The following is a 57,671-nucleotide window of genomic DNA, read 5'->3' on the forward strand; positions in this document are numbered from 1 at the left end:
CCTTTAATCTTTCGATACTATGCGGTATTAGCCATCGTTTCCAATGGTTATCCCCCTCCATAAGCCAGATTCCCAAGCATTACTCACCCGTCCGCCACTCGTCAGCATTGAAAGCAAGCTTTCAACCCGTTACCGTTCGACTTGCATGTGTTAAGCCTGCCGCCAGCGTTCAATCTGAGCCATGATCAAACTCTTCAGTTTAATCTTTCTCAATTCGTACACTAACAAAGCTCTGTGATTTTATTTAAAATCACTATGAATTTCAGTTAAGCACTAATTGTTCTAAATCTTTTAAATTTTTCCAGAATCAACAAGTGCCCACACAGATTGTCTGATTGATTATTAAAGAGCAAAAGTGGTCGGCGAGATAGGATTTGAACCTACGACCCACTGGTCCCAAACCAGTTGCGCTACCAAGCTGCGCTACTCGCCGACAGAAATTGGGGTGGCTAATGGGACTTGAACCCACGACAACCGGAATCACAATCCGGGGCTCTACCAACTGAGCTATAGCCACCATTGTTGTATTGCATTGACTCTGGCGCGCTCGACAAGATTCGAACTTGCGACCTTTGGCTCCGGAGGCCAACGCTCTATCCAACTGAGCTACGAACGCGTTTCATATCTCACTGCGTCGTTGCGGGGCGTATATTAAGAGTTTCCCAATCCCTTGTCTAGCATTTTTTTTATTTTTTTTATTAAGTGATATTTTTTTGTTCACTATGAATAAAAAACATTACATTTATGGCGATTTTTATAACGAAGTCCTATTTTTCTTAATAAAAAGCCGAATAAACTTTAAATTTATTGGTTTTGGCTAACACGTGATGTGAGCCAAAATGCTGATCCAACAAATCCGCATAAGGTAAAAAAGCATTAGCAACAATGCGTAACTCGCCCCCTTCGTTTAAATGCCATTTGGCTTGCTGAATAAGCTCAGATACTGCGCGAAATGCGGTATCCACGCCATCGTGAAAAGGTGGGTTAGAAATAATCAAGTCAAACTTGCCTTCTATTTGTGAAAATACATTACTTGCTAACACATCAGCTTCAAGCTGATTTTCTGCCAAAGTACGCTCTGCAGAAGCGATAGCTAAAGCGTGAATATCCGTCATCACAAGATTCACACTTGGATTATGCTGTTTAATATAGCTTCCAATCACACCAGCGCCACAACCCATATCTAGCACACGACCTTTGAGCGGGCGATCTAATGTTGAAAGCAATAATGCCGTTCCCACATCTAATTCCGCCGCACTGAACACCCCCGGCAAGCTGAAAATCGTCAGCTCACCAAGTTGCGCGTGCTGATAAGATTTCCAATATTTGGCTAAATCAAAGTGCGGTGGATTTTTCAAACAAAAATGATAAAGCCCACAACGTCTTGCGCTATCAATTTTGCCAATTTCGCCGAAAGGGGATAGCATTTTTTCCGCTGAACGTACGCCACTGCGATTTTCACCAATAATCAACACTTCTTGCTCAGGCGTGCATTGCGATAAAAGCTGCATTAATTGCAACTGATTTTCTTGTTTGTTTTTTGTCCAATAATAAACAATTAAATCGGCCTTTGGTGCAAAATCTACGGAAAAATCCACCGCACTTTTGTTTTCGGCATAGTCAAAATACCACGTCCAGCAATGGACTGATTGCGTTTTGTTGCGTAATTGCTGTGGAAAATCATCATTCAATGCCCCAGCAAATAATACATTTCGATTTTCAAATAAAGAAAGATGGCGTTCTAGCACTTGGCTTTCAGGTGAAATCACGGTTTGATCCTATCTAATAAAATAATAAAGTGGCATTTTACTGAGATTAAATCACAAAACACAATGAAAATTTGCCCACATTTTGAGAAATGTTTACAATGGCGCAATTTAGTTCATCAATCATCATTTTATGAAACGGCATCAACTTCTGTTACAAGAAATGGGGCTTTCCCAATGGCAACTAGTGCGCCCTGAAAGTTTGCAAGGCGTGGTAAATATTCCTATTGATGAGCAGGTGCGGTTGGTGATCATTAGCGAAAGCGAAAATCCCCCAACCTCATTATTACAAGATATTTTGCGCAGCTTAGATCTAAAGCAAAATGAATATTTAGCGATCCATTTTGATTTTATCCCCCATTTGCACGTCAGCCACGAAGTGCATTATTGGCTATTAAGTGAAAATTCTGAAAAAATCCACCGCACTTTACCTTATTGTCAAAAAGCATTGAGCCAATGGCGCTCGCCAGACTGGCAAACCTTTATGGCAAGCCCACAGGAAAAACGTAAATTATGGCAACAAATTCAAGGAATTAACCCATAATGGTAAAAATTTCCCCTATTCTATCTCAAGATTTTGATCGATTATTTGAGATCGAACAGCAGGCGCATCTTGTGCCTTGGTCATTAGGTACATTAAAAAATAATCAAGGCGAGCGTTATTTCAATTTAAAATTGGAGAAAGATCAACGTATTATCGGCTTTGCTATTTGCCAAAAAGTGCTTGATGAAGCGACTCTGTTCAACCTTGCCATTGATCCAACTTATCAAGGGCAAGGCTTAGGAAAGCAATTATTGCATTCGTTAATCGATGAATTGCGCGGGCAGGGCATTTTGACGTTATGGTTAGAAGTGCGTCAATCCAATGAAATTGCACAAAAACTTTATCTACAATGCGGCTTTAATGAAGTAGATATTCGCAAAAATTATTATCCAACCTTAGACGGTGGACGAGAAAACGCCGTGGTTATGGCGTGTTATTTATAAGGAACAACAATGTTAGAACGTTATCGCGGGGAAATTATCCTTTTATTTGTGACCATTTCGGCCGCTATTGGCTGGTTCTTTTCAAAATATGCCATTGATGCTTTGCCCTCGGTAGGATTTATCGGCTTGCGGTTTTTTCTTGCCGCACTGGTTTTTCTGCCCTTTGCTTACGTTCACTTACGCCGTTTAAGCCGCCAGCAAGTGATAAGTGCGGTACTAATTGGTGGTGTTTTTGCGGTTTTTCTTGGTGTTTGGATTTTAGCCATCACCAATAATACCAATTTCGGTGAAGGCGCGTTTCTCACCAGTTTGTCAATGTTGATCGCACCGTTGCTGGCTTGGATCGTGTTTAAACAAAAACCACAATCGAGCTTTTGGCTCTGTTTACCCATTGCGGTTTTAGGCTTGTACTTTCTTGCCTTAGGCAACAATGGCTTTGATCTTTCTTCCGATAACAGCCTGTATTTGCTCACTTCATTATTGGCTGCTAGCTATTTTGTGCTTAATCATCATTATGCACGGCACATTCCCGTGTTGCCACTTACCACCATTCAGCTTGCTATGGTTGGGATTTTATGTGGTTTGTATTCAATGTTTATGGAAACTTGGCCTGTAAATGTTCCTAATGAAACTTGGGGCTGGTTGGCTGCTAGCGTGTTGATCGCCACCAATTTCCGCTTTTTACTGCAAACGCTCGGGCAGAAATATTCCAGTGTCGGTAATGCCGCATTAATTATGCTGCTTGAGCCGGTATGGACGCTGTTTTTGAGTATGCTAATTTTCCACGAACCACTCACTCCCCATAAGGCACTAGGCTGCGGCTTAATTTTTATTGCCTTAATTTTCTACCGCTTGCCGAAAGAAAAAGTGAAACAGTTTTTGCGTAGAAAAAAATGCTAAAAAATGACCGCACTTCTGTGCGGCGAGTTATATCCAGCGTCTAACTTGCTGGCAATATTGTTGATAGGTTTTGCCGAAAAGCCGTAGTAGAACTTGTTCTTCTTGCTTAATTTGAAACTGGTTCATAATGAGAACAAAGAAGATCAGCCCCAAAATTGCCAGCCCATTGCCTAGCCATAAAAACCAGCTGAGTAAAATCAACCATAAACTAAGATACATCGGATTGCGGCTAAACGCATAAATGCCTGTTGTGATAAGCTGCGAAGTTTTTTCTACCGACAGCGGACTGATCGTGGTTTTAGCTTGATGAAATTGCCAAAGGCTAGAAATCACAATAAAGCTTGCCAGCAACAATATCGGTAAAATAAGAAGTCGTGAAAGGTGAAATAATCCAAAGGACGGAAGCAAATACATTCCACCCGCACAAGCAAGAAAAACAATAGGCGGTGATAAAATTATTTTCATTTCATTATTCCAATAAAAAAGGCCTACATTATGCTGTAAGCCTTTTAAAAAATTATAAATTATTCAACCGCACTTGGATTAAATCCGTTTCCACTGGGCTGGCATTTTTTAGGCCCTGTTCAAAACTAGCTTTCGCACTTTCTTTATCGCCTTTTGCAAGTTGAATATCGCCTTTTAATAAGAATGCTGCGCTGTTCCACGCGTCCCCTTTAACTTGATCAAGCGAAGCTAAGGCATTATCAAATTGCTGCTGTTGGAACTGCACTGCAGCCAAGCGTAATGCACTGACCGAACGCAAAATATCATCATCTGCATTGGCTAACGCTTGTTTTAATAAATTTTCTGCTTGCGCGAAATCTTGTTTTTGCACAGAAATACTCGCAGCATCTAATAAGGCAAACACGGCATAAGCGGTTTTATCATTGCTTTGTGCGAATTGTTCTACACTTCCCACGTTTGCTTTATCCGCCTGAAATTGGCTAACAAGTTGCTCATACTGTGCCGAACGTTGTTGATTTTGCGCAATTTGATGAGATTGCCAATAACGCCAACCAAAAACACCCGCAAGGGTTAGCACGAAAATCGCAACAACCAATTTGCCATTTTCTTTCCACCACGTTTTCAGTTCATTCAGTTCTTGTTCTTCTTCAATGCTATAAGCCATAATGTTTCCTTATTAAAATGCTGTCTTTAAAAAATCTACCACATCAGCTTGCGCTAAAACTTGCTGTTCACCGCCAAGCAAATCTTTGACCACCACTTGCTGATTTTGTGCTTCACTTTCGCCAATAACAAGGGCAAATTTCGCGCCCACTTTATCTGCGCGCTTAAACTGTTTCTTGAAATTTCCGCCGCTACAATGTGTCATTGTGCGTAAGTGCGGTAAGTTTGTGCGAAGTTTTTCGGCCAATTGGAAAGCTGGCAAGGTTGTGCCTTCTCCCGTATGAACCACATAAATATCCACCGCTCTTGGTAGGTCAATATGCTGATTCACTTCTTGCACCAATAAGACTAAACGCTCTAAGCCCATTGCAAAGCCAACGCCTGTGGTGGCGTGTCCACCAAGCTGTTCAACCAAGCCATCATAACGGCCACCACCACACACTGTGCCTTGTGCGCCAAGGGCGCTGGTTACCCATTCAAACACAGTTTTGTTGTAATAATCCAAGCCGCGCACTAATTTTGGATTCACTTCATAAGCAATCCCCATTTCATCAAGCAAGGTACAAAGCTGGGCAAAATGCGTGCGACTTTCTTCATCTAAATAATCTAGCAATTTAGGTGCGCCATTAAGCACTTCTTGCAACGCTTGATTTTTGCTATCCAAAATACGCAACGGATTTTTTTCTAACCGCTCTTTTTCTTCATCGCTTAATAAATCAATATGTTGCTGTAAAAATTCAACCAACGCAGAGCGATAATTTTTGCGCGCTTCTAATGAACCAATAGAATTAAGCTGTAAGCTGACGTGCTGATCGATGCCTAATTCTTTCCATAAACGCGCGGTAAGCAAAATTAATTCCGCGTCAATTTCAGGATTAGCAATACCAAACACTTCTACCCCAGCTTGATGAAACTGGCGATAGCGCCCTTTTTGTGGGCGTTCGTGGCGGAACATTGGCCCCATATACCACAAACGCTGTTCGTTATTATAAATCCAACCGTGTTCAATAGCAGCGCGTACGCAACCTGCTGTGCCTTCAGGGCGAAGAGTAAGCTGCTCATCATTATCCCAAAAGGTGTACATTTCTTTTGAAACCACATCGGTAACTTCACCAATGGCGCGCGCAAAAAGCGGGGTGCTTTCGACAATCGGCATACGCACTTCAGAATAACCATAACTTTGCAGAACGTTACGCACTTTGTCTTCCACCCATTGCCACAACGGGCTTTCCGTTGGTGCGCAGTCATTCATTCCACGAATTGCTTGAATTGTTTTTGCCACAATATTTTCCTTAAATAATTCGATTTTTTGGATCTTGCTGTGCGACTTTCGCACGGATCTTCGCTTCTAATTGGTTGATTAAATCTTCGTTATCAAAACGCTCTTTTTGACGTTCGCCATCAACATAATAACCACTTTTCTTGTTACCGCCAGTAACGCCAAGATCTGACACAAGTGCCTCGCCTGGCCCATTCACCACGCAGCCAATGATTGATACGTCCATTGGGGTGATAATGTCTTCAAGGCGCTGTTCAAGGGCATTCACCGTGCCGATCACGTCAAATTCTTGACGAGAACAAGTTGGGCAAGCAATAAAATTGATCCCGCGCGACCGAATGCGCAAGGATTTCAAAATATCAAACCCTACTTTAATTTCTTCTACGGGATCAGCGGCTAACGAAACACGCAAAGTATCGCCAATGCCTTCCGCCAATAACATTCCTAAGCCAACAGCGGATTTGACCGCCCCCGCTCTTGCGCCACCAGCTTCGGTGATCCCTAAATGCAACGGCTGTTTGATCGCTTTTGCTAATAAACGGTAACTTTCTACCGCAAGGAAGACATCAGACGCTTTCACGCTCACTTTAAATTGATCGAAGTTAAGACGGTCAAGGATCTCAACGTGGCGTAAGGCACTTTCTAGCAAGGCCTCGGGCGTAGGTTCACCAAATTTCTCTTGAATATCACGCTCCAAAGATCCTGCATTGACACCAATACGGATAGGAATATTCTTATCTTTGGCACAATCCACCACGGCACGAATGCGATCTTCACGCCCGATATTACCGGGGTTAATACGCAAACAATCCACGCCATATTCCGCCACTTTCAAGGCAATTCGGTAATCAAAATGAATATCAGCCACCAATGGCACATTCACTTGTTGCTTAATTAATTTGAAGGCCTCTGCGGCGTCCATTGTTGGCACAGAAACGCGCACGATGTCTGCACCGACACGCTCAAGGGCTTTAATTTGTGCGACTGTGGCTTCGACATCTGTGGTGCGTGTGTTAGTCATAGATTGCACTGCAATCGGCGCATCACCACCCACTGGAACGTTGCCTACATAAATTTTTGTCGATTCACGACGTTTAATATTCGGTTTAAATGACGACATTGTAATCTCTTTGCTTATTGCAATTTGAATCTTGCGACACGGCCATCAACTTTAAGTGGATAAGCCTCGCCTTTATAAGTAATTTTTACGTTGCTTGGTACGCCAATGATTAAATCATAAAGCATATCTTGATCAAAACTTAGCACTTCACCTTGTTTATACAGTTTTTCTGCTAGCACTTTGCGATTCGCATCACGCACACGAATCCAACAGCTCGCGCCAGTTACTTCAATGCGCAACACATCATTGGTTGCAGCGGTAGAAACTTCCGAATTTTCTTCCGCACTTTTCACTGCACTGAGATTTTCACCTGCATTAATTTTATTCATTTCTGATTGTAATACTTGTGCTGAAGTTTCAGATTGCGCCGCTTGGCGATCCGTATTTTCTGCACTCACAGATTGAACTGCTGTAACTTGTGGCTGCGCATTTTCTACACTCGTTTTTGGACTTGTTTTATTTTCTTCTGCAGGTGTAGGCTGCTGTGCCGCAACAGGTTGAGAAAGTGCGGTAGAATTTTGTGCTGTTTTTTCCGCATCAATGGCTTTAGGTGTAAGCGCAATCACATTTTCTTGTGAGGTTGCACTATTATTTTGCGTACTGTTTTCTTGCTGTGTTTCTACATAGTTTTGCACTAGATCATCACGTTCTGCATTCGATTTTTGATAGTTTTCCCACCACCAAAGTGCGGTTACAGCTAACAAAGCAATAACAACAATCGCGGAAACCCAACCCACCCAACGATTATGCGAACTTTCTTCTCTTAGAGATTTTGGCGGTTTCACCGCTTTGGTTAAATCATTTTTCGTGGTTTCTTCTAATGAATTAACTACCGCAATCCACGCACTTTCAGGTAAACGTAAAAGCTTAGCATAATTACGAATATAGCCTTTAATAAAGGTAGCTGGGATAGAATTATGTGTGAACTCATTATTTTCAAAACGTTGTAAAATAGAAGGGCGCAAATTAAGTTGCTTAGAAACATCATCTAAAGAAAGGTTTAACGCCTCTCTTGTTTGGCGAAATTTTTCCCCTAAGGTGCTTTCTGTGATCTCAGGTTGTTGGATTGAAGTTTCCATAAAGGTTCTCTTTGTTATCAATAAAATCTATAAAATTCAAAGAGTGAAGTTTAAAGTTGTAATATGCGTTTTGCAACCATTATCAAGGAATTTCATTGGATAAATGATAAAAATCTGTTAGATCTGTTTTGGTAATGAGTTAGCTCGCTTAGGATCAGCTTTTTCTAATAATTCCCGATAGTGCTGATAAAGTGCGGTGTTTTTTTCTGCTAAAGCACAAAGGGCGAGATTTTCGTAAGTATCCGTTTGTTGATAATAATTGGGGGAATTTAAGGCTTGTTGAAATTGCTGATAAGCCTGTGTAAAACGACCTTGTTTGCATAAAAACACGGCGTAATTGTTGAATACGTTGCCTTGTCTATCATCTAATTTTAACGCGGTTAAATAGGCGTTTTCTGCACGCTCATTATCGCCTTGTAGTTGATAAAAATAAGCCAATGCAGAATGCACTAAATAATAATCAGGCGCATAAGCCAAGGCTTTATCCAAATTTTGTTTGGCTAAACTCAGCTCTCGCTGTTCTAAATAGCCAATGCCTAGTTCCACTCTGGCTTTCGCGGCTTGTTGCTTGTCAAAATCTTCTTTGCTTATTTCTGGGGAAACGCAAGCGCAAAGCAAGAGAGAAAAAAGCATAACCAGATAATATTGACGCATTTTCATTTTCTCTCTCCTTTGTTAATAATTTCTATTTATTGCACTTGCACTGCATTAATTGGGCTGCCAAAACGCTTTTTCTGTGCGGTACGTTTGGTGCGGTCAATCACATCACCAGCTAACTGTCCGCAGGCGGCATCAATATCATCACCACGAGTTTTACGCACAATCACCGTAAAGCCATATTCCATCAGCGTTTTCTGGAAGCGATCAATACGCGTATTAGAACTTTTCGCATAAGGCGCTTCAGGGAACGGATTCCAAGGGATCAAATTAATCTTGCAAGGCGTATTTTTCAATACTTCCGCTAACTGATGCGCGTGCTCTACGCTGTCATTAACGTGATCCAACATCACATATTCAATGGTTACTTTACCGTGATTGGCGTTAGACACCGATAAATAACGATTAACGGAATCAATCAAGGTTTTGATGTTATATTTTTTATTGAGCGGCACAATTTCATCACGCAATTCATCATTTGGTGCGTGCAAAGAAATAGCCAATGCCACATCAATCATTTCGCTCAATTTATCCAACGCAGGCACAACCCCAGAAGTGGAAAGGGTAACACGGCGTTTTGATAAACCATAAGCAAAATCATCAAGCATAATTTCCATAGCTGGCACTACATTTGCCACGTTAAGCAAAGGCTCGCCCATTCCCATCATCACCACATTCGTGATAGGACGCACACCCGTTACACCAAAATTACCAATGATTTTTGATGCACGCCACACTTGTCCGATAATTTCTGATACGGTTAAATTGCGGTTAAACCCTTGTTGCGCGGTGGAACAAAAAGTACAAGCCAACGCACAGCCCACTTGGGAAGACACACAAAGAGTTGCACGATCGGCTTCAGGAATATACACGGTTTCCACCTGCTGATCGCCCACCTGCATTGCCCATTTGATTGTGCCGTCCGCAGAGCGCTGCTCCACCGCCACTTCTGGCGCTTTAATTTCCGCTACGGCTTTTAATTTTTCGCGTAACTTCTTGTTAATATTCGTCATATTGTCAAAATTGTCTTCACCAAAATGGTAAATCCATTTGACTAATTGATCCGCGCGAAACGGTTTTTCCCCTAACTCTTGAAAAAATTCACGCATTTGCTGGCGTGTTAAATTCATTAAATTGATTTTTTTCTTAGGTTCTGCTGAAGGCTGGCAGCCTTCTTGTTGAGTTGTATTCTGTTCTAACATAAAGCCTCGTTATTACACATTACGGCATTGATATAGCTAAACTTTTTTGCTTTTTCAGGCTAAGTTTACCCGCTATAAATTAAGAAAATTTCTACCGCTTAAAAAATGAGTTGCGATTGTACAGAGTTCTATTTGATTAATCTAGCAATTTCAGCCTAACCTGAACGCTATTTTAGCCAAAAGAAAAATAAAAGAAAAAACCACCGCACTTTTTTACGATCTAGATCGCAAAATTCACGGTGGTTTATGTCATTTAGATCAAATGATAAATATTAGATGTTCCAGCCACAAAGATAGAAAGCCAATAAAGCCGCAGCGATTAACACCGTGCCGATATTGAGTTTTTTCACTTCACCGCTGATGATTCGTCCGATGACAAGGGTGGCGAATCCAAGCATAATGCCAGTGACGATATTTGCAGTAAGAACGATGAATACCGCACAAACTAAGCCACTCATTGCGCCGATGAAATCAGAAAAATCTAATTTGTTTACGTTGCTAAGCATTAATAAGCCCACATACATTAACGCTGGTGCGGTGGCATAGCCCGGTACAAGGCTGGCAAGTGGTTGGAAAAAGAGCATTAAAAGGAAGAGCACTCCCACAACAACTGCGGTGATCCCGGTTTTCCCTCCTGCTGCTGTGCCAGCAGCAGATTCAATATACACCGCTGCCGGTGCTGTACCAAATAAGCCGGAGAATAAGCTACTTACGGAGTCAGAAGTTAAGGCTTTGCCGCCGTTGATGATTTGTCCGTCTTTATCCAATAAATTGGCTTGCCCTGCTACGGCACGGATTGTCCCTGTCGCATCAAATACCGCCGTCATTACTAAGGCGAACACCACAGGCAAGATGGCAGGTTGTAATGCGCCCATTAAATCCAGTTCAAGGAACAATGATTGTTCACCAAAAGTTGGCATTTTGAATAATTCACCACTGAATTTAACATTAGGATCAACCGCCAAACCAATAAGAGTAATTGCGATGATCACCCACAAAATACCGCCTTTGATTTGCAATCTTTCTAAGCCGATGATTGCCGCTAAGCCAGCAAGGGAAATCAATACAGGGAATGTGGTGAAATCACCAAGTTTTACCGGCAAACCTGCTTGGTTGCCCACCACAATGCCCACGCCATTGGCTGCGATTAATAATAAAAACAAACCAATCCCAATGCCTGCGCCCTGTGCAATACTGGCTGGCAAGTTGCGTAAAATCCACGCACGAATGCCTGTTGCGGAAATTAAGGTGAACACGATCCCCATAAAGAATACCGCTCCCAGTGCGACAGGAACGCTCACGCCTTGCCCTAATACAAGGCTAAATGCGGTAAACGCAGTTAATGAGATAGCGCAACCAATGGCCATTGGCGCGTTTGCCCATAAGCCAATAAGAATAGAACCTAAGCCTGATACCAAACAGGTGGCGATAAACACGCTTTCAGGGGGAAAGCCTGCGGCACTCAGCATATTTGGCACCACAATCACGGAGTACACCATTGCCAAGAAGGTGGTTAAACCTGCGATAATTTCTTGGCGTACCGTTGAGCCACGCTTGGTGATCTCAAAAAGTTTTTCTGCGAACATAAATTTCCTTTCGTTGATAAAGTTAAAATAAAATCTTGTTGAAAAAATGGCGCTATTTTACAGAAAAGAAAAGAATAGTAAACGTTTGCTTAATAGAAAGTGCGGTGATTTTTACAGAAATTTTTGGGCTTGTTTTATAAATCGTTTATAATAGCGCGCAATAATCGTAATAAGGCAAATAATCTAAGCGAGGAAAAAATGGCTATCTTAGTAACTGGCGGTGCGGGCTACATTGGTTCTCATACCGTTGTGGAATTATTGAATACAGGCAAAGATGTGGTGGTGCTGGATAATTTATCCAACTCTTCCGCCAAATCATTGCAACGTGTAGAAGAAATCACGGGCAAGGCAGTGAAATTCTATCAAGGCGATGTGTTAGATCGTGCAATGCTGCAGAAAATCTTTGCAGAAAACCAAATTGATTCCGTAATCCACTTTGCCGGTTTGAAAGCCGTGGGCGAAAGCGTGCGTAAGCCGATCGAATATTATATGAACAATGTAACGGGTTCATTGGTGTTGGTTGATGAAATGCGTAAGGCTGGCGTGTGGAATTTAGTGTTTAGCTCATCAGCGACCGTTTATGGCGATCCTGAAATTGTGCCAATCACCGAACAATGCAAAGTGGGTGGCACAACTAATCCTTACGGCACATCGAAATTAATGGTGGAACAGATTTTAACGGATGTTGCCAAAGCAGAAGATAAATTTAGCTTTACGATTTTGCGTTATTTCAACCCAGTGGGTGCGCACCACAGCGGCTTGATCGGCGAAGATCCAACAGGCATTCCAAATAATTTATTGCCTTATATTAGCCAAGTGGCCATCGGCAAATTACCGCAACTTTCCGTTTTTGGAAGTGATTATGACACCCACGATGGCACGGGCGTGCGTGATTATATCCACGTTGTGGATCTGGCGATTGGGCATTTAAAAGCTTTAGATCGTCATCAAAACGATGCAGGATTACACATTTATAACCTTGGCACAGGCACAGGTTATTCCGTATTGGATATGGTAAAAGCCTTTGAGCAAGCCAACGATATTCAAATTCCTTATCAATTAGTGGCGCGCCGTCCAGGGGATATTGCAACGTGCTATTCTGATCCTTCTCTTGCTGCTAAAGAATTAGGCTGGAAAGCAGAACGCGGCTTAACGGAAATGATGCAAGACACTTGGAATTGGCAGAAAAAGAACCCACAAGGGTATCGTGATTAATCGTTAATCTCATTGTGCTGTAAGGAAACTTGCAGCACAATTTGTTTGAAAAACACACCGCACTTTATGGCTATGACCACACAATCGAATTTACTTTCACAAATTTTCAGCCGTAATATGCTGATCTGCGTATTCACGGGATTTAGCTCGGGTTTACCCCTTTATGTTCTAGTTTCTTTGTTACCTATTTGGCTACGCGCAGAAAATGTTGATCTCAAAACGCTAGGTTATTTCACGCTAATAATGTTGCCATTTTCGTGGAAATTTATTTGGGCTCCCCTGCTCGATCGCTTTGTACCACCCTTTTTAGGCCGCCGCCGTGGCTGGATGCTCATTTCACAGATTTTACTATTAATCAGTTTAGCCTTATTTGGCTTTTTAGATCCAAGCAAACAATTTGGACTCAGTTTAATCGCCGCCTTGGGCGTGCTTTGTTCCTTCTTTTCCGCCACGCAAGACATTGTGCTAGATGCCTATCGGCGAGAAATTTTAACCGACAATGAATTAGGTTTAGGCAACTCCATTCACGTGAATGCCTACCGTATAGCCGGCCTTGTTCCTGGCTCACTGTCTCTGATTTTAGCGGATCATTTTCCTTGGCAAACGGTATTTATCATTACCGCACTATTTATGTTGCCGGGGATTTTAATGTGTCTATTTTTAAGTACCGAACCTAATATTGCGCTAAAAAAACACCGCACTTTAAAAGAGAATGTCATTGATCCTTTCAGCGAATTTTTCCAGCGTAAAGGTGTTTGGTCAGCACTTGGTATTCTAATGTTTATCTTTCTGTATAAATTGGGCGATAGTATGGCAACCGCACTGATTTCGCCTTTTTATTTAGATATGGGCTTTAGTAAAACCGAAATAGGTTTAGTGGTGAAAAATGCCTCTTTATGGCCAATGGTAGTCGCCAGTATTTTAGGCGGGATTTTAATGCTGAAAGTGGGCATTAACCGTGCCTTATGGTTATTTGGATTGGTGCAAATTATCACCATTCTTGGCTTTGCTTGGCTCGCCCAACAAGGGCCTTTTGAAACCGTAGATAGCCGCGCCTTATGGTCGCTCAGCCTTGTGGTAGCAGCGGAATATATCGGCATCGGTTTAGGCACAGCCGCCTTTGTTGCCTTTATGGCAAGGGAAACCAATCCCCTTTACACCGCCACCCAACTCGCCTTATTCACCAGCCTTGCCGCACTGCCAAGAGCCACACTCAATACCCAAGCTGGTGCGTTGATCGATTGGCTGGGCTACTATGATTATTTCTGGCTTTGCTTCTGGCTCGCTATCCCCGGAATGCTATGTTTAGTTAAAGTTGCCCCTTGGAATGATCCAGTAAATGATAATGACAGCCAAGCCACTAATAACGATGCTGAAAATAGCAATAAGCCATAAAAATATCAATAAAAAACCACCGCACTTTTTAAATTTAGATTTGCGATCCAGATCGCAAAGATAATAAATAAAACAGTAAAATTAAAAGAGCGGTGAAATTTGTGAGAATTTTTACTGATGATTATCGGATATAAAACAGCACAATAAAAAAGGCGAATACAGTGTTCGCCTTTTTTTCATTTCATACTAACTTTAGAAAAGTTAAAACTCGCTCTTATACAAATTTCCCCAAAAACTCACCGCTCTTCTCCGCTACATTTTTAATGAAAAAACTATTCTTGCTCTTTGGTTTGTTGAGTTTCACCTAGCAACGCCGCATATTTCACCGTATCTGGGCTGGCTTCGAGGGCGATTTTTAGCACCATTGTGAGGGGGACGGAAAGGAACATTCCGACTGAGCCGAGCAGCCAGCCCCAGAATAAAAGGGAGAGAAAGACCACAAGGGTGGAAAGCCCGAGGGTTTTGCCCATCATTTTGGGTTCTAGCACGTTGCCGATGATCATATTTAGGCTAATAACGCCAATGGTAACGCCTATGCCGGTGAAAAAGCCATTAAGCAATAAGGCTTGAACGATAATGGGAATGGCGGCGATAATTGAGCCGATATTCGGGACATAATTGAGTAGAAAACTGAGCGTTGCCCATAAAATGGCATATTGCACGCCAAAAATTTTGAGCAAAATAAATACGCCTAAACCAGTTAAAAAACTAGTGAAGGTTTTCACGCCGAGATAATCCATTACACCTTTTAGAATGCGGTCAATGTAGCCTTCATATTGTGCCACTTGGTTCGGCTTACTGAACGCCACGGCAAATTTATGCTTGGCGGTGGGCGCTTCTAATAGCATAAACAAGACCACTAAAAACAGCACAAAGACGTTGGTTACCACGCCAGAGAAACTGAGCAAAAATCCGCTGGCGAAATTCATTATCATTGCGGGATCAAAATGATCCATAATTTGTTGCCGCAAATCAGCAACGGGTAAATGTAAGCCCTGAGTGATTGTCGCAAGATCATTAAGGCGCTGTGAAAGCAATAGACGATATTGCGGGATCGATTGGCTGAACTCGCGCGCGGTGCTGTTGATAAGACTGACAAGAAAGAAAAACACCGTCAAAATCATCAAAAACAGTAAAGTAAGCGCCAACCAATGCGGCACTTTGCGAGTTGTCATAAACTTCACAACGGGCGAGCAAATAATGGCGATAAACAGGGAAAGTAAAAATGGCACGACAATTTCCCCTGCCAATTTCACGCCAGCCAGAATTACCACTAAGGCAGACAGCGCCATTAATAACTGGCTGATCGGCAAACGCTTATCCATTACACCGCTTCCTCATTTTCTTCGCCTGTACGGATACGGATCACACGTTCAACATCATAGACAAAGATTTTGCCATCGCCAATTTTACCTGTTTGAGCGGTTTCCATAATGGCTTGAATGCACTGCTCCACCAGCTCATCAGGGATCACAATTTCCATTTTGACTTTTGGCAGAAAATCCACCATATATTCCGCGCCACGATACAGCTCTGTATGCCCTTTTTGGCGTCCAAAACCACGCACTTCTGTTACTGTCATTCCTGTAATGCCAATATCTGATAAGGCTTCACGGACATCATCGAGTTTAAATGGTTTGATAATTGCTTCAATTTTTTTCATTTTGATTTTCTCACTGGAATTAACTTTCACGTCTGGCAGATTTTGGTCTAAAGCTGGCGATAACTTCTGGCTTGGTATCAATATAAATACCGTCAATCAGCTGTAAACAATAAGGCACGGCAGAAAAAATGCCTTTAACTAGCACATTGCCTTGCTCATCTTTCACGCCCTCAAGGGTTTCTTTGATCGCCTTTGGCTGCCCTGGTAAATTTAAAATTAGGCTATTTTTGCGGATAACACCCACTTGACGCGATAAAATGGCGGTTGGCACAAAATGTAAACTCACTTGACGCATTTGTTCACCAAAGCCCGGCATTTCGCGATCTGCCACGGCAAGGGTGGCATCTGGCGTTACATCTCGTTTGGCTGGCCCTGTTCCGCCTGTGGTTAGCACAAGGTGGCAATGATGCACGTCCACTAGCTCGCATAGGGTTTGCTCGATAATGGGCTGTTCATCAGGGATTAAGCGAGTTTCCACTGCAAAAGGATCAAGCAAGGCTTGCTCGAGCCATTTTTGTAATTCAGGAATGCCTTGATCTTGATACACGCCTTGCGAGGCGCGATCGGACACTGAAACTAAACCAATTTTTAAAAGTACGGTCATTTTTTCCTCTGTTTTTTATTAAATCCAATAATATCTCACAATATGGAAGAAAATCGGTGCGGCAAAGCATAGGCTATCCATACGATCCAACATTCCACCGTGTCCACTTATCATATTGCCCCAATCTTTCACGCCCATACTGCGTTTCATTGCTGACATCACCAGCCCACCTAAAAAGCCCATTAAACAAATAACCAAGCTAATTAAGGTAGCTTGCACGGCGCTAAACGGCGTTAGCCAAGAAAGCAATCCGCCCAATGCTGAAGCGCTCAATACGCCACCGACAAAACCCTCTACGGTTTTGGAAGGGGATAAAGTTGGCGCAATTTTATGTTTACCGAATAATTTTCCCCATACATATTGCAACACATCGCTCGCTTGCACAATCAGGATCAAAAAGATCATTAATAATAAACTTTTGCCTTCAAATCCTGCAATATTTAGGGTGAGAATGGCAGGAATATGCGAAATGCAGAACACAGAAATCATCACCGCCCATTGCACTTTGCTTGAACGATCTAAAAAATGTGCCGTGTCGCCTAGCAATGCGGATAAAATCGGTAAAAATAGGAACGCATAAACAGGAATGAAAATGCTGAACATACTAAACCAATCCACCGCGACAAAATAATATTGCAGCGGCAAAATGAAATAAAAGCAGGCCACTAAAGCGAGATGATCGCCACGGCGAATATCAATCAGCGATAAAAATTCCCGTAACGCCATAAAAGAAACGATAAAAAATAAGCCCAATACGCCATAAAAACCGAGATAGGCGGCGGCGAAGATAATTAAAATCATCACCCACCACGCATTAATGCGTGCGTTTAGGTTGTCTATCACCGAATGGGGCGTGGAAAAACCCACTTTCCATTTCAGCACATAACCAATGCCCGATGCCAATAGCAAGGTGCAAATTAATCCCCAAAATAAATTCCACATTTCCATTTTATGCTCCTTGATGTTTCGGGTTAAGATTAAGCAAGGCCTGCTCTGCTCGCACTAGAAATTGCGTTTTATCTTCTTGTGGCTGCCAATGAATCGGCTCGCCCAAATATAGATCACACAGCAAAGGAATTGGCAGAATAAAGCCTTTCGGCAATAAATTATGGGTATTGCTGATCCAAACTGGCACAAGATCCACATCAGGGTTGGCTTTGGCTAAATAATATAAACCACTTTTAAAGGGCTGAAGGTCAAGATCATCATTGGTTTTTCTTGTGCCTTCGGGGAAAATAATCAATGAGTTTTCTTGCAGCGCTTGGCTAATTTGTTCTGTTACGGCTTTAGGATCATTACCGCTACGCTCGATCAACAGCATATTAAACACTTTTTCCGCAAGAAAACGGCGAATTTTGCCTTTCGTCCAATAATCCGCACCAGCCACAGGGCGGGTTTTCTTGCGCACCTCATAAGGCAAAGACACCCAGAATAAAATAAAATCTCCGTGGCTGTTGTGATTGGCGTAATAAAGCCTTGGCTTATCTGCGGAAAGCAGGGCGATATTTTTCGCCGGACGAACACCGCTAATAAAAGAGGTAAAACGACATAAAAGAAAATCAACCAGTTTAGCGAGCATTTTCATTCTCCTCTGATTTTTGTTGCGTAGCATTTTCTGCGGAAAATTGCACCGCACTTTCATTGTCTGTGCGATCTTCTGCTTGTTCTTCATCAGGTTTATTTTCAACATTTTGATCTAAAGCCTTGCTTTCCGCCAGCCCTGACTTCACGCGTTTCACGCAAGTTAAAATTAACAACGCGACTACAAGCCAAGCGAGCGCATAAAACCACGTTGGTAAAATCGGCATAAAGGTATAAATCAATCCTAATAAGCCAAATAAAAAGGCACGATCACTTTTTCCCAAAGGCCCGTCATAACGGCGTGTTTGTCCTTGCACTTGCCCTAACACGCCACAAAATTCCGTTAAGGCGGCAAGCCAAATAATCAGCCCGATGACAAGGGGATCAAAAGGGGCGATAAAAGCAAAAGGCAGATACAACGCCGCATCAGAAACCACATCGGTAATTTCATTAAGATAACCGCCTAAGCGTGATTTTTGCTGAAATTCTCGCGCCAACATTCCGTCAATGGCATTAAGCGCCATTCGCACAAAAAGCCAAATAGGAATTAAAATAAACAGCCAATGCACCGCAGAAAGTGCGGTCAAAAATAAGCCTAAAATGACTGAAATCCCACAGGCTGCAAGTGTAACTTGGTTCGCCGTAACGCCTTTGCGTTCTAACTTCACCACCGTTGGACGCAGTAAATTTTGAAACTTCGGTTTTAAATCGTAAATGCTCATTATTTCTCCTTATTTAAACGGAAATAATACTGGAACAAGAAACACCGTTGCCAGCATAACTAGCAAAGTAAAAGGTACACCAATTTTGACGAAATCGCCAAATTTATAATTCCCTGCGCCCAGCACCATTGTGTTTACTGGCGAAGAAATCGGCGTCATAAAGGCGGCGGACGAAGCAATCGCCACCGTCATTGCAAAAGGCAATGGGGAAAGCTGTAAATGCTGCGCCATTGTGATGGCTATCGGCGCCATTAAAATCGCCGTAGCGGTGTTAGAAATAAACAAGCCAATCACCGCAGTCAGGGTAAACAAGCTGATTAAAATCCAATGTTTACCCATTCCTCCTACAGTGTTAATCATAAATTCTACGATCAAATTAATCCCGCCTGTTTTTTGTAGTGCGGTGGAAAATGGCATCATTCCCACAATTAAAATTAAGCTCGACCAATGAATGGACGCGTAAGCGCTTTTCGCATCAACACAGCGGAATTTCGCTAGCATTAAACAGGCGATTAGTGCAGCAACCACGTTCGGCACAACGCCTGTTACCATTAATGCCACCATCGTTACAATGGACAAAATGGCATAAGGCGCTTGGCTTTGCGCGGGCGCAGCGCGTTCAATTTCCGCAGGATAATCGAGTACGAAAAAGGCTTTTGTTTTATTACGCATTGCTTGGATCAATTTCCACGATCCCACCACCAACAGTAAATCGCCGATCTTTAATGGCTGCTCAATCAAACTGCCTGTCAAAATCTCATTATTGCGTTTAATTCCCACCACATTTAACCCAAAACGTGAACGAAAACCAATTTCTGCCACCGTCTTGCCAAGATAATCCCCCTCAGGAATTGGCGTAATTTCCACCATTCCCATAAACTTGGCTTGTTGTTCAAAGTGGTAAGGACGCAATTCCGTTGGCTCAAGCTGATGTTGTTGGCAAAATGCATTAATATCTAACTCAGGATCAGCACAATCAATCAGCAAAATATCTTTTTCACGAATTTCAATTTTGCCTAAGGAATCTGCTAGAAATCTTGGACGAAAACGCTTCCAACGCTCAATCGCCAGCACGTTCAAGGCATAATTAGAGCGCAGATGCAAGGCTTCTAAGGGCTGCCCGATAAAATCCGATCCTGCTCGCACTACAAAACGTTTGGTGCGTGCTTGCAATTGATAATCTTCAATCAGATCTTGAATGGAATGACGATTCACGCCTTCGCTTTGTTCATTTTCAGCTTGCCCTAACCAACGGCGAGCCACCAACATATACACAATACCTAGCAACAAAATCACAATGCCAATAGGCGTGAAAGAAAAGAAATCAAAACGCTGTTTGGTGAGATGGATTAATTCCGCGTTAATCACCAAATTTGGGGCGGTGGCGATTAAGGTCATCATACCGCTGATTAGCCCAGCCATACTCAACGGCATCATCAGACGTCTTGGCGAAATGTGCATTTGGCGGCAAATCACCAATACCACAGGGATAAAAATCGCCACAATCCCTACGGAACTCATAAAGGATCCCAATCCTGTTACCGCTAACATCACTAAAACAAGTACGCGAGTTTCGCTATTTTTCGCGGCTTTCATCAGCCATTCACTCACTTGATAGGCTACGCCAGTGCGTACCAAGGCTTCCCCGACAATAAACAGCAAGGCAATCAAAATAATATTCGGATCACTAAATCCAGCAAAAACTTCCTGCACGCTCAAAATGCCACTCACACAAAAAGCAAGCATTACCAACAGGGCGATAACGTCCATTCGGATTTTGTTGTGGATAAACAAGAGTACAGCGATGGCGAGAAAAATCACAACGCTAGCAAGGGGGATATTGGTGATTGGGGGCATTGGGGTCTCCGTGGTTAAGGTTTTGGTCGTTTTGTTTATTATTTGGTTGATTACGGTTTTCTTTGAATTTATAACGTATTTCGCTCGTTGAGCGACTTCCTTTCTTTTGCTTATCCAAAAGGAAGTAAGCAAAGAAAACGCTCCTCTACTATCGCTAAATTTCTTTTACTTCCATACGGTGTTGTTTTGCCATTGGGATAATTGCGTTTTTCTTTGGATTTATAACGTATTTCGCTCGTTGAGCGACTTCCTTTCTTTTGCGTTCCCAAAAGAAAGGAAGCAAAGAAAAGGGCCCCCCTACTAAATTGCTTTTCCTCGTTCCAATAAAATTTTTTTGACGAAAAGTAAGCCCATACTCGCTTCGCTGCGTTCAGGCGTTACTTTTCTAAAAATTTTATTTCCATTCGGGCAATTTACAAGGGGGTTGTCCGATGGTTAACAATCTATTTTGCATTAAATTGTAATTAAAGTGCGGTGGGATTTTAAAAACTTTTTGAAAAAGTACCGCACTTTGTTATTACTTATTTTTACTTTTGGCTGATTGCGTTTTTCTTTGTAGTTATAACGGGTTTCGCCGTTGGCAACTTCCTTTCTTTTGTGTTCCCAAAAGGAACGTAAGCAAAGAAAAAGTTCCCCTACTATCGCTAAATTTCTTTTACTTCCATACGGCGTTGTTTTGCCATTTGGCTGATTGCGTTTTTCTTTGTGGTTATAACGTGTTTCGCTCGTTGAGCGACTTACTTTCTTTTGTTTCCGCAAAAGAAAGTAAGCAAAGAAAAGCGTCCCCGATCAAATTGCTCTTCCTCATTTCGACAGAATTTTCTTAACGAAAAGTAAGCCCATACTCGCTTCGCTGCGTTCAGGCGTTACTTTTCTAAAAATTCTTTCTTCATTCGGGCAATTTGGACGGGAAAACTTGTCTAGTTGCCCTTATAAATAGTTTAAAAATAGAAATGCGGTGGGATTTTTTTAAATTTTTTGGGAAAAACGACCGCACTTTTTATTCTGTAATCAGTTTTTTTACTGGGGCGAAACTTCGGCGGTGTTGGGGTAAGGGGCCGTGTTCTGCTAATTTTTCTAAATGTAATTTTGTTGGGTAGCCTTTGTGTTGGGCGAAGGCGTATTGGGGATAGCGTTTATCCAACTCTTCCATTTCTAAGTCGCGGGCGACTTTGGCAAGAATAGAAGCTGCGCTGATTTCTGCTACAAGGCTATCCCCTTTCACCACCGCTTGGGCGGGCATTGGCAATGGGGGGATGCGGTTGCCGTCCACTAGCACAAAGTGCGGTGTGATTTTAAGCTGATTGACTGCGCGTTGCATCGCTAACATTGTGGCGTGCAAAATGTTGAGTTCATCAATTTCTTCGGGTTCAGCGCGCCCTAGCGCCCAAGCTTTGGCTTTTTGTTTAATTTCTTCGACTAAGGCTAGGCGTTTTTTATGCGAGAGCTTTTTGCTGTCGGTTAAGCCTTCAATGGGATTATTCGGATCTAAAATCACCGCGGCGGTTACCACTGCGCCCACTAAAGGCCCGCGTCCCACTTCATCAACGCCTGCGATCAGTTCATAATCAGGATAGACAAATTCGCTCATTGCTTTTCCCCTTGCAATAATTCAATCACCGCTTCGGCGGCTTGTTTATCTGCATCGCATTGGATCATTTTATGCAGATCAATAAAGTGTTGCACTAAATTATGGCGATTTTGCACCGCACTTTCTTCTGTGGAAAAATAAGGAGCGAGCTTTTCTACCAATTTTTCTGCGGTGCAATCTTGCTGGATCATTTCTGGCACGAGCATTTCATTCGCCAGTAAATTCGGTAATGAAATATAAGGGGTTTTCACCAAGCGTTTAGCTAGGAAGTAAGTGAAGGGTTTCATTTTATAACCCACCACCATTGGCGATTTGCATAGCATACATTCTAATGCTGCCGTGCCTGAAGCAAGCAAGGTGGCTTGGGCGGCGATCATCGCTTGGCGAGCCTGCCCATCAAGCAAGATCATTGGTAAATCAGGGGCAATCTTCGCTTTAATTTGTTCAAATTGTTGACGACGTTTTTCATTCACTAAGGGAACGAGAAATTGCACATCGGGGTATTGTTGTTTCAGCAATAAGGCGGTTTGCAAGAAAGGTTCAGCAAGGAATTCCACTTCTGAGCCACGGCTGCCAACCAGCATCGCTAAATAGCGTTGTCGTGGATCAATATTAAGCATTTGGCAAGCGGCAAGGCGATCAGGTTTTAAGGGAATGGCGTCTGCCATTGTATGGCCGATAAAACGGCAAGGTACGTTGAAACGATCGTAAAAGGCTTTTTCAAAAGGTAAAAACGCAAGAACAAGGTTGGTGGCGCGTGCAATTTTGTGAATCCGATTTTGTCGCCACGCCCACACTGATGGGCTGACGTAATGAATGGTTTTGATGCCTTGTTCTTTAAGTTTGAGTTCAATGTCAAGATTGAAATCAGGGGCATCTATGCCGATAAACACATCAGGTTTTTCTTGTAGCATTTTGTCGATAACTTGGCGGCGGATTTTCAGCAAACGTGGCAAATGTTTTACCACTTCTGCTAGCCCCATTACGGCAATTTCTTCCATATCCACTAAGGTTTCACAGCCCTCTGCCAACATTTGCTTGCCAGCAATGCCGATAAAACGTGCGTTAGGATAACGGATTTTTAGGCTACGCATCAGCCCTGCGCCGAGAATATCGCCAGAAACTTCACCTGCGACAATACCGATTGTTGGAAATGCTTTTGCTTGTTCCATGAATAAATTTCTCATAAAAAACAACCGCACTTTATATTGCGAGGGTTAAGCAATAAGCAAAGTGCGGTGAAAAATTGTCATATTTTTAGCCGGTGTTACCGAATAATCCCGCGTGTTGAACGCTTGAAGAAATCAAGGAAAAAGCTAATTGCACTTTCTGTTTTGGCATAATGCTCAATTTCTGGCATCACTTCTTCTAAGGTTTTTCCACTGCGATAAATTAATTTGTACACGTTGCGAATGGCGTGCAATGTAGGTTTATCAAAACCGCGACGTTTCAAGCCCTCAATGTTCACCCCAAAAGGGTGAGCGTGATTGCCTTGTGCCATTACATAAGGTGGTACATCTTGGCTCACCATAGAACCACCGCCCAACATAACGTGTGCACCGATAATGACAAATTGGTGAATCGCTGACATTCCGCCAACAATCACGAAATCATCAAGCTCAACGTGCCCTGCAAGCGTGGCATTGTTAGCAAGAATACAGCGATTTTTGATTTTACAATCGTGTGCAATATGGGCATTGATCATAAATAAGTTATCATCACCCACACGCGTTACGCCACCACCTTGCACCGTGCCACGGTGAATAGTTACACTTTCACGAATGCGGTTACGGTTGCCGATAATGGTTTTCGTTGGCTCATTTTGGTATTTCAGATCTTGGTTTTTCTCACCAATGCTGGCGAATTGGAAAATTTCATTGTCTTCGCCAATTTTGGTCACGCCATTAACCACGATATGCGAGTGCAACACGGTGCCTTTGCCAATTTCTACATCAGCACCAATAATACAAAACGGGCCAATCACCACGTTTTCGCCAATTTTTGCCCCTTCTTCTACAATGGCTGTAGGGTGAATTTTTGCACTTGAATGGATCATATTGACCTCTTGTTTTTGTAATGAATGTTTATCTGCGCGCGCACATTAATTTTGCTTCACAAGCCACTTCACCATTCACGGTGGCAATGCCTGTGAATGCGGTAATACCACGGCGCTCTTTGATCACTTCGACATAAAGTTCCATTTGATCCCCTGGTAATACTGGGCGTTTGAAACGTGCGTCATCAATCCCCGCAAAATAAAATAATTCGCCACCTTGTAATTCGTGAGTTTTAAACGCCAAAATCCCCATTGATTGGGCGAGTGCCTCTAAAATTAACACACCAGGTAAAATAGGTTCGCCTGGGAAATGCCCAGTGAAACAAGGCTCATTAACACTGATGTTTTTGATCGCTTTTAACCATTTTCCTTCTTCAAAATCAGTAACACGATCCACTAATAAAAAGGGATAGCGGTGCGGAAGTAAGGTCATAATTTCTTTTGCTTCAATGACTTTTGCGGTTTGTTCTGTTGTCACAATAGTACCTTCTTAATTTGAAAATAATAGAAAATAAAATTGATGCAAATTATACGGTATTTCATCATTTAATACAAAACGCACCACATAAAGTGGCACGTTTGAGAGAGGAATTAAGCATTATTAAGCTTTTTTTCTACCGCTTTTAGACGTTTGTTCATTTTGTCAATGTCTAAAGTCAGTGCGGCGGTTTTACGCCATTCTTTATTTGGCTGTAATGGAATACCAGAAGAATACACGCCCGGTTCAGTGATTGGTCGCATTACCATTCCCATTCCCGTAACCGTAACTTTGTCGGCGATTTCCATATGGCCATTGATCACGCTTGCGCCACCGATTAAGCAATAGCGCCCCACTTTTAGGCTGCCTGCCATAATCACACCGCCAGCCACCGCTGTACCCGTACCGATATGCACGTTATGGGCAATTTGGCAAAGGTTATCGATGATGACGTTATCTTCAATCACTGTGGCATCTAATGCTCCGCGGTCAATACAAGTACAAGCCCCGATTTCAACGTGGTTGCCGATAATCACGGTGCCTGTTTGTGGGATCTTGATCCAACGCCCTTTATCATTCGCATAACCAAAACCATCACTGCCGATCACAGCGCCAGATTGAATTAAGCAATGTTCGCCAATTTGCACTTGGTGATAAATGTTTACATTTGCCCAAAGTTGAGTATTGGCGCCAATTTTTGCGCCTTTACCGATAAAGCAACCTGCGCCAATAATCACGTTATCGCCAAGTTCAACCTCATCTTCAATCACTACATTTGCGCCAATAGACACATTTTCGCCTAATTTTGCAGAGGCAGAAATTACCGCACTTGGTGCAATGCCAGCTGCCGCTTTTGGTGTAGAATCCATATATTGCGCTAACACGGCGTAAGCCACATAAGGATCTTTGACAATAAGCAAGTTGCTTTCAGGCGAACAAAATTCCACATCATTTTCGCTTACCACTAAAATCCCTGCTTGGGATTGTGCAAGTAAATCACGGAATTTAATGTTTGAAATAAAGGTGAGCTGGTTTGACTGTGCTTTGTCGAGCGGGGCGATACTATCAATAAGCACATTGGCGTTACCACGAATGGTAGCGCCAATTTGTTGTGCTAATTCTTTAAGAGAATAAGACTTGTGCATTATTTAGCCTGTGCTGGAATTGCTTTTAACACTTCTTCTGTAATGTTTTTACCATCAGCGGCATAAATTGCTGCTTTCTCATCAAGTACTGCGCTGTAGCTTTTTGCTTTTGCTACTGTTGTAGTTGCAGTTTGAATGTCAGTTAATAATTTGCGCTCAACTTCCATTTGACGTTTTTGTGCATCTTGACGGAATTGTTCAACTTTTTTCTGATGTGCTTGAACTAATTTTTGGAATTCATCATCACGTTTTTTGGCTAATTTACTGATTTCATCTTGACGTTTTTTGATGTCAGCTTGGCGTAATTTTGGTGCATCTTTTTCTAATGCTTTTACTTTACCATCAAGTTCTTTTTCAAAACCTTTTCTTTTATCTTGTAATGCTTTTTCTTCTGCTTGTAATTTGTCTGATGGTGCTTTTAACGCATCGTCTAATTTTTTGATCTCAGCTTCACGAGCTGGGTGGTTAGCAAAAAGATAATCTACGTTCACAAAGGCGATGTTATCTTCAGCCATTGCAACTGATGAACCTAATGCTAATGCGAGAGAAAGTGCGGTTAATTTTACTGCTTTTTTCATTGTTTAATTTCCTTAAAAATAATTATTAAATTGGGCAAGTGAATTGCTTGCCCACATTTTCACGCCTTTACTTAGACTAGTAAAAAAATTAGAAGTTCAATTAGAATGTTCCACCGATACTAAATTGGAATTGCTCGATGTCATCACCTTCATATTTTTTGATTGGTTTAGCATAAGAGAAAATCAATGGCCCTACTGGAGAATTCCATTGGAAACCAATCCCTGCTGATGCACGAATACGGCTTGGATCACCATAATCAGGTAAATTGGTATATTTCGCTTTACCATCGTGTTTCCATTTAGTATTCCAAACGCTTGCAGCATCGACAAACAATGACGTTCTTACTGAACGTTGGTTCTTATCGTCAATAAATGGTGTTGGCATAATTAATTCCATATTTGCCGTTACCATTGCGTTACCACCAACCACATCACCATTTACACGGCAATAATCATTACAAGATTGATCCCAGTAAATCGCCTGCGGCCCTACGGCCCCACTTGCGAAACCTCTCAAGCTGCTGATGCCGCCTGCGCTGTAGTTTTGGTAGAACGGTAAGCGTTTACCACCAAAACCATTTGCGTAAGATGCAGTGGTTTTAGCCGATAATACCCAAGTGTGTTCGTGATTTAATGGATAGAATCCTTGTACATCACCATATAATTTATAGAATTTATTATCTGAACCTGGAATCGTTACTTTTCCACCTAAAGAAGCTCTTACCCCTGAAGTTGGGAAATAACCACGATTCAAGCTGTTGTAGTTCCACCCGAAAGAGAATTCAAAATCGTGAGATTTGAATGTCCAATCTGGGAAGTTCATTGATTCACGATAGAAATTACGGTTAAACTCAGGCGATACATTTTTTAGTTTATTATGAACATAGCCCAAACCTAAATAGTAAGAGTTATTTTCATTTACAGGGAAACCAAGGGTACCATTCACACCATAAGTAGTACGGCTGAATGACGCTGAAGTATCATCTTTTGAATTATCATATTTCTCATAGAATGCGTTACCACCAAGGCTCACACCATCTTTCGTGAAGTACGGTTCGTTATAGCCAAGATTAACGGTTGTGCCGTAATCATTACGCGATCCCGCTAAGCTAATAGATGATCCCATTCCTAAGAAGTTATCTTGTTTCACACTAGCTTGATAGCTGAATCCACTCTCTGTACCATAACCTACACCGAAGTTGATACTTCCCGTGTTACGCTCTACTACACGGTAAACTACATCAAGTTCATCGTCTGTGTTTGGTACTGGCTCAGTACGAGATTCTACAGTTTCAAAAAATCCTGTACGTTCTAACCGCACTTTACCAAGATCTACTAAACGAGAAGATAACCAAGTTCCTTCTTGCTGACGCATTTCTTGACGTAATGTGCTATCCGCACTCACGTTATTGCCTTCAAAACGGATTTGGCGTACAGAATAACGGCGACCTGCATCAACCACATAGGTTAACCCAACGGTATGCGCTTGGTCATCAAATACAGGGTTAATATTCACTTGTGGATTACCGTAGCCTTGCTCCGCTAGCGTGGTTTTGATTTGCTGTTCCACGGCTAATACATCGCTACGTCTAAAAATTTCATTTAAGCGAACATCATTCAATGAAGGGGCTAGTTGTTCTGACATTCCAGCAACATTACCCACAATTCGTGCATTGCTCACGGTATAAACTGCACCTTCGTTCATTGAAATAGTTACATCTGCGGCAGTTTTTTCTGGATTAAGCTGAACATCTGTATCAGTAATTTGGAATTTTGCATAACCACGATCTAAATAGAAAGTGCGTAAGGCTTCTAAATCTTTATTTAGTTGTACAGAATCATATTTATTATTGAAGATCTTCCACCACGCATCAGGTTGTAACTCCATTTGCTGACGAAGTTTACCATCGCTAAAAGATTCATTTCCTTTGAAGGTAAGGGATTTTAATAAGGCAGGATCATTTTCATCAATTTGAATTTTTACTTCCGCACGGTTATTTGGCAAGGTATTTACCACAGTGTCCACTTTCGCATTATAGCGACCTACACTTTCATAGTGCTGTAATAACTCACCGCGGAAAGCATCTAATCTTTCTGGATCTAAAACGTCCCCAGCTGCAAAGCCATTAGCATCTAAATTCTCTTTCAGTGCCTCTGTTGGAATTGAGCTATTACCTTTCACATCTACTTCAACGATAACAGGCAGCTCACGAACTGAAATAACTAAAGAGTTTCCTTCACGAACGGCTCTAACACCTTTATACCCTTGTAAAAAGAGACCTCTCACCACATTGGCGATATCTTTATCTGTTGCTCTTTGACCTACTTTAACAGGTAAGCTGTTAAGAATTTTACTTTCTGTTGCCCCTTGAACACCGTCCACACGAATGTCCTGAACAACAAAAGGTGCAGCTTCAACAAATGTCGCTGTACCAAACAGTAAACTTGCGATTAAAAGTTTTTTCATTGTTACTTTTATCCTCGTAAAAGAAATAGTTATAAACGTAAGAAATCGTTAAACAAAGCAAATGCAGTCAAAGCTAACAAGCATATTGCACCAATTTTATAGGCAATATTCTGCACTTGTTCTGAAAGCGGTTTTCCTTTTATAGCTTCTGCGGCTAGAAAAATCAAATGTCCACCATCTAAAACAGGCAATGGAAACAAATTCATTATCCCTAAATTCACACTAATTAACGCCATAAAACTTAAATAATACACAAAGCCAATTTCGGAAGATATTCCTGCGCCTTTGGCAATAGAAATCGGCCCGCTAAGATTATTTAACGAAAGATCACCAGTAAATAATTTACCAATCACTTTCACCGTAAGTAGCATTAAATCTTTAGTTTTTTCTACACCTTTTTGGAATGCTTCAAGCATACCATATTTTAATTCTGTACGATACTTATCCTCAATCGGATAAACCGTTGGCGAAACACCCACAAACCAACGCCCTTTTTCTTTTAATATTGGGGTTAAGCTTTTATGTAATTTCTCACCATTACGCTCAATGATAACACTAAAAGGCCGCCCTTTTTGCACATCTTGAATAAAATCTTGCCAATTCATTGGCTCGCCAGTATTGGTATAAAATTTATCCCCCACTTGCAAGCCTGCTTTTTGCGCAGGGGAATCTTCCGCCACTTTAGACAAGGTCATTTCCACTTTAGTTCGCACTGGAATCATACCCAACGCGCCAAAAGCACTTTCTTTTTCAGGATCGAATCGCCAATTGGCTAAATCTAAAGTGCGTTGCTGTTTTACATCTGAACCAAAAGGCGAAAGGGTGATTTCTACATTGGGATTGCCCATTTTGGTGGCAAGCACCATATTGATGGTTTCCCAATCTGGTGTCGCGGTGCCATCAATGGCGATAATTTGTGAATCGGGTTGAATTTGCGCTTGTGCCGCAATGGACGCTGGTCGAACCTCTGCGATCACAGGTTTTACGCTAGGAATCCCAATGGAATACACCAGCCAATAAGCCAATATAGCAAAAATAAAATTCGCCATCGGGCCTGCTGCAATCACAAAAGCACGTTGTGCCACAGATTTATTATTAAAAGCTTGAGATTTCAACGCTTCTGGTACGGCTTCATTACGCTCATCAAGCATTTTCACATAACCGCCCAACGGAATCAGTGAGATGGAAAACTCGGTGCCTTTTTTATCAAAGAACGACCACAGCACTTTGCCGAAACCGATAGAAAAACGTTCAACTTTTACACCGCACTTTCGCGCAGCCCAAAAATGTCCATATTCATGTACAAAAACCAGCACACAAATGGCTATCAAAAATGAACCTAGCGACCACAAAAAGGACATATTCGTTTTTTCCTACAATACATAAAAATAGAAATACGCAAAGAATGGCACGGAGGCAGTCAAGCTATCGATGCGATCTAAAATTCCACCGTGTCCGGGGATTAAATTACTGCTGTCTTTAATCCCACTTTCGCGCTTAAACATACTTTCCGTTAAATCGCCCAGTACAGAAATTGCCACTGTGGCAACAGATAAGGCGATAAAAGGCACGGTTGGTACATTGAATAAATCTTGTGGAGCGACTTGCATAAAAATACCTGCTAGCACGCCAGCGGTAATCAGCCCACCAAACACACCTTGCCACGTTTTCCCTGGGGAAACTTTTGGTGCAAGTTTATGTTTTCCGAATTTTCGGCCAGCAAAATAAGCCCCTGAATCGGCTGCCCATACTAGAATAAACACATAAAAGAGCAACATTAAGCCGTGGTAGGGATTAGCAACATAACCGTCTAAGCGCAAACGCAACACGCCTACAATAAAAGGCACAAGGGTTACAATAGCGAAAACGCCTTGCAAAATCACCGATTTTGCCCATAATTTGGCAGAATTTGGATAGCTCACCACAAAGCCAAGCGCCACAATCCACCAAATCACTGCGCTTAATAAAATTGGCTCAGCATAATGTTCAAACACACGGCCTGCATTGAGATAATTAGCTTCGCTTAAAATCCACAAAAAAAGCACCGCACCTGCTAAGCCTGCCACTACAACACGCCAAAATTTATTTTTAACTTGAGCGAATTGTGTCCACTCCCAAATTCCTAAGGTCGCCACTGCACCTAAGGCTAAGGCAAAATAAAAAGGAGAAAATAAAAATAACGCTGCACAGACAATAGCAATTAAAATAATTGCGGAAATAACACGTTGTTTAAGCACAGTTTAGTCCTCTTGTTCTGCTCCACCAAAACGGCGATTTCGTTGTTGATAAGCTAAGATAGCTTGATTAAATTCTCGTTCGTTAAAATCTGGCCATAGCACATCAGAAAAATAAAATTCTGCATAGGCAATTTGCCACAGTAAAAAATTACTTACACGCTGTTCACCACTCGTGCGAATTAATAAATCCACCATTGGCTGATCTTGGGTAACCAAATGTTGTTGGAAACGTTCAGCGGTGATCTCATCAAGCGTCAGCTGCTCATTTTTCACCAAGCCGGCAAGCTGTTTGGTTGCCTGTACAATATCCCAATAACCGCCATAATTTGCCGCAATATTTAAAGTAAGTGCGGTATTATTTTCGGTTAATTTTTCTGCTTTTTCGATTTTTTGCTGTAATTTTTCACTAAAACGGGATTTATCCCCAATAATATTTAAGCGAATATTATTTTTATGCAATTTTTTCACTTCTAAATCCAGTGCTTGCATAAAAAGTGTCATTAATGCGCTCACTTCACTTTCAGGGCGCGTCCAATTTTCGCTACTAAACGCATAAAGAGTGAGTACATTGACACCAATTTTTCGCGCATAGGAAACCGCTTGACGCACTGCCGCCACGCCATTTTTATGCCCGAAAATACGCATTTTTCCTTGCTGTTTTGCCCAACGTCCATTGCCGTCCATAATAATCGCAACGTGTTGGGGAATATTGTTTAAGTCAATCTCTGTCATTCATCAAGGATTTTCTAGTTACAAAATTAATGGCTGAATATATCATAATATGATATTACTTACTATGAAAACGCACAGAATTATGGATAAAAAATCAAGGCGAACTTTCGCTCGCCTTGATTTATTTGTAACGAAAACAAAATGTTATTTTGCTTGAATGATTTGCCACGCTAAAGCGCGTGCGTTTTTATCCACGTCTAACACATCATCAATAGATTGAATCTGTTGCGGGCTAATTTTTTCTACCACTTGCGTATTCACTTTAGCAATATCGGTAAATTTAATTTGACGATTTAAAAAGGCTTCAACGGAAATTTCATTCGCCGCATTCATTGCCGTTGTGGCATATTGCCCTGCGGCAAAGGCATCAATGGCCAATTTTAAGCAAGGGTAACGCGGATAATCTGGCGCTAAAAAAGTCAGCCCATTGAGCTGATAAAAATCTAATGGCGCAACACCAGCAAAGGTACGCTGCGGATAAGCCATTGTTTCCGCAATTGGTGTGCGCATATCTGGATTGCCCATTTGTGCAATCACCGAGCCATCAATATAACGCACCATAGAATGAATGATCGATTGCGGATGAATGATCACTTCCATCTCATCAGCGCTGGCATTGAATAACCAACGGGCTTCAATATATTCCAAGCCTTTATTCATCATTGTGGCAGAATCCACTGAGATTTTTTTGCCCATTGACCAATTAGGGTGTGCAACAGCTTGCTCTGGTGTGATCTGGTCAAATTCTGAAAGATCTGTATAACGGAAAGGCCCGCCCGATCCCGTGAGTACAATTTTGCTGATGCCTAATTCTTGCAACGGGCAAAAACCGATTTTTTCCTGCGCTTGCGGTGGTAACGATTGGAAAATCGCATTATGTTCACTATCCACAGGCAGTAACTGAGCGTGATTTTTCTTCACTTCATCAATAAAAAGCTGCCCGCAGGTAACCAAACTTTCTTTATTAGCTAACAGCACTCGCTTGCCTGCTTGCACCGCTGAAAGGGTGGGTAACAAACCTGCTGCGCCAACAATGGCAGCCATCACTTGATCCGCTTCAGGATGAGCCGCCAACTCACAAATAGCTTTTTGTCCGCTTAACACTTGGGTTCTTAGACCAAGTGCGGTCAATTTTTCTGTTAAATTTTTTGCTGCACTTTCGTCATCTAAGGCAGCAAAAGTCGGCTGAAATTTAACGCATTGCTCCACCATTAATTGCACGTTACGTCCGCCCACTAAGGCAAACGCTTGATATTTCTCAGGGTTGTGTTCTATCACAGAAAGGGTGCTAGTGCCGATGGAGCCTGTCGAACCAAGAATGACGAGTTTTTGTTGTTTTTGCATAAATTTTTGACCGCACTTTAAAAGGGTTAAGGTTGCTAAAATTGTCGTGAATATACTCAAAAGCCTGTAATTCAGCAAGAAAAAATAGGGCGAACCCTTGGCTCGCCCTTTATTTCGTAAGAATGATTAGAAATCTAATAATTCTTTCTCTTTGTCCGCTAACACTTCGTCCACTTTTTTCACATAAAGATCAGTGATTTTTTGGATTTCATCTTGTGCTTTGCGTTCTTCATCTTCGCTGATTTCTTTTTCTTTCAACAACGCTTTGATTTGATCGTTCGCATCACGGCGCACATTACGCACAGCCACTTTGCCTTGCTCAGCTTCCGCTTTTACGATTTTGATTAAATCACGGCGGCGTTCTTCCGTTAATGGTGGAAGTGGAACACGAATAGTTGTGCCAGCTGATGATGGGTTTAAGCCTAAATCAGAGGTTAAAATGGCTTTTTCCACCGCACCGATTAAGCTGCGATCAAACACAGTTACCGCTAAGGTACGCGCATCTTCTGCCACTACGTTGGCTAATTGACGCAATGGGGTTAATGCACCATAGTATTCCACTTGAATACCGTCCAGTAAGCTTGGCTGCGCACGGCCTGTTCTTACTTTGGCAATATGGTGTTTGAATGTTTCAAGGCTTTTTTCCATACGCAACTGCGCATCTTGTTTAATTTCGTTAATCACAAATATTCCTTTTTATTTAAGTTTAATCAATTAGTTACAAATTAGCGTACCTTCACGCTCACCTAAAACCACTTTGCGTAATGCGCCTGGTTTGCTCATATTGAACACACGAATTGGCATTCCGTGATCGCGTGCTAAAGTAAAGGCGGCTAAGTCCATTACTTGCAATTCTTTGTCAATCACATCGGCATAAGTGAGTTTTTCATACAACACTGCATCTGGATTTTTAGCAGGATCGCAATCATACACGCCGTCCACTTTGGTGGCTTTAAGCACAACATCAGCTTCAATTTCAATCCCACGCAAGCACGCTGCAGAATCGGTGGTAAAGAATGGGCTACCTGTTCCCGCAGAGAAAATCACCACGCGCCCTTCACGCAACATTTTGATCGCTTCAGACCAGTTATAGGTATCACAAATACCGTTTAGCTGGAAAGCGGACATTAATTTTGCATTCACATCTGCACGGTGTAAGGCATCACGCATTGCCAAGCCGTTCATTACGGTGGCAAGCATACCCATATGATCGCCCACCACGCGGTTCATTCCCGCCTTAGCCAGTTTTGCGCCACGGAATAAATTTCCGCCACCTAACACAACCCCGACTTCTACGCCCATTTCTAGTAATTCTTTAATTTCGAGCGCCATTCTGTCTAAAATTGAAGGATCAATTCCAAAACCTTCATCACCTTGTAAAGCTTCACCGCTTAATTTAAGCAGGATTCTTTTATATACGGGTTTGCTCATTTTTTCCTCACAAAAGTTGGGTACAAAATTCTGCATATTATAGAGCAACATCTTTGCAGTGAAAATAGCTCAAGGCAAAAATCGCATAGAACCAATGAAAAAAATTCAGTAAAATGAAATGAAATAAAAAATAAGGAACAATGTTGTGGCAGAAAAGAACAAAAAAGGAACATTTCATCTTTCATCATTACTAGTAAGTGCGGTGTGTTTTGCGCTACTTTATATTATCAGCCTATTGGCACTACAGGGTTCGGGCTATTTTCCGCAGCCAAGTTGGCAGCAGATCAGCCTTTTTATGTCGTTCATTATTATTTTTTCTAGCTCGAAAAAACTCTTTTATTTCATTGCATTACCTATTTTATTTATCTATGCCTGCTATGCGCCCATTGGAGTAAATTTTGGCGCGCCGTCTTATCAATATATTGCCTCTGTTTTCGCTACAGATTTACAAGAAGGCAAAGAATTTTTCGCTCAAATTCCCCTGCTTGATTATGGCTATCCCCTTGTAATTCTCGGTGGCGCACTACTTTATCGCTGGTTAAGCCAAAAATTCCACTTGGCTTTTTATAAAAATAAGGGGCTATTGGCGCTCATTTTTGTTAATGCACTTTGGGGAAATATTCCCTTTCAACCGCTGCAAGAAAGCTATTTAGCAGGGGAAAAAGTGGTCGAAGAATTACGCTTGCTCAACCGCTTTGATGTACCAAGCGAATGGGGCGAAAGCCAACTGGATAACAGTTCCCATTATGATGATTACATTTTAGTTATCGGCGAAAGCGCGAGAAAAGATTATCACCACGCTTACGGCTACCCTGTTGCCAACACGCCTTTTCTTTCCACGGCTAAAGGAACGTTAATTGACGGCCTAACCGCAGGCGGCACAAACACCATCGCTTCGCTTAAATTAATGTTTACCAAGCCTAACAAGCAAACTTGGGAAGGGAATTATCGCTTAAATTTCATTGACTTAATTAAATCCGCAGGAATCAAAACCTATTGGCTTTCCAATCAAGGTTATTTAGGGCAATACGACACGCCAATTTCTGCTATTGCCAATAAAAGCGATGAAAAAATCTTTTTACGCGCGGGTGATTCCATTAGTAATGATGTGAGCGATTTCAACTTATTAAACCGATTTAATCAACTCATTCAAGCCCCTGCCACAGGCAAGCGTTTTATTGTGGTGCATTTATATGGCTCGCACCCGTTGGTTTGCGAACGCGTTACCGATTACAAGAAAATTTTCGATGAGCATCAGATTGATAAAAAGTATCAGGACGTGAATTGCTACATCAGTTCGATCAAAAAAACCGATGAAGTGCTGAGTAAAATTTATCAGGCTCTGGTCAAAAATCAGCAAAAAAACCACCGCACTTTTTCGATGATTTATTTTTCTGATCACGGCTTAGCTCATCAAATTAGCGATAACTATATCGCTATTCACAATAGCAGCGGAAAAAGTAAACGCCATTACGATATTCCGTTGTTTAAAATTTCCAGTGATGATCAGCAGCGTCACGAGAAAAAGGTGTCAAAATCAGGCTTGAACTTCACAGAAGGCTTGGCGAATTGGATTGGCATTCGTAACGCTAACATTGACCCCAATGCGGATCTTTTCGATGATACGCCACAGCCAGATTACGGTTTGAAAGAAAAAATTGAAAAAATCACCGCACCTGATGATCCAGCGGTGGTGATTCCACAAAAATAGCAATAAAAAAAAGCAGATCTCATAAGATCTGCTTTTTCTATTTATGCTTTTACAATGATTATTTAGTCATTGCAGCAACTTCTGCAGCGAAGTCAGTTTCAACTTTTTCGATACCTTCGCCCACTTCAAAGCGTAAGAATGAAACTACTTCTGCACCTTTCTCTTTTAATAATTCACCCACTGATTTAGAAGGATCCATTACGAAAGGTTGACCAGTTAAAGACACTTCACCAGTGAATTTCTTCATACGACCTTCAACCATTTTCTCAGCGATTTCGCGTGGTTTACCAGATTGCATTGCGATATCCACTTGGATTTGACGCTCGTGTTCTACTACGTCTGCTGGTACATCGCTTGGATTTACATATTCTGGACGGCTTGCTGCAACGTGCATTGCAACGTGTTTCACTAATTCTTCATCAGCGTTTACTGCGCCCACTAATACACCAATTTTCGCACCGTGTAAGTATGAACCTACCACTGGCGCTTGTACTGAACCAACGCGGCGGATTGTCATATTCTCACCGATTTTTGCCACTAATGCAGCACGTTTTTCTTCAAATTCAGCTTGTAATGCTTCGATAGTTACGCCTTTGTTGTTTAATGCGTAATCTGCTACTTCATTCGCTAAGCCTAAGAAACCAGCGTCTTTTGCTACGAAGTCAGTTTCACAGTTCATTTCAATCATTACACCGTAGTCGCCAGCAACACGCGCGATGATAACACCTTCAGCAGCAACACGGCCTGCTTTTTTCGCCGCTTTTGCTTGACCTGATTTACGCATATTATCAATCGCTAATTCGATATCACCGTTTGCTTCTACTAATGCTTTTTTACATTCCATCATACCTGCACCGGTACGATCACGAAGTTCTTTTACTAAAGATGCTGTAATTTCAGCCATTTTAAAATCCTCTATCCACAAAATTTGATGCGATTTTTGACCGCACTTATGTAAAAAAGCAGGGAACATAAGCCCCCTGCTAACCAATTAATCATTGTGATTAATAAGGGCTTTCGCCGCATTCACCTGAATTATTCAGCTGCTTCTGCTTCAGCAAATTTCTCTTCGGCTACCACTTCTTGTTGGCGACCTTCTTTTACTGCTGCCGCTGCTGCTGCAAGATATAGTTGAATTGCACGCGCTGCATCATCGTTACCTGGGATAACAAAATCAACACCGTCTGGCGCAGAGTTTGTATCAACCACTGCAAATACTGGAATACCAAGGTTATTTGCTTCTTTGATTGCGATGTGTTCGTGATCTGCACCGATAACAAATAATGCATCAGGAAGACCCGCCATATCTTTGATACCGCCAAGGCTTAATTCAAGTTTTTCCATCTCACGGCTACGCATTAATGCTTCTTTCTTAGTTAATTTGTCGAAAGTACCATCTTGAGATTGAGTTTCTAAATCTTTTAAGCGTTTGATTGATTGACGTACTGTTTTCCAGTTAGTCAACATACCACCTAACCAACGGTGATTTACATAGTATTGCTGACAGTCTAATGCTGCTGCTTTCACTGCTTCACTTGCTGCACGTTTTGTACCAACAAATAAGATTTTACCGTTGTTGCCCGCAATGCGAGTTAATTCTGCTAATGCAGCATTGAACATTGGAACGGTTTTTTCAAGGTTGATGATATGAACGCCGTTGCGTGGTCCGAAAATGAATGGTTTCATTTTTGGGTTCCAGTAACGAGTTTGGTGACCGAAGTGAACGCCAGCTTGTAGCATTTCGCGCATTGAAACTTGTGCCATAATAATTTTCCTTTTGTTTGGGGTTTAGCCTCCACATACCAAATAAATCGACCGTTTGGCACCCCGATTTATCCGTGCGATATGTGTGTGATTTATTGTTAAAAATTAAGTTTGAAATTATTTCGTCTAAAATAAAAATTGCTTTGTTATTCTAGCCAAAATAACGCCGCACTTTATACCATAAAGTGCGGTGAAAAACTAGCAAATTTTTCAAAACTCAGTAAAAAGCTCATAAAAAACGGCAATCTGAAATTTCATCTTGCCGTTTTAATAATAAATAAGATTAAAGCTTATAATTACTCTTCTTGCGCTAAGAATTGTTGATTAATTTCAATTTTAGCTTTTGCTCTTAAGGCCTGTAATAAAGCCTGTTGCAATTCTGCTTGTTGCGCTTGAGTGAGCTGAGCGTTAAATGCTTGCAGTTGCTCCCCATCTAATGCCCCATCTTTAATATTGCTTAATTCGATTACCACAATACTGTTATCACCATTTTTCGCGGCCATATAAGCTGGCTTATCACTGGTTTTTTGCATTGAGAAAATCACATCACGCAATTGTGGCACTTTATTTTCAGCGTAAACCCATTGCGCTTTCTCGCCGAATTTAATGCCATCTGGTAGAGCGGCATTGCTATTTTCATTTAGCGCTTGCGCCACTTTTTCAGCTTGAGCTAGCACAATTTTTTCCGCTTTTTGCTGTTTTAAATATTGAGCAATTTCATCTTTTGCTTCATCAAGTGTTTTCACACCTTCTGGTTTATGTTCCACCACACGAACAATCAAAGAATGCTGATCGCCCACATTAATGGCTTCTGAATTTGTACCGCCTTGAGTTAATTCAGAATCAAATAATGCCGAAACTACATTGCCATAATTAAGTGCAGCTGGAATATCGTTGCGTGAGAAATAACCCGTTTCTTGCACAGTCACGCCTGCCGCTTGCGCCGCTGCTTGTAAGGAATCTGGCTGCTCAAAGGCTTTCTCATTGGCTTGTTTTTCCATTGCGTAGAATTCTTTCGCGCTTAATTCGCTGCGAAGTTTGGCAGCAATATCGTTTTTCACTTGTTCTAATGGCAGGAATTTTTCATCTTCCACTTTGATGATATGGTAAGCGTTATCCACTTTAACTGGTTGGCTATATTCCCCTGCTTTTAATTCACGCGTCGCGGCTTCAAATTGTGGTGGCATCATTCCTGCCACAACCCAATCTAAGTCCCCGCCATTTGCGCCAGAAATTTTGTCGCTAGAATAAAGTTTCGCTAACGCCGCAAAGCTTTCGCCTTTTTGTAAATCCGCATAAACTGCTTGGGCTTCTTGCTCCGTTGGCAGTTGGATATGCGCCAAATGCTGAGTCATATATTGCGCTTTGTTATCTTGATAATATTGCGCAATTTCTACATCAGTAACCTTCACATTTTTTTCCGCGGCTTGTTGGGTTAAATCAAGATATTGCACTTTCACTAACTCAGGCACGGCAAATGCGGCTTTATTCGCGTTATAGTACGCGCTAATTTCTTCTTCATTCGCCTGTTGTTGTGCCACAGTGGCCGCTAAAGGAAATTCAGCCAAACGTACATCACGTTGCTGGAAAAATAATTGAGCTGCGCGTGCATTTTGGTTAGGCACAGTAAAGGCTGAACGAGCAATGCCGTCATTAAGCTGTTGTAGGGTTAATCCTTGGCGTAAGTATTGCGCATATCGATCACCACTTAACCCATTAGTTGATAACATTTGTTGATAAAGTGCGTTATCAAATTTGCCGTCTTTTTGGAAAATTGGGCTGGTCACGATAGCTTGTTGAATTTGACTATCGCTTACGTCTAACTGCAATTCCGCGGCGTATTGACGCAATAATTCTTGATCAATTAAACGATCTAAAATTGAACTGCGTAAGCCATTCACAAATTCTGGGGAATCCGCCACTGCGGCAAATTGCGCCCCAAGCTGCTCACTAAAACGCTGATATTCTTGATTATATTGCTCTAAAAAAGTTTGTTGTGAAATTTCTTCACCATTCACTTTGGCTGCAGACGTATCTACGCTTGCAAACATATAACCCGCAACACCGCTCGCTACGAAAGAAAGCACGACAACAGCAAACAGTATTTTCCACCAAATGCTGTTGGTTGCGTCATGAAGTTTTTCCATTAACATTGACGTTATCCTATGAAGATTAAAACAAAATTTTGCCGATTATAATCGAAAGTTAAGAGATTTTCAGCAGAAAATAAATAGGTCGGTAAAGATTTCTCTCTACCGACCTAGAAATAAAAATGTGAAATTAATTCACCGCACTTTCCGCACGTTTACTTTTACGGCGTGGTGTTGTTTTTTCTTCTTTTGTAATCAAGTGAGAAAAATCAACCCCTTCAGGCGGATTTTCTAAGGCGATGCTTAGCACTTCATCAATGGTTTCCACTGGACGAATATCTAAGCTGTTTTTCGCATTCTCTGGGATTTCTTCCAAATCTTTTACATTATCTTTTGGAATAATCACTGTTTTAATGCCGCCACGGTGCGCTGCGAGCAATTTCTCTTTCAAACCACCAATTGGCAACACTTTACCACGCAAGCTGATTTCCCCTGTCATCGCCACTTCAGACTTCACAGGATTTCCCGTTAAACAAGAAACCAAGGCGGTACACATTGCGATCCCTGCACTTGGGCCATCTTTTGGTGTTGCACCGTCTGGAACGTGAATATGAATATCACGTTTTTCGTGGAAATCAGGCGCAATACCTAATTTTTCTGCACGGGAACGCACCACGGTCATCGCAGCTTGAATAGATTCTTTCATCACATCGCCTAGCGACCCTGTATAGGTTAATTTGCCTTTACCGATCACAGAAGTGGCTTCGATGGTGAGTAAATCACCGCCCACTTGCGTCCACGCCAAGCCCGTTACTTCACCTACACGGTTTTGTGTATCTGCACGACCAAACTCAAAGCGTTTTACGCCTAAATATTCATTCAGGTTATCGCTGTTTACGGTGATCGATTTTAATTTCGGGTTCAACAGTAAATTTTTCACCGCTTTACGGCAGATTTTAGAAATCTCACGTTCAAGACCACGCACGCCCGCTTCACGAGTGTAATAGCGGATAATATCTAAAATCGCACTGTCTTCGATTTTCAACTCGCCTTTTTTCAACCCGTTACGCTCAATTTGTTTGTTAAGCAAATGGCGTGTGGCGATATTGAGTTTTTCATCTTCCGTATAGCCCGATAAACGAATCACTTCCATACGATCAAGCAGCGGCCCTGGGATATTCATTGAGTTTGAGGTTGCCACGAACATCACATCAGAAAGATCATAATCCACTTCTAAATAATGATCGTTGAAGTTGGCGTTCTGTTCTGGATCAAGCACTTCTAACAACGCAGAAGCAGGATCACCACGCATATCTGATGCCATTTTATCGATCTCATCAAGTAAAAAGAGCGGATTTTTCACCCCCACTTTTGCCATTTTTTGGATCAATTTACCCGGCAATGAGCCGATATAGGTTTTGCGATGCCCACGGATTTCCGCTTCATCACGCACGCCGCCTAGCGCCATACGCACATATTTACGTCCTGTGGCATTGGCAATAGATTGTCCTAGGGAAGTTTTCCCTACCCCCGGTGGCCCAACTAAGCAAAGGATAGGCCCTTTAAGCTGATTTAAACGGCTTTGTACCGCTAAATATTCCAAAATGCGATCTTTCACGCGCTCTAAGCCATAATGATCCGCATCAAGAATTCCCTGCGCTTTAACAATATCTTTTTTCACTTTGCTACGCTTATGCCAAGGCACTTGCAACATCCAATCAATGTAGCTGCGCACCACCGTTGCTTCTGCTGACATTGGCGACATCATTTTCAGTTTCTGCAATTCTGCTTCCACTTTTTCTCTCGCCTCTTTCGGCATTTTGGCTTCTTCCACTTTTTGACGAAGTTGTTCCACTTCATCAACGGTACTTTCGGTTTCGCCTAGCTCTTTTTGGATAGCTTTGATTTGTTCGTTAAGGTAATAATCGCGCTGGCTTTTTTCCATTTGTTTTTTCACACGGCCGCGAATACGTTTCTCAACTTCTAAAATGCCTGCTTCGTTAATCATTAAACCAAGCAAATATTCAAAGCGTTCAGCAACATTTGCAATGCCTAAAACTTCTTGCTTACGCGCCACTGAAACCGGCATATGGGCGGCCATTGTGTCGCTTAAACGTTCGCTATCTACAATGCCTTTTAAAGCATTCACAACGTCAGGTTGTACTTTTTTATTTAACTCTACATATTTGCTGAATTCAGCCATTGCAGCATTTTTCGCCACTTCAAGTTCTTGTAAATCACCAAATTCAGTTGAGATCTCTTTCACTTTGGCGGCAAAAAAACGACCATTATCTTCAATGGAAGAAATTTTAACGCGCTGTTGCCCTTCAACCAGTACTTTCACTGTGCCATCTGGCAATTTTAATAATTGAATGATATTGGCAACCGTACCAACTTGGTAAAGATCTTCTGCGCTAGGATCTTCTAAATCCGCTTCTTTTTGAGAAACTAATAATAGCTGTTTTCCATTTTCCATTGCCTCATCAAGGGCGGCAATGGATCTTTCACGCCCTACAAATAAAGGCATTACCATATAAGGAAACACCACCACATCACGTAATGGTAATGCTGGAATTTCTTTTTGTTTTGTCCGTCTAGCGTTCATATACTCTCTCTTAGTTCCTATAAACTACAAAATATTCTTTAATATAAGAACGAATTTGAAAACTTCAAGGCATAAGCCAAAGAAAAATAGTTACTAAGCATTGTCAGTAACTATTCCCTTTCTTTTTACTTAATTATGCAATGCCTTTGTGTCTTAACAAAGCATCTAATTGCGGTTCTCTGCCGCGGAAGCGTTTGAATAAAATCATTGGCTCTTCCGAACCGCCACGGGTGAGAATTTCATCAAGAAAAGATTGCCCGGTTACGGGGTTGAAAATGCCTTCTTCTTCAAAACGCGAGAACGCATCTGCCGATAGCACTTCCGCCCATAAATAGCTGTAATAGCCCGCGGCATAACCGCCAGCAAAAATATGGCTAAAGCTATGCGGATTTCTTGCCCAATCCACACCTTTAATTACCGCCACATCTTCTTTCACTTGTTTTAAGGTGTCTAAAATTTGATTTGGTTGGTTCGCATCAAAATAATGGTGCAAACGGAAATCAAATAACCCAAATTCAAGCTGACGTAACACGAACATTGCCGCTTGGAAGTTTTTCGCTTTAAGCAACTGTTGCAATTTTTCTTTTGGTAGCGGTTCACCTGTTTCATAATGCCCTGAAATAAAGGCAAGCGCGTCTTCTTCCCAACACCAGTTTTCTAAGAATTGGCTTGGTAATTCCACCGCGTCCCAAGGCACGCCATTAATGCCCGCCACATCTGCGACATCAATTTGTGTGAGCATATGATGAATGCCGTGTCCAAATTCGTGGAATAAGGTGGTGACTTCATCGTGAGTGAAGAGCGCAGGTTTATCACCCACTGGTGCGTTAAAGTTACAAGTGAGATAAGCCACTGGTTGTTGAATTGTGCCATCGGCTTTACGGCGGCGACCAACACAATCGTCCATCCACGCACCACCACGTTTATTTTCACGAGCGTATAAGTCTAAATAAAAACTACCGCGCACTTGATCTTGGCTATCAATCAAATCAAAGAAACGCACATCTTTATGCCAAGTATCCACATCAAAACGTTCCACAGCGCGAATATTAAATAGGCGCTTAATTAGCTCAAATAAGCCTGAAAGTACGCGATTTTCGGGGAAATAAGGGCGAAGTTCTTCATCATTAATGGCGTATAAATGTTGTTTTTGTTTTTCGCTATAAAATGCAATATCCCAAGGCTCAAGTGCGGTAATATTAAAGTGGGTTTTACAAAACGCTTCCAATTCCGCTAATTCTTGTTGTCCTTGCGCTTTGGAACGGCTTGCCAAATTATCGAGGAAATCCAACACTTGTTGCGGATTTTCAGCCATTTTAGTGGCAAGGGAAAGCTCGGTGTAATGCTCAAAATCAAGCAATTTCGCCAATTCAACACGCAAGGTTAAGATCTCTTGCATAATGGCGGAATTATCCCATTTCCCTGCATTCGGGCCTTGTTCTGAAGCACGAGTCACAAAAGCGCGGTACATTTCTTCACGCAATTGACGGTTTTCACAATAGGTCATCACTGGCAAATAGCTTGGAAACTCAAGGGTGAAGCGATAACCTTCTAGCCCTTTGCTTTCGGCGGATTGCTTCGCCGCTTGCAAGGCACTTTCTGGCAAGCCTGCTAATTCATTTTTATCCGTAATTACCTTATCCCAGCCCATTGTGGCATCTAGCACATTGTTGCTAAATTGTGAACTTAGCTCGGATAAACGAGCGACAATTTCGCCATAGCGTTTTTGTTTTTCGGCTGGCAAAGAAATGCCTGAGAGTTTGAAATCACGCAAGGCATTATCAATGGCTTTTTTCTGTGCCACGCTGTAAGTTTCATATTCTGGGCTATTTTTAAGCTGTAAATAGGCTTGGTATAAGCCTTCGTGCTGCCCTAACCAAGTGCTATATTCAGAAAGCAATGGCAAGCAAGCTTGATAGGCTTCACGCAATTCAGGGCTATTTTTCACCGCATTTAAGTGGCTTACAGGCGACCACGCTTTGCTTAAGCGATCACCACTTTCAGTAAGCGGTTCAATAAAATTCTGCCAAGTTAAGTGTGGTTGCTTTAAAACCTGTTCTACGGTATCTCGATTTTCTTGAATTAATTGTGTAATCGCGGGTTGAATATGTTCGGGTTTAATTTGCGAAAATTGCGGTAAGGTGGTTTCGCTTAATAGCGGATTTGTCATAAAAGCTCCTTGCTTTCCTAATCAATGTTATTGCATAACAAATAAGGCAAGATTTTATAATATCAAGGTTGAGAAATCTAAAAAAATATGGATAATTGAGAATAATTTTTATTTGGAAAGAAAAATGAAAGCAATTTACATCATTTTAGGATTTATTTCACTGGCGCTCGGCATTATTGGCGCATTTTTGCCCCTGCTGCCGACCACGCCTTTTTTGTTGCTCACCGTGTTTTGCTTTGCGCAAGGCTCTGAACGTTTGCATAACTGGATCATTCAAACGGAGCTGTACAAAAAACATCTGCAATCTTTTAGCGAACAAAGGGCTTTAACCTTAAAAACCAAAATCCGTATTCTTATTTTATCCACCACAATGCTGGCGATCGGCTTTTATTTCACGCCGACAATGTTTGGCAAAGCGGCGATTTTGCTTGGCTTGCTGATTCATTATTGGGTGTTCTTCTTTTGGATTAAAACCCTGAAAGAATAATGTGCGCGAACAGAAAGAATAATTGGTAATCAAGGGGCGTTTTTGTATAATGCCCCTATTTTTACATCAGCCTTTAAGCCAATGTCATCATTTAAACTTCCTACTATTTTGCCAAGTGCGGTGCTTTTTTGCGCAATTTTTTCCTTAACCAGTTGCGATCAGCCAAAGCAGGTTGCGATCCCTAATTCCGCACCAACACAAACGCCTACTACTGAGCCTGAAGTGCGTATTCCCCACTTAGTACGCGGTGTTTATGGCGATTTAGTGATCTCTCCAGAAAAATTGCAAAATGATGAACAAGCAAATTTTTTGCGTGATATTTTAGAAGGCTTGGTGATTTACGATCCGCACGGCAATGTGATCCCTGCCGTTGCTCAGAGCTGGCAAACGAAAGATAACAAGGTTTGGACATTCATCTTGCGTGAATCGGCAAAATGGTCAAATGGCTTGCCTGTAACCGCTGATGATTTCGTGCAAAGCTGGCGAAAATTAGCCACATCAAACAGTCCGCTAAAAGAATACTTATCCTTTATTAATCTTCAGCAGGCCGCGGAAGTTCTGCAAGGTAAAGCCGATGTGGAACAGCTCGGCGTGCAAGCCTTATCCCCACAGCAATTACAAATCCGCTTAGAAAAAGCCACGCCTCATCTGCCTGCAATGCTCGCGCACCCTGCCTTATTACCGCAGTATTTTGGCGAACGGCAAGGCTTTGTGAGTAATGGCGCGTATTATGTGAAAAATCAGCAAGGTGATGAAATTCATCTAGCGCAAAATCCTTACTATTGGCAAGCTGAGAAAGTCGCCTTTTCCTTGGTTGATTATAAAAAACTCACACCAAACCAAGACTTAACGGGCATTGATATTGTTGCCAATCCCAAACAAAGCAATGTGCAAGTCACCTATTTACCAAAACTTTGTACTTATTACTACGAATTTAATTTTAACGATCCAAGGCTAGCCAAAAGTGCGGTGCGAAAATCCTTAGTTTTTCTCGCTTCTGCACGAAATTTAGTGCGTGGCGAACAGCAGGCGCGTCTTGCTAGCAATCATTTTCTGCCTCAATCAATGCAAGGCGAACCTGAAAATGCGTGGTCGCCAGTGCTAGTGGAACAGCTTTTACAGCAAAATGGTATCACCGAAAAATCCCCACTGGTGTTGAGGTTAACCTTTGATCAAGAAGGCTTTAATCACACCATTGGACAACGTTTAGTGCAAATGTGGTCGCAATCCGATCTCATTCATATTCAGGCTGATCCCGTGCCTTGGCAAACCTTGCTAGAAAAACGTGCCAAAGGGGATTTCCAAATTATTCGCTCAGGCTGGTGCGCCGATTACAACGATCCTTCTGCATTTTTGATGAATTTTTATTCCAAAAGTCCAGACAATAAATCCGCTTATCACAATGAAAAAGTGGACGCTCTGCTAGAGCAAAGTTTGCAACCAATTTCTACGCAAAAACGCACCGCACTTTATCAACAAGTTAGCCAATTATTGCAGCAAGATAATGTGGTTTTGCCCGTTTTTCAGTACACAACCCGCATTTATCTTAACCCCAACTTACAAGGCATTGATAAACAAAATCCGACTAATGTGATTTATAGTAAAGATGTGAAACAAGAAAATTAAGACATTGAAAAATGCCTTGAATAGACTTACAATACGAGAAAGAGGCGAGCAATTCGCCCGCCTCTTGGTTGGTTGTCTATCTTGCGATAGTGGTATCTGCGGTCAGCAGCAGAATGATCAATAGGATTAAAATTAACCTATATAACCTCACGCATAATCACCTCCTTAGATTAGTCAAATTTAGGAGGATGTAGCTAACCCGAGTGCCAGTCGGGTTTGCTACAACACCCGACCAACCGTTAAGAAGTATATCAAAAAAACCGCCTTTCGGCGGTTTTTTATTGCTTAGCTAATGCTTAATTGGCAGGTAGTGCCTCTTCCACTGGAGCAGGTTGCGAACCTAAGGTGGAGGGTTTTAACACGTCCCATAGGCTTTGTCGTTTCGGTTCTGGAGCGACTTCTCTTGGTGCGGAGCAGAAAGATTGGTTACGCTCTGCCCACACTGGGATTTGCCGTGCGCTGCTGCAATCCCAACCGCCATAGCTATTAATGCCGACCCATTTAATGCCTGCTGGGGTTGATGGGTGTAAGGTTTTCGCCTGCGTGCGTTGCAAGTAGTTTTTATACACCTGCAATGCGCCTGTTGCGCCTGTTAAACGGGTTTCGCCATTGTCATCACGGCCAAGCCAAACGGTGGCGACATTTTCACCATCAATCCCCACAAACCAAGTATCGCGCGCAGAGTTTGTCGTCCCAGTTTTACCCGCTAGACGTAAATGGGCAAATTGATTTTGCAAACTGCGCGCCGTGCCACGTTCCACCGTTTGCTGCATCGCAAAAAGGGTTTCATAAGCGGCTTGCGCTGGCACAACTTGTTCTGGTTGCATTGGGCGCTGATAAATAAGCTCCCCTTGCTGATTAGTAATGCTATCAATGGTAGCAAGAGGAATATTTGCCCCTTGGTTTGCAATGGTTTGGAACAATTTCGTTACTTCATAAGGCGAGATCGAATAAGATCCCAGCAACATCGCTGGCACTTTTGGAATTTTCACTTTATCCCAGCCCATCGCTTTTTGAGTTTCAATCACTTTGCTTAAGCCCACTTTCATTCCAATATTCACCGTTGGGATGTTTAATGAGCGAGCAAGTGCGTCCATTAACATCACCGAGCCACTATAACGGCGATCATAGTTACGTGGTTGCCAAGGGGGGCTGCCTTTGGTGCGAATAGTAATCGGCTGATTTTGAATTGGTGTGTTTAAACGAAATTCGCTCGGTTCAGTAAGTGCGGTCAAATAAATTGAAGGTTTTACTAATGATCCAATTTGTCGTCTAGCATTTAATGCGCGGTTAAAGCCCGCATAGTTAGTTTGCAAGCCACCCACAATGGCTTTGATTTCACCATTGCGATAATCCGCCACGATCATTGCTGATTCTAAATAAGGATTTTTATATTTTAACTGCAATTCAGAAACCGCATTAATCACCGCTTGTTCTGCATAGTGCTGCTGTTTAATATCCAAAGTAGAAAAAATGCGTGTGCCAGATAAACTGCTCGCCCGATTTTCGCCTAATTGTTGGCGAAGTTCTGCCTGTAAGGTTTGAATAAAGGCAGGATATTTACGGTTAATTTGCCCACGTTTTTGCACGCCAAGAGGGCGTTTGCTCAACATATCATAAAGTTCTTGCCCAATCACTTTGTGTTCAAGCAATAAACGCAACACCACATTACGGCGTTCAAGGGCGTTTTCAGGGTTACGCCAAGGATTATACAGCGAAGGGCCTTTTACCATTCCCACCAATAAGGCGATTTGATCCAAATTGATCTCACGAATTGAGCGACCAAAATAAAAATGGCTCGCTAATTCAAAACCGTGAATTTGCGTGTTGCCGTTTTGCCCGAGATAAATTTCGTTGAGATAGGTTTCTAAAATGCGGTTTTTGTCATAACGCCAATCTAAAATCAGCGCCATTAAGGCTTCGTTGATTTTTCTTGTAAAGGTGCGTTCGTTAGAAAGGAAAAGATTTTTAACCAACTGCTGCGTTAAGGTACTTCCGCCCTGCACACGATGGCCTGCCTGAAAGTTTGCCACCATTGCCCTTGCAATGCCTAAAGGGCTTATGCCTTCGTGTTCGTAAAAGCGGCGATCTTCGGTTAAAAGTAAGGTATCAATCAATAATCTTGGGTAATTTTGCAAAGAAAGGGTTAAGCGCTCTTCTTTTTCTGATTGCAACATTGCGATTAATTTTGGCGCGAGCGGAAATTCATCAATGGCTTTCACATTCACCAAATCTTCGATCACCGCTAATTTATTGTCTTTAAAGCGTAAGCGAAAAACACGCTGTGCTTCAGGTTGAACAGGAAATGGAAAAGCGCCACGCAACAAAACAATGGTGTTGTCTTCAATTTTGAAATCCCCCGGTGCGGCCACCATTGTGGTTTGGCGATAATCATTTTCGAGCAGGCGTTGCTTCGCTTGTTCAAGGCTAAGATCATCGCTTAAGCGAATGGATTCAATGCGGCTATACACTTCCGCTGGCAGCTGCCAGATTTGGCCGTCCATTTTAGAGCGAATTTGCCCGTCTAAATAAATGCCGTAAAAAATGATGTAACACACCACGACAAACGCAACTTTTAGCAAAAAATTACGCAAACGCTTTTTGCGTGAGGGCTTGCCCGTTTTATTTGTTTCAGCCGTTGGTTGTGTTTCTGGCGTTGAGTTACTTTCTGACATTGCTCTGTTATACCTAGTTATCTGGCCCGAACCTTAGCGATTAAAGGATAAATAAGATTGTAAAAATTGCTCAAAATCTTCCAAACCACAAAACGCTAAACTTTCTTCATCATAATAATGGAAATCTTGCTCAAGTTCTTGCTGTTCATCAATAGAAAGATTATTCGCACGCACCATCACTTCATCTGCGCTGATAAATACACTGTATTCTGCGCCGAGCAATTTAAAATCCTGCATTGGTGCTTGGCGTGCTTGATTGATAAGAGAAAGTGCGGTAGAAATTAACTGAAAATTTGACCGCACTTCTGTATTAAGCCAATTTGCCACGGCTTCGTGTCCCATTGAACATTTGGCTGAAATCTGTCCGCCTTGGGCAAAAAATTGATAATCCATTTTGCGAATTGGGTTAAATGCTGAAAGATGAACCGCAACCGCAAGTGGTTGTGGCGTTAGGGTTATTTACCACAAAACGCGAGCCTTCCAGCCCTTCGGTGTAATCCACCGTGCCACCAATTAAATATTGCAAACTCATTGGATCAATCACTAACTGCACGCCAGAATTCTCAATGGTGAGATCGCCGTCGTTTACTTTTTCATCAAAGGTAAAGCCATATTGGAAACCGCTACAACCACCACCTGTGATATAAACGCGTAATTTAAGCTCGCTATTTTCTTCTTCACTGATCAAGGCTTTTACTTTATTAGCAGCCGCATCGGTAAAGGTTAAAGGGATTGCCATATCTGTCATCATTTATCTCACTTCTATCCTTGTAAATTTTAAGTTGGCTATTATCTAATAACCAAGTAAACCATTCAAGAATTTATCAAGGATTTTTCAACGGAAAGGTGGTAAAATAGCGCACAAAATTTTTGTCAAGGAGAAGTTATGGCAATTCCAATTAGAACAGAACAAGAAATTGAAAAACTGCGCGAAGCCTGCAAATTGGCTTCAGACGTGTTAGTAATGATCGAACCCTATGTGAAAGCAGGCGTTACCACAGGGGAATTAGATCGCATTTGCCACGAGTATATGGTAGAACAACAAAAAGTGAGCCCCGCTTGTTTAGGCTATCACGGCTTCCCGAAAGCCACTTGTATTTCCATTAACGAAGTGGTGTGCCACGGCATTCCAAGTGAAGGAAAACAGCTAAAAAACGGTGATATTGTGAACATTGATGTTACCGTGATCAAAGATGGCTACTACGGCGATAATTCCAAAATGTTTATCGTTGGCGAACCAAGCATTCGCAGCAAAAAATTAGTGGACGCCACCCAAGAAGCCCTATATATCGGTTTACGCACGGTCAAACCGGGGATTCGCTTAAGAGAAATCGGCAAAGCAATCCAAAAATATGCGGAATCGCAAGGCTTTAGCGTGGTGCGTGAATATTGCGGACACGGTATCGGCACGGAATTTCACAACGATCCACAAGTGCTACATTATGACGGTGATGACGGCGGCGTGATCCTGAAAGAAGGAATGGTGTTCACCATTGAACCGATGATCAACGCGGGTAAACGTGAAGTGCGTTTAATGGGCGATGGTTGGACGGTAAAAACCAAAGATCGCAGCCATTCCGCACAATTTGAGCATCAAATTGTTGTTACCGCTGATGGCTGTGAAGTAATGACTATCCGCGAGGAAGAAGAAAAAGCAGGACGCATTCAGCGTTTTATGGTGAATGTGTAATCTCCCCTACAATTTCATTGAATGATTAATGCAATGTAGGGACAGACCTGTGTGTCTGTCCGAATAAGATGTTCTGAACAGCAAGTGGCAAAATAGAAATGGGCGAACACATAGGTTCGCCCCTACGGTTTTGTTAAATTACCAATGCAATGTAGGGACAGACCTGCGTGTCTGTCCGAATAAGGTGTTCTGAACAGCAAGCGGTAAAATAGAAACGGGCGAACACATAGGTTCGTCCCTACGGTTTTGTTAAATTACCAATGCAATGTAGGGACAGACCTGTGTGTCTGTCCGAATAAGATGTTCTGAACAGCAAGCGGAAAATAGAAATGGGCGAACACATAGGTTCGCCCCTATGGTTTTGTTAAATTACCAATGCCATGTAGGGACAGACCTGTGTGTCTGCCTGAAGCTGAATACCCCCAAAGGAACAAGCCCAAATGTTTACCTACTCGCCCACAACCTCACTCAGTATTCAATCCGTCAAACAGCAAAAAGATCAGCTGAAAAGTCTTGAGCTTGCTGAGTTCCAGCAATCTTCCGTCTATCAATTACTGGAAAATCGTACACAGTTTTATGACGATTTATTGCGACATCTTTGGACGCATTTTCAACTGGATCAACAGCAGGATCTCAACCTGATTGCGGTGGGCGGTTATGGGCGTGGGGAAATGTTTCCATTGTCTGACTTGGATTTCTTGATTTTAGCGCAATCACAACCTCACGAAGACATTCAACAACAAATCCGTGAATTTGTGCAATTTCTATGGGATTGTGGTTTTGAAGTGGGACATTCCGTTCGCACCTTGGCAGAATGCGAACAAGCTGGACGAGAAGATATTTCTATCGCCACCAATTTGCTTGAAAGCCGTTATTTATGCGGTAATGAAAAATTATTTGAAAAACTCACCGCACTTTTAATCCAACCTGATTTCTGGCGTTTGGCGGATTTTTATCAAGCCAAAATCGCTGAAAAAAATGCGCGCTATCAACGCTATCACAACACCAGTTATAATCTTGAACCCGATATAAAATATAGCCCTGGTGGTTTGCGTGATCTGCATTTGTTGTATTGGCTTGCCCTGCGCCACACAGGGGCAAAAAACTTGCAAGATATTTTGCAAACTGGCTTTATTTATCCTGAAGAATACGATTTATTACAAGAAAAACAACAGTTTCTGTTTAAAGTGCGGTTCGCTTTACATTTAATTTTAAAGCGTTACGACAACCGATTGTTGTTTGATCGCCAAGTGAAAGTGAGCGAATTGCTCGGCTATCAAGGGGAGGGAAACCAAGCAGTGGAAAAAATGATGAAAGCTTTTTTCCAAGCCTTGCAAACCATTGCCACGCTCACCCACATTTTAACCAAGCATTATCGTGAACATTTTATCGATAAGCCAAGTCAGCAAACTTGTTTTCCGCTAGATCGCCATTTTCACCTTGCCAATAACGCCATTTGCTTAACGCAGAAAGACTGTTTTCAGCAGCAGCCTGACAGTATGCTCGATTTGTTTTTCTATCTTACGCAATATCCAACAACAGAAATTCATTCCAGCACGTTACGCCAATTAATCCGCACGATCGAAACATTTCAGGGCTATTTAAGCGAAAATACGCAAGGTAGAGCAAAATTTTTACGCTTATTTGAACAGCCTCATTGCGTACAACGGGCTTTTTTACCAATGCACCAATACGGCGTGTTACGCATCTATTTACCGCAATGGCAGCACATTGAGGGGCTGATGCAATTTGATTTATTTCATAGCTATACTGTTGATGAACATAGCCTGCGTGTAATGCAAAAATTAGAAAGTTTTACTCAGCCAGAAAGCCAAACGGCGCACCCCATTTGTTATGCCATTTTTGCCCGATTATCACAGCGCACTTTGCTTTATCTCGCTGGATTATTCCACGATATTGCCAAAGGGCGTGGTGGCGATCACGCAGAATTTGGCGCGCAAGATATGGCGGATTTTGCTCGGCTACACGGCTTTTCGAGCCAAGAGAGTGAATTAATGCAATGGCTTGTGGCGCAACATTTATTGATGTCCGTTACGGCACAACGGCGCGATATTGACGATCCCAATATCGTGCTTGCCTTTGCCGAAGAAGTGAAAACTCAGCAACGCCTTGATTTGCTCACTTGTTTAACCGTGGCAGATATTTGTGCCACCAACGAAATCCTTTGGAATAGCTGGAAACGTTCTTTATTAACAAGACTTTATCAGTCCACCACGGCGCAATTTAATTTAGGAATGGCCAGCTTGTTGGATAATCAAGATAAAATCGTCCAGCATAAAAATCAGGCTTTGGCTTTATTACAAAAAGCCCAGCCCGATCTTGCGCAAGACGCGATTGAACAATTATGGCAGACTTTCCCACCAGATTATTTTTTACGCAACAATCCACAGCAAATTTGCTGGCACACTGGACTAATCGCCGAAAGCCGCAAGCAAAGTGCGGGGCAAAATGTGGTAAAAATTAGTAATCGTTTTTCTTCAGGTGGCACGGAAGTGTTTATTCATTGTGAAGATCAAGCCAACTTGTTCCATAAAGTGGTTAGTACCATTGGCGCGAAATGTTTCAGCATTCACGATGCGCAAATTCTCACGGCGGAAGACGGCAAGGTGTTCGATAGTTTTATTGTAACTGAATTAGATGGTTCGCTTGCCAAATTTGCTCGCCGCCGTGAGCTAGAACACGCCCTGCAAAAAGCCTTGAGCACAAACAAAATCGCCAAAGTCAGCACGATGAAAAATCATCTACTTAAGCCATTTCGGGTAAAAACCGAAGTGCGATTCTTGCATTTGGTCAAACCCACACACACAGAAATGGAATTATTTGCCCTTGATAAAGCCGGGCTTTTGGCAGAAATCAGCCAAATTTTCACCGCACTTCAGCTTAACATTCAAAATGCCAAAATCACCACCATTGGCGAAAAAGCCGAAGATTTCTTTATTTTAACTAATCGCGATGGCAAGGCGCTGTCGGAGCAAGAAAGACAACATTTAAGTGAAGAATTAATTAAAAATTTAAAATAATGGCTATATTTTAAACGAGTTTAGCCGTACAATTCGCACTTTATTTTATTTTTATCAAAGGAAACACATAACGATGCAATTTCTGAAAAAACTCAGTTTTTTATTAGCAAAATTCACCGCACTTTTTATTATTGTGCTGGCGTTAATCACCTTTTATAAACCTGAATTATTCACTTGGGTAAAAGGCGATACGCAAGTGTTCATCATCAGCATTATTATGCTTTCAATGGGAATGACCTTGGGTAAAAAAGATTACCAAGTGTTAGCGCAACGCCCACTGGATATTCTTATTGGTACGATTGTTCAATATACCGTAATGCCTTTTGTGGCGATTGCTATTGCAAAAAGTTTTGATCTTTCCCCAGCGCTCACCCTTGGTTTAGTTTTAGTTGGCTCTTGCCCTGGTGGTGTGGCATCTAACATTATGACGTTCCTATGCAAAGGCGATGTAGCATTTTCAGTGGGAATGACCACCGTTTCAACCTTGCTCGCGCCAGTAATGACGCCATTATTGCTAAATTATTTGGTAGGTCAAAGCGTGGAAATGAACGGCTGGGCAATGTTTAAATTTATGCTTTTAGTGACCGTGTTGCCTGTGGCGGTGGGATCAATTTTAAACATCACTTTACAGCGCAAGCAATGGTTCCAAGACATCAAAGCGTTAATGCCGGGCGTGGCAGTGATTAACTTTGCCTTTATTGTGGGCGGTGTGGTCGCCATTTATGGGGATTATTTCTTACAATCAGGCTTAATGATTTTGCTTTGTATCGTGGTACATAACCTTATCGGCTACGCCCTTGGCTATTCTTCAGGCAAATTATTTGGAATGAGCTTAGCGAAAAAGAAAACTATTTCCTTGGAAGTGGGCGTGCAAAACGCAGGTTTAGCTACAGGATTAAGTATGAAGTTCTTCCCAACTATTCCAGAATCAGCGGTGGTTTGTGCCGTGGCGTGCGTATGGCACTCAGTGGCTGGAACGATTTACGCCAATTTCTTATTATGGGTGGATAAATACCGCAAATCCCCTACTTCATTAGAACCACAAAATGAAGCCTAAAGTGCGGTGATTTTTTATAAATATTTCTTCCGAAAATGTATTGTATGTTTTCTATGCAATACATTTTCTGTCATTTTTTAAACTGTCCTTTTTATATTTTAGTCCATTTGATTATTTTATTATCTTTTCAAATAATTATCACAAGCAATTTCTAGCTTTTTAAAATCACAAGATACCTTTGAAAAGTAAGGATTATTTCGTTCAATAACATTTTTATAAAGAACTTTTGCTTTATTTTCAATCTTATCACGATTATTTGATATAACTTGATAATCCTTTCTCAATAACGTTTGATACACTTTGTCTTGAACTAAATTAATATTTATCCTAGATATAAACTCTTTCTTTACAGGAATCATATTGTTCAGTAGTACAGAACCTATAAATTTACTATTATGCTTTATTTTAAATGTTGTAGGATCTGAATCTCTTAATTTTAAATGTTTATCTTTAGGAGAGGTTAGCGGTGCAAAATAATATTTTCCATTCATATCTAATACAACACCAACATAAGGTTTTTTATTTTTATTATTGTCATAATTATGCTGAACATTATTATCAAAAGATTTCAAATATTTAATATAATCTCCATCTACGTAATAAAGATCTAACCTTTTCTTTTCCACTTAATCTACTCTCCATATACAACAAAAGAGAGTATAATACTCTCTTTTGTTATTCTTTAAATCTCGCATTAAGGCAGCGAAGCACCACTTTTAAGGTTCGCATTAAGGCAGCGAAGCACCACTTTTAAGGTTCGCGTTAAGGCAGCGAAGCACCTCAAGGAAGTGAAAACAATCATTCTGCTCTCACGCTTAAAAATTTATCAAAATCCACCTAAAAAAGCAAGTTTTAGGCTCGTATTCAGCTCTATTCTAAAATTCATAAAAATACCGCACTTTCAAAAGCGCGGTGATTTTCTCACCAATTTTCATTCTCTACTTGCGTAAATTTTCTAAGGCTACGGCGGTGATGATGATTGCGCCGCCGAGTAGCATTGTGAGTGTTGGGACTTCATTGAGCCACAGCCAAGCGATTAAAATGGCGTAAACGGGTTCAAGGGAAATGATCATTGCGGCGGTTCTGGCGCTGAGTACATCAAGGCTGGAAACAAACAGGGTGTACGCAAGGCTGGTGCAGAGCAAGCCAATGCAGGCGATCCAAAACCAATCTTGCAATGATACGTTCGGTAATTCGTTAGCATAGAACGGTAAAAGCACGATAACGCCCACTAAATATTGCCACCAGCTGGCTTGGCTGCCTGAAAGTATGCCGCGATTTTTGCGGTTTAGCACCGCAAGCAAGCCGTAAATTGCGCCTGAAAAAATGCCCCATAACAGGCCTTGTGTGGATTGGTTGCCAAATTCAAAAGCAGGCGTAACAAGGATTAAACCAAGCGTGATGGCGAGTAATAAGAAAAACTCGCGCAATTTCAACCGCACTTTGAAAATCAGCATTTCAAATAAGCACACAAAGGCAGGAAAACTAGCAAAGCCGAGCGTTCCCACTGCCACGCCGCCCACTTTAACCGCAATATAAAAGGTAACCCAATGGGCGGTAAGCAAACTCCCCAACACAAATTGTAACAAAATGCCTTGTGTGGAAAGTTTGGTTAAGGGCGTTTTCTTATACAGGAAGAATAGGGAGAGCGCCATCACAGCGATAAAAACACGCCCTAGCACCAACACGCCTGCGCTGCTTTCAATAAGCACGCCTAGCACGCCAGTTAAACCAAATAACACCGCGGTGCTATGCACTTTGAGCAAAGCCAGCTGATATTGTTTGTTCGCGTTTTCCATTTTCCTCCCTATGCGTCTTACTATATTTCGTTACTCCGTTTGCATTGCAGCGAAAGCCTTATCGGCGGCTTGCAAGGTGCGTTCAATATCTTCATCGCTATGCGCTAAAGACATAAATCCCGCCTCATAAGCAGATGGCGCAAGATACACACTTTG

General features: G+C 41.9%; 50 protein-coding genes, 3 tRNA genes, 1 rRNA gene and 1 pseudogene (2 of these 55 only partly in view). 11 read left to right on the forward strand and 44 right to left on the reverse strand.

Translation table 11 applies throughout. The annotated features are described in order from the left end of the window. The 5 genes from L5B76_RS02670 to rsmC form a co-directional block, all read right to left on the reverse strand. Positions 1–201 (reverse strand): 16S ribosomal RNA (locus tag L5B76_RS02670); it reaches 1,340 nt to the left of the window's first position. Between the two features lie 155 nt (positions 202–356). Further along, positions 357–433 (reverse strand) — tRNA-Pro (locus tag L5B76_RS02675). A gap of 8 nt (positions 434–441) precedes the next feature. Further along, positions 442–517 (reverse strand) — tRNA-His (locus L5B76_RS02680). A 22-nt stretch (positions 518–539) separates the two neighbouring features. Further along, positions 540–616: transfer RNA gene (locus L5B76_RS02685), tRNA-Arg, on the reverse strand. 160 nt (positions 617–776) lie between these two features. Further along, positions 777–1,769 carry a 16S rRNA (guanine(1207)-N(2))-methyltransferase RsmC gene (rsmC, locus tag L5B76_RS02690; protein WP_265754127.1) on the reverse strand — a complete coding sequence of 331 codons (993 nt, stop codon included), beginning with the start codon at positions 1,767–1,769 and terminating at the stop codon, positions 777–779. 130 nt (positions 1,770–1,899) lie between these two features. On the opposite strand from rsmC, the gene L5B76_RS02695 reads away from it, so the two are divergent. The 3 genes from L5B76_RS02695 to L5B76_RS02705 are packed head-to-tail and all read left to right on the forward strand — an operon-like array spanning position 1,900 to position 3,653. Next, the gene (locus L5B76_RS02695) at positions 1,900–2,310 is read left to right on the forward strand and encodes a DNA polymerase III subunit psi (protein ID WP_265754128.1); all 411 of its coding nucleotides are present in this window, start codon (positions 1,900–1,902) and stop codon (positions 2,308–2,310) included. Beyond that, the gene (gene rimI / locus L5B76_RS02700) at positions 2,310–2,753 is read left to right on the forward strand and encodes a ribosomal protein S18-alanine N-acetyltransferase (RefSeq protein ID WP_265754129.1); all 444 of its coding nucleotides are present in this window, start codon (positions 2,310–2,312) and stop codon (positions 2,751–2,753) included. Before L5B76_RS02695 ends, rimI begins: the two co-directional genes overlap by 1 nt. Before the next feature lie 9 nt (positions 2,754–2,762). After that, positions 2,763–3,653 (forward strand): DMT family transporter, encoded by an 891-nt coding sequence (locus L5B76_RS02705; RefSeq protein ID WP_265754130.1) that lies wholly within the window; start codon positions 2,763–2,765, stop codon positions 3,651–3,653. Between the two features lie 27 nt (positions 3,654–3,680). On the opposite strand, the gene L5B76_RS02710 is transcribed toward L5B76_RS02705, so the two are convergent. From L5B76_RS02710 to L5B76_RS02745, 8 genes are all read right to left on the reverse strand, one after another. After that, positions 3,681–4,118 (reverse strand): methyltransferase family protein, encoded by a 438-nt coding sequence (locus L5B76_RS02710; RefSeq protein ID WP_265754131.1) that lies wholly within the window; start codon positions 4,116–4,118, stop codon positions 3,681–3,683. A 52-nt stretch (positions 4,119–4,170) separates the two neighbouring features. Then, the gene (locus L5B76_RS02715; protein WP_265754132.1) at positions 4,171–4,782 is read right to left on the reverse strand and encodes a YfgM family protein; all 612 of its coding nucleotides are present in this window, start codon (positions 4,780–4,782) and stop codon (positions 4,171–4,173) included. A gap of 12 nt (positions 4,783–4,794) precedes the next feature. Then, the gene (hisS, locus tag L5B76_RS02720; RefSeq protein WP_265754133.1) at positions 4,795–6,063 is read right to left on the reverse strand and encodes a histidine--tRNA ligase; all 1,269 of its coding nucleotides are present in this window, start codon (positions 6,061–6,063) and stop codon (positions 4,795–4,797) included. A gap of 10 nt (positions 6,064–6,073) precedes the next feature. After that, a complete protein-coding gene (gene ispG / locus L5B76_RS02725; protein ID WP_103854016.1) occupies positions 6,074–7,180 on the reverse strand; it encodes a flavodoxin-dependent (E)-4-hydroxy-3-methylbut-2-enyl-diphosphate synthase in 1,107 nt (368 codons plus the stop codon). 14 nt (positions 7,181–7,194) lie between these two features. Further along, on the reverse strand, positions 7,195–8,259 hold the full coding sequence (locus L5B76_RS02730) for a RodZ domain-containing protein (RefSeq protein WP_265754134.1): 1,065 nt from the start codon (positions 8,257–8,259) through the stop codon (positions 7,195–7,197). A gap of 117 nt (positions 8,260–8,376) precedes the next feature. Further along, complete coding sequence (pilW, locus tag L5B76_RS02735; RefSeq protein WP_265754135.1) at positions 8,377–8,919, reverse strand: type IV pilus biogenesis/stability protein PilW; 543 nt, start codon at positions 8,917–8,919, stop codon at positions 8,377–8,379. Between the two features lie 29 nt (positions 8,920–8,948). Continuing rightward, a complete protein-coding gene (locus L5B76_RS02740; protein ID WP_115249936.1) occupies positions 8,949–10,118 on the reverse strand; it encodes a bifunctional tRNA (adenosine(37)-C2)-methyltransferase TrmG/ribosomal RNA large subunit methyltransferase RlmN in 1,170 nt (389 codons plus the stop codon). Between the two features lie 272 nt (positions 10,119–10,390). Next, entirely contained in the window at positions 10,391–11,704 is a 1,314-nt protein-coding gene (locus tag L5B76_RS02745; protein ID WP_265754136.1) for an NCS2 family permease, read from the reverse strand. 198 nt (positions 11,705–11,902) lie between these two features. On the opposite strand from L5B76_RS02745, the gene galE reads away from it, so the two are divergent. Both galE and L5B76_RS02755 read left to right on the forward strand, forming a co-directional pair. Next, on the forward strand, positions 11,903–12,919 hold the full coding sequence (galE, locus tag L5B76_RS02750; RefSeq protein WP_115249938.1) for a UDP-glucose 4-epimerase GalE: 1,017 nt from the start codon (positions 11,903–11,905) through the stop codon (positions 12,917–12,919). Positions 12,920–12,991: 72 nt separating this feature from the next. Then, positions 12,992–14,314, forward strand: coding sequence for an AmpG family muropeptide MFS transporter (locus L5B76_RS02755; RefSeq protein WP_265755511.1), 1,323 nt, complete (start codon positions 12,992–12,994; stop codon positions 14,312–14,314). 272 nt (positions 14,315–14,586) lie between these two features. On the opposite strand, the gene L5B76_RS02760 is transcribed toward L5B76_RS02755, so the two are convergent. The 20 genes and pseudogenes from L5B76_RS02760 to pyrH form a co-directional block, all read right to left on the reverse strand. Next, positions 14,587–15,639 carry an AI-2E family transporter gene (locus L5B76_RS02760; protein WP_265754137.1) on the reverse strand — a complete coding sequence of 351 codons (1,053 nt, stop codon included), beginning with the start codon at positions 15,637–15,639 and terminating at the stop codon, positions 14,587–14,589. Beyond that, entirely contained in the window at positions 15,639–15,977 is a 339-nt protein-coding gene (gene glnB / locus L5B76_RS02765; protein ID WP_265754138.1) for a nitrogen regulatory protein P-II, read from the reverse strand. Before glnB ends, L5B76_RS02760 begins: the two co-directional genes overlap by 1 nt. Positions 15,978–15,996: 19 nt before the next feature. After that, positions 15,997–16,581 (reverse strand): molybdopterin adenylyltransferase, encoded by a 585-nt coding sequence (gene mog / locus L5B76_RS02770; RefSeq protein WP_265754139.1) that lies wholly within the window; start codon positions 16,579–16,581, stop codon positions 15,997–15,999. A gap of 18 nt (positions 16,582–16,599) precedes the next feature. After that, on the reverse strand, positions 16,600–17,529 hold the full coding sequence (locus L5B76_RS02775) for a phosphatidate cytidylyltransferase (RefSeq protein ID WP_265754140.1): 930 nt from the start codon (positions 17,527–17,529) through the stop codon (positions 16,600–16,602). A 1-nt stretch (position 17,530) separates the two neighbouring features. Further along, the gene (locus L5B76_RS02780) at positions 17,531–18,160 is read right to left on the reverse strand and encodes a lysophospholipid acyltransferase family protein (protein WP_265754141.1); all 630 of its coding nucleotides are present in this window, start codon (positions 18,158–18,160) and stop codon (positions 17,531–17,533) included. A gap of 118 nt (positions 18,161–18,278) precedes the next feature. Beyond that, a pseudogene (locus tag L5B76_RS02785) lies at positions 18,279–18,884 on the reverse strand (CDP-alcohol phosphatidyltransferase family protein); the annotation flags it as partial. A 9-nt stretch (positions 18,885–18,893) separates the two neighbouring features. Then, entirely contained in the window at positions 18,894–20,741 is a 1,848-nt protein-coding gene (locus L5B76_RS02790; RefSeq protein ID WP_265754142.1) for an SLC13 family permease, read from the reverse strand. A 1,000-nt stretch (positions 20,742–21,741) separates the two neighbouring features. Further along, entirely contained in the window at positions 21,742–22,332 is a 591-nt protein-coding gene (rnhB, locus tag L5B76_RS02795; RefSeq protein ID WP_265754143.1) for a ribonuclease HII, read from the reverse strand. Further along, on the reverse strand, positions 22,329–23,519 hold the full coding sequence (gene lpxB, locus L5B76_RS02800; protein WP_265754144.1) for a lipid-A-disaccharide synthase: 1,191 nt from the start codon (positions 23,517–23,519) through the stop codon (positions 22,329–22,331). The genes rnhB and lpxB overlap by 4 nt, the downstream gene beginning before the upstream one ends. Before the next feature lie 80 nt (positions 23,520–23,599). After that, a complete protein-coding gene (gene lpxA, locus L5B76_RS02805) occupies positions 23,600–24,388 on the reverse strand; it encodes an acyl-ACP--UDP-N-acetylglucosamine O-acyltransferase (protein ID WP_265754145.1) in 789 nt (262 codons plus the stop codon). A gap of 28 nt (positions 24,389–24,416) precedes the next feature. Beyond that, positions 24,417–24,866: a 3-hydroxyacyl-ACP dehydratase FabZ gene (gene fabZ / locus L5B76_RS02810; protein WP_017807062.1), complete on the reverse strand. Its 450-nt coding sequence runs from the start codon at positions 24,864–24,866 to the stop codon at positions 24,417–24,419. A gap of 113 nt (positions 24,867–24,979) precedes the next feature. Beyond that, positions 24,980–26,011 carry a UDP-3-O-(3-hydroxymyristoyl)glucosamine N-acyltransferase gene (gene lpxD / locus L5B76_RS02815; protein WP_265754146.1) on the reverse strand — a complete coding sequence of 344 codons (1,032 nt, stop codon included), beginning with the start codon at positions 26,009–26,011 and terminating at the stop codon, positions 24,980–24,982. Beyond that, positions 26,011–26,589, reverse strand: coding sequence for an OmpH family outer membrane protein (locus L5B76_RS02820; RefSeq protein ID WP_265754147.1), 579 nt, complete (start codon positions 26,587–26,589; stop codon positions 26,011–26,013). Before L5B76_RS02820 ends, lpxD begins: the two co-directional genes overlap by 1 nt. Before the next feature lie 100 nt (positions 26,590–26,689). Continuing rightward, positions 26,690–29,056: an outer membrane protein assembly factor BamA gene (gene bamA, locus L5B76_RS02825; RefSeq protein WP_265754148.1), complete on the reverse strand. Its 2,367-nt coding sequence runs from the start codon at positions 29,054–29,056 to the stop codon at positions 26,690–26,692. Positions 29,057–29,085: 29 nt separating this feature from the next. Continuing rightward, positions 29,086–30,417, reverse strand: a complete 1,332-nt coding sequence (gene rseP, locus L5B76_RS02830; protein WP_265754149.1) for a sigma E protease regulator RseP — start codon at positions 30,415–30,417, stop codon at positions 29,086–29,088. A 12-nt stretch (positions 30,418–30,429) separates the two neighbouring features. Continuing rightward, the gene (locus tag L5B76_RS02835) at positions 30,430–31,293 is read right to left on the reverse strand and encodes a phosphatidate cytidylyltransferase (protein WP_265754150.1); all 864 of its coding nucleotides are present in this window, start codon (positions 31,291–31,293) and stop codon (positions 30,430–30,432) included. 3 nt (positions 31,294–31,296) lie between these two features. Next, positions 31,297–32,025 carry a polyprenyl diphosphate synthase gene (uppS, locus tag L5B76_RS02840; RefSeq protein ID WP_265754151.1) on the reverse strand — a complete coding sequence of 243 codons (729 nt, stop codon included), beginning with the start codon at positions 32,023–32,025 and terminating at the stop codon, positions 31,297–31,299. A gap of 144 nt (positions 32,026–32,169) precedes the next feature. After that, positions 32,170–33,369, reverse strand: a complete 1,200-nt coding sequence (gene ispC, locus L5B76_RS02845) for a 1-deoxy-D-xylulose-5-phosphate reductoisomerase (RefSeq protein ID WP_265754152.1) — start codon at positions 33,367–33,369, stop codon at positions 32,170–32,172. Positions 33,370–33,495: 126 nt separating this feature from the next. Further along, positions 33,496–34,053 (reverse strand): ribosome recycling factor, encoded by a 558-nt coding sequence (gene frr, locus L5B76_RS02850; protein WP_103853991.1) that lies wholly within the window; start codon positions 34,051–34,053, stop codon positions 33,496–33,498. Positions 34,054–34,083: 30 nt separating this feature from the next. After that, the gene (gene pyrH, locus L5B76_RS02855; protein WP_103855736.1) at positions 34,084–34,800 is read right to left on the reverse strand and encodes a UMP kinase; all 717 of its coding nucleotides are present in this window, start codon (positions 34,798–34,800) and stop codon (positions 34,084–34,086) included. 145 nt (positions 34,801–34,945) lie between these two features. Here pyrH and L5B76_RS02860 point away from each other — a divergent pair, with 145 nt between their 5' ends. After that, complete coding sequence (locus tag L5B76_RS02860) at positions 34,946–36,511, forward strand: phosphoethanolamine transferase (protein WP_265754153.1); 1,566 nt, start codon at positions 34,946–34,948, stop codon at positions 36,509–36,511. 58 nt (positions 36,512–36,569) lie between these two features. Here L5B76_RS02860 and tsf read toward each other — a convergent pair whose 3' ends face one another. The 5 genes from tsf to prlC all read right to left on the reverse strand — a co-directional run bounded on the left by tsf (position 36,570) and on the right by prlC (position 45,140). Further along, complete coding sequence (gene tsf / locus L5B76_RS02865; RefSeq protein WP_017807013.1) at positions 36,570–37,415, reverse strand: translation elongation factor Ts; 846 nt, start codon at positions 37,413–37,415, stop codon at positions 36,570–36,572. A gap of 131 nt (positions 37,416–37,546) precedes the next feature. Further along, positions 37,547–38,275 carry a 30S ribosomal protein S2 gene (gene rpsB, locus L5B76_RS02870; protein WP_017807014.1) on the reverse strand — a complete coding sequence of 243 codons (729 nt, stop codon included), beginning with the start codon at positions 38,273–38,275 and terminating at the stop codon, positions 37,547–37,549. Positions 38,276–38,571: 296 nt separating this feature from the next. After that, positions 38,572–40,428 carry a peptidylprolyl isomerase gene (gene ppiD / locus L5B76_RS02875; RefSeq protein WP_265754154.1) on the reverse strand — a complete coding sequence of 619 codons (1,857 nt, stop codon included), beginning with the start codon at positions 40,426–40,428 and terminating at the stop codon, positions 38,572–38,574. Between the two features lie 127 nt (positions 40,429–40,555). Beyond that, positions 40,556–42,970, reverse strand: coding sequence for an endopeptidase La (lon, locus tag L5B76_RS02880; protein WP_265754155.1), 2,415 nt, complete (start codon positions 42,968–42,970; stop codon positions 40,556–40,558). Positions 42,971–43,103: 133 nt separating this feature from the next. Beyond that, the gene (prlC, locus tag L5B76_RS02885) at positions 43,104–45,140 is read right to left on the reverse strand and encodes an oligopeptidase A (protein ID WP_265754156.1); all 2,037 of its coding nucleotides are present in this window, start codon (positions 45,138–45,140) and stop codon (positions 43,104–43,106) included. 124 nt (positions 45,141–45,264) lie between these two features. Between prlC and L5B76_RS02890 the strand changes: the two genes are divergently transcribed. Next, entirely contained in the window at positions 45,265–45,627 is a 363-nt protein-coding gene (locus L5B76_RS02890) for a YbaN family protein (RefSeq protein ID WP_103855603.1), read from the forward strand. Between the two features lie 81 nt (positions 45,628–45,708). Beyond that, positions 45,709–47,253, forward strand: a complete 1,545-nt coding sequence (locus L5B76_RS02895; RefSeq protein ID WP_265755512.1) for a peptide ABC transporter substrate-binding protein — start codon at positions 45,709–45,711, stop codon at positions 47,251–47,253. 296 nt (positions 47,254–47,549) lie between these two features. Here the strand turns inward: L5B76_RS02895 and mrcB are convergent, their stop codons facing one another. The 3 genes from mrcB to erpA are packed head-to-tail and all read right to left on the reverse strand — an operon-like array spanning position 47,550 to position 50,676. Beyond that, entirely contained in the window at positions 47,550–49,928 is a 2,379-nt protein-coding gene (gene mrcB / locus L5B76_RS02900; protein ID WP_442780770.1) for a penicillin-binding protein 1B, read from the reverse strand. 33 nt (positions 49,929–49,961) lie between these two features. Continuing rightward, positions 49,962–50,321: a YacL family protein gene (locus L5B76_RS02905; protein ID WP_103855600.1), complete on the reverse strand. Its 360-nt coding sequence runs from the start codon at positions 50,319–50,321 to the stop codon at positions 49,962–49,964. A gap of 13 nt (positions 50,322–50,334) precedes the next feature. Next, on the reverse strand, positions 50,335–50,676 hold the full coding sequence (gene erpA / locus L5B76_RS02910; RefSeq protein WP_103855605.1) for an iron-sulfur cluster insertion protein ErpA: 342 nt from the start codon (positions 50,674–50,676) through the stop codon (positions 50,335–50,337). 138 nt (positions 50,677–50,814) lie between these two features. Here erpA and map point away from each other — a divergent pair, with 138 nt between their 5' ends. The 3 genes from map (at position 50,815) to L5B76_RS02925 (ending at position 55,716) form a co-directional block, all read left to right on the forward strand. After that, positions 50,815–51,618, forward strand: coding sequence for a type I methionyl aminopeptidase (gene map / locus L5B76_RS02915; protein WP_265754157.1), 804 nt, complete (start codon positions 50,815–50,817; stop codon positions 51,616–51,618). A 440-nt stretch (positions 51,619–52,058) separates the two neighbouring features. Beyond that, positions 52,059–54,659 (forward strand): bifunctional uridylyltransferase/uridylyl-removing protein GlnD, encoded by a 2,601-nt coding sequence (gene glnD / locus L5B76_RS02920; protein WP_265754158.1) that lies wholly within the window; start codon positions 52,059–52,061, stop codon positions 54,657–54,659. Positions 54,660–54,732: 73 nt separating this feature from the next. After that, positions 54,733–55,716, forward strand: coding sequence for a bile acid:sodium symporter family protein (locus L5B76_RS02925; protein WP_265754159.1), 984 nt, complete (start codon positions 54,733–54,735; stop codon positions 55,714–55,716). A 119-nt stretch (positions 55,717–55,835) separates the two neighbouring features. Here the strand turns inward: L5B76_RS02925 and L5B76_RS02930 are convergent, their stop codons facing one another. The 3 genes from L5B76_RS02930 to hemL form a co-directional block, all read right to left on the reverse strand. Next, positions 55,836–56,342, reverse strand: coding sequence for a type III toxin-antitoxin system ToxN/AbiQ family toxin (locus tag L5B76_RS02930; RefSeq protein ID WP_115249968.1), 507 nt, complete (start codon positions 56,340–56,342; stop codon positions 55,836–55,838). 312 nt (positions 56,343–56,654) lie between these two features. After that, on the reverse strand, positions 56,655–57,515 hold the full coding sequence (locus L5B76_RS02935) for a DMT family transporter (protein ID WP_265754160.1): 861 nt from the start codon (positions 57,513–57,515) through the stop codon (positions 56,655–56,657). Positions 57,516–57,545: 30 nt separating this feature from the next. After that, positions 57,546–57,671 carry the final stretch of a glutamate-1-semialdehyde 2,1-aminomutase gene (hemL, locus tag L5B76_RS02940; protein WP_265754161.1) on the reverse strand. The gene runs 1,164 nt beyond the window's last position, so the window shows 126 of its 1,290 coding nt (coding positions 1,165–1,290); the start codon falls outside the window, past its right edge; its stop codon occupies positions 57,546–57,548.

This window comes from Avibacterium sp. 21-594, assembly GCF_026226815.1.
GTDB classification, from domain to species: domain Bacteria; phylum Pseudomonadota; class Gammaproteobacteria; order Enterobacterales; family Pasteurellaceae; genus Avibacterium; species Avibacterium avium.

What these genes read in the sequence shown, in the direction of transcription:
- L5B76_RS02695 (WP_265754128.1), top strand. Translation starts at nt 1,900, where the DNA reads ATGAAACGGCATCAACTTCTGTTACAAGAAATGGGGCTTTCCCAATGG.
- rimI (WP_265754129.1), top strand. Translation starts at nt 2,310, where the DNA reads ATGGTAAAAATTTCCCCTATTCTATCTCAAGATTTTGATCGATTATTT.
- L5B76_RS02705 (WP_265754130.1), top strand. Translation starts at nt 2,763, where the DNA reads ATGTTAGAACGTTATCGCGGGGAAATTATCCTTTTATTTGTGACCATT.
- L5B76_RS02710 (WP_265754131.1), bottom strand. Translation starts at nt 4,118, where the DNA reads ATGAAAATAATTTTATCACCGCCTATTGTTTTTCTTGCTTGTGCGGGT.
- L5B76_RS02715 (WP_265754132.1), bottom strand. Translation starts at nt 4,782, where the DNA reads ATGGCTTATAGCATTGAAGAAGAACAAGAACTGAATGAACTGAAAACG.
- ispG (WP_103854016.1), bottom strand. Translation starts at nt 7,180, where the DNA reads ATGTCGTCATTTAAACCGAATATTAAACGTCGTGAATCGACAAAAATT.
- L5B76_RS02730 (WP_265754134.1), bottom strand. Translation starts at nt 8,259, where the DNA reads ATGGAAACTTCAATCCAACAACCTGAGATCACAGAAAGCACCTTAGGG.
- pilW (WP_265754135.1), bottom strand. Translation starts at nt 8,919, where the DNA reads ATGAAAATGCGTCAATATTATCTGGTTATGCTTTTTTCTCTCTTGCTT.
- L5B76_RS02740 (WP_115249936.1), bottom strand. Translation starts at nt 10,118, where the DNA reads ATGTTAGAACAGAATACAACTCAACAAGAAGGCTGCCAGCCTTCAGCA.
- L5B76_RS02745 (WP_265754136.1), bottom strand. Translation starts at nt 11,704, where the DNA reads ATGTTCGCAGAAAAACTTTTTGAGATCACCAAGCGTGGCTCAACGGTA.
- galE (WP_115249938.1), top strand. Translation starts at nt 11,903, where the DNA reads ATGGCTATCTTAGTAACTGGCGGTGCGGGCTACATTGGTTCTCATACC.
- L5B76_RS02755 (WP_265755511.1), top strand. Translation starts at nt 12,992, where the DNA reads ATGACCACACAATCGAATTTACTTTCACAAATTTTCAGCCGTAATATG.
- L5B76_RS02760 (WP_265754137.1), bottom strand. Translation starts at nt 15,639, where the DNA reads ATGGATAAGCGTTTGCCGATCAGCCAGTTATTAATGGCGCTGTCTGCC.
- glnB (WP_265754138.1), bottom strand. Translation starts at nt 15,977, where the DNA reads ATGAAAAAAATTGAAGCAATTATCAAACCATTTAAACTCGATGATGTC.
- mog (WP_265754139.1), bottom strand. Translation starts at nt 16,581, where the DNA reads ATGACCGTACTTTTAAAAATTGGTTTAGTTTCAGTGTCCGATCGCGCC.
- L5B76_RS02775 (WP_265754140.1), bottom strand. Translation starts at nt 17,529, where the DNA reads ATGGAAATGTGGAATTTATTTTGGGGATTAATTTGCACCTTGCTATTG.
- L5B76_RS02780 (WP_265754141.1), bottom strand. Translation starts at nt 18,160, where the DNA reads ATGCTCGCTAAACTGGTTGATTTTCTTTTATGTCGTTTTACCTCTTTT.
- L5B76_RS02790 (WP_265754142.1), bottom strand. Translation starts at nt 20,741, where the DNA reads ATGCCCCCAATCACCAATATCCCCCTTGCTAGCGTTGTGATTTTTCTC.
- rnhB (WP_265754143.1), bottom strand. Translation starts at nt 22,332, where the DNA reads ATGAGCGAATTTGTCTATCCTGATTATGAACTGATCGCAGGCGTTGAT.
- lpxB (WP_265754144.1), bottom strand. Translation starts at nt 23,519, where the DNA reads ATGAGAAATTTATTCATGGAACAAGCAAAAGCATTTCCAACAATCGGT.
- lpxA (WP_265754145.1), bottom strand. Translation starts at nt 24,388, where the DNA reads ATGATCCATTCAAGTGCAAAAATTCACCCTACAGCCATTGTAGAAGAA.
- lpxD (WP_265754146.1), bottom strand. Translation starts at nt 26,011, where the DNA reads ATGCACAAGTCTTATTCTCTTAAAGAATTAGCACAACAAATTGGCGCT.
- L5B76_RS02820 (WP_265754147.1), bottom strand. Translation starts at nt 26,589, where the DNA reads ATGAAAAAAGCAGTAAAATTAACCGCACTTTCTCTCGCATTAGCATTA.
- bamA (WP_265754148.1), bottom strand. Translation starts at nt 29,056, where the DNA reads ATGAAAAAACTTTTAATCGCAAGTTTACTGTTTGGTACAGCGACATTT.
- rseP (WP_265754149.1), bottom strand. Translation starts at nt 30,417, where the DNA reads ATGTCCTTTTTGTGGTCGCTAGGTTCATTTTTGATAGCCATTTGTGTG.
- uppS (WP_265754151.1), bottom strand. Translation starts at nt 32,025, where the DNA reads ATGACAGAGATTGACTTAAACAATATTCCCCAACACGTTGCGATTATT.
- ispC (WP_265754152.1), bottom strand. Translation starts at nt 33,369, where the DNA reads ATGCAAAAACAACAAAAACTCGTCATTCTTGGTTCGACAGGCTCCATC.
- pyrH (WP_103855736.1), bottom strand. Translation starts at nt 34,800, where the DNA reads ATGAGCAAACCCGTATATAAAAGAATCCTGCTTAAATTAAGCGGTGAA.
- tsf (WP_017807013.1), bottom strand. Translation starts at nt 37,415, where the DNA reads ATGGCTGAAATTACAGCATCTTTAGTAAAAGAACTTCGTGATCGTACC.
- rpsB (WP_017807014.1), bottom strand. Translation starts at nt 38,275, where the DNA reads ATGGCACAAGTTTCAATGCGCGAAATGCTACAAGCTGGCGTTCACTTC.
- ppiD (WP_265754154.1), bottom strand. Translation starts at nt 40,428, where the DNA reads ATGTTAATGGAAAAACTTCATGACGCAACCAACAGCATTTGGTGGAAA.
- lon (WP_265754155.1), bottom strand. Translation starts at nt 42,970, where the DNA reads ATGAACGCTAGACGGACAAAACAAAAAGAAATTCCAGCATTACCATTA.
- prlC (WP_265754156.1), bottom strand. Translation starts at nt 45,140, where the DNA reads ATGACAAATCCGCTATTAAGCGAAACCACCTTACCGCAATTTTCGCAA.
- L5B76_RS02890 (WP_103855603.1), top strand. Translation starts at nt 45,265, where the DNA reads ATGAAAGCAATTTACATCATTTTAGGATTTATTTCACTGGCGCTCGGC.
- L5B76_RS02895 (WP_265755512.1), top strand. Translation starts at nt 45,709, where the DNA reads ATGTCATCATTTAAACTTCCTACTATTTTGCCAAGTGCGGTGCTTTTT.
- mrcB (WP_442780770.1), bottom strand. Translation starts at nt 49,928, where the DNA reads ATGTCAGAAAGTAACTCAACGCCAGAAACACAACCAACGGCTGAAACA.
- L5B76_RS02905 (WP_103855600.1), bottom strand. Translation starts at nt 50,321, where the DNA reads ATGGATTATCAATTTTTTGCCCAAGGCGGACAGATTTCAGCCAAATGT.
- erpA (WP_103855605.1), bottom strand. Translation starts at nt 50,676, where the DNA reads ATGACAGATATGGCAATCCCTTTAACCTTTACCGATGCGGCTGCTAAT.
- map (WP_265754157.1), top strand. Translation starts at nt 50,815, where the DNA reads ATGGCAATTCCAATTAGAACAGAACAAGAAATTGAAAAACTGCGCGAA.
- glnD (WP_265754158.1), top strand. Translation starts at nt 52,059, where the DNA reads ATGTTTACCTACTCGCCCACAACCTCACTCAGTATTCAATCCGTCAAA.
- L5B76_RS02925 (WP_265754159.1), top strand. Translation starts at nt 54,733, where the DNA reads ATGCAATTTCTGAAAAAACTCAGTTTTTTATTAGCAAAATTCACCGCA.
- L5B76_RS02935 (WP_265754160.1), bottom strand. Translation starts at nt 57,515, where the DNA reads ATGGAAAACGCGAACAAACAATATCAGCTGGCTTTGCTCAAAGTGCAT.